General features: G+C 67.4%; 42 protein-coding genes (2 of these 42 cut by a window edge). 24 read left to right on the top strand and 18 right to left on the bottom strand.

The genetic code is table 11. The features are described from left to right. Both ACODS4_RS13855 and ACODS4_RS13850 read right to left on the bottom strand, forming a co-directional pair. Positions 1 to 743, bottom strand: partial view of a xanthine dehydrogenase family protein molybdopterin-binding subunit gene (locus ACODS4_RS13855; RefSeq protein WP_488864545.1) — the 5' end (the start) only. It extends 1,501 nt beyond the left edge of the window; only the first 743 of its 2,244 coding nucleotides appear in the window; its start codon is at positions 741 to 743; its stop codon lies beyond the left edge, outside the window. Positions 744 to 746: 3 nt separating this feature from the next. Further along, positions 747 to 1,208: a (2Fe-2S)-binding protein gene (locus ACODS4_RS13850; RefSeq protein WP_488864543.1), complete on the bottom strand. Its 462-nt coding sequence runs from the start codon at positions 1,206 to 1,208 to the stop codon at positions 747 to 749. A 237-nt stretch (positions 1,209 to 1,445) separates the two neighbouring features. Between ACODS4_RS13850 and ACODS4_RS13845 the strand changes: the two genes are divergently transcribed. From ACODS4_RS13845 to ACODS4_RS13835, 3 genes are all read left to right on the top strand, one after another. Further along, a complete protein-coding gene (locus tag ACODS4_RS13845; protein WP_488864542.1) occupies positions 1,446 to 2,369 on the top strand; it encodes a LysR family transcriptional regulator in 924 nt (307 codons plus the stop codon). A gap of 412 nt (positions 2,370 to 2,781) precedes the next feature. Beyond that, positions 2,782 to 3,762 (top strand): TRAP transporter substrate-binding protein, encoded by a 981-nt coding sequence (locus ACODS4_RS13840; protein ID WP_488864540.1) that lies wholly within the window; start codon positions 2,782 to 2,784, stop codon positions 3,760 to 3,762. 223 nt (positions 3,763 to 3,985) lie between these two features. Beyond that, a complete protein-coding gene (locus tag ACODS4_RS13835) occupies positions 3,986 to 5,941 on the top strand; it encodes a methyl-accepting chemotaxis protein (protein WP_488864538.1) in 1,956 nt (651 codons plus the stop codon). A 107-nt stretch (positions 5,942 to 6,048) separates the two neighbouring features. Here the strand turns inward: ACODS4_RS13835 and ACODS4_RS13830 are convergent, their stop codons facing one another. The 7 genes from ACODS4_RS13830 to ACODS4_RS13800 all read right to left on the bottom strand — a co-directional run bounded on the left by ACODS4_RS13830 (position 6,049) and on the right by ACODS4_RS13800 (position 13,948). Then, on the bottom strand, positions 6,049 to 7,236 hold the full coding sequence (locus tag ACODS4_RS13830) for an MFS transporter (RefSeq protein ID WP_488864537.1): 1,188 nt from the start codon (positions 7,234 to 7,236) through the stop codon (positions 6,049 to 6,051). 130 nt (positions 7,237 to 7,366) lie between these two features. Continuing rightward, positions 7,367 to 9,295 (bottom strand): 2-succinyl-5-enolpyruvyl-6-hydroxy-3-cyclohexene-1-carboxylic-acid synthase, encoded by a 1,929-nt coding sequence (gene menD / locus ACODS4_RS13825; RefSeq protein WP_488864535.1) that lies wholly within the window; start codon positions 9,293 to 9,295, stop codon positions 7,367 to 7,369. Between the two features lie 269 nt (positions 9,296 to 9,564). Then, positions 9,565 to 10,359, bottom strand: coding sequence for a polysaccharide deacetylase family protein (locus ACODS4_RS13820; protein ID WP_488864533.1), 795 nt, complete (start codon positions 10,357 to 10,359; stop codon positions 9,565 to 9,567). A 139-nt stretch (positions 10,360 to 10,498) separates the two neighbouring features. Then, positions 10,499 to 11,524, bottom strand: coding sequence for a TRAP transporter substrate-binding protein (locus ACODS4_RS13815; RefSeq protein ID WP_488864531.1), 1,026 nt, complete (start codon positions 11,522 to 11,524; stop codon positions 10,499 to 10,501). Between the two features lie 57 nt (positions 11,525 to 11,581). Next, positions 11,582 to 12,859: a TRAP transporter large permease gene (locus ACODS4_RS13810; protein WP_488864529.1), complete on the bottom strand. Its 1,278-nt coding sequence runs from the start codon at positions 12,857 to 12,859 to the stop codon at positions 11,582 to 11,584. A gap of 22 nt (positions 12,860 to 12,881) precedes the next feature. Then, positions 12,882 to 13,406 (bottom strand): TRAP transporter small permease, encoded by a 525-nt coding sequence (locus ACODS4_RS13805; RefSeq protein WP_488864527.1) that lies wholly within the window; start codon positions 13,404 to 13,406, stop codon positions 12,882 to 12,884. After that, complete coding sequence (locus ACODS4_RS13800; RefSeq protein ID WP_488864525.1) at positions 13,403 to 13,948, bottom strand: gluconokinase; 546 nt, start codon at positions 13,946 to 13,948, stop codon at positions 13,403 to 13,405. Before ACODS4_RS13800 ends, ACODS4_RS13805 begins: the two co-directional genes overlap by 4 nt. A 342-nt stretch (positions 13,949 to 14,290) precedes the next feature. Here ACODS4_RS13800 and gntR point away from each other — a divergent pair, with 342 nt between their 5' ends. Next, a complete protein-coding gene (gene gntR / locus ACODS4_RS13795; RefSeq protein ID WP_488864523.1) occupies positions 14,291 to 15,364 on the top strand; it encodes an HTH-type transcriptional regulator GntR in 1,074 nt (357 codons plus the stop codon). Between the two features lie 25 nt (positions 15,365 to 15,389). Here the strand turns inward: gntR and pdxR are convergent, their stop codons facing one another. Then, positions 15,390 to 16,832: a MocR-like pyridoxine biosynthesis transcription factor PdxR gene (gene pdxR / locus ACODS4_RS13790; RefSeq protein ID WP_488864521.1), complete on the bottom strand. Its 1,443-nt coding sequence runs from the start codon at positions 16,830 to 16,832 to the stop codon at positions 15,390 to 15,392. A 76-nt stretch (positions 16,833 to 16,908) separates the two neighbouring features. Here pdxR and ACODS4_RS13785 point away from each other — a divergent pair, with 76 nt between their 5' ends. Then, positions 16,909 to 17,532, top strand: coding sequence for an FMN-binding negative transcriptional regulator (locus tag ACODS4_RS13785; protein WP_488864519.1), 624 nt, complete (start codon positions 16,909 to 16,911; stop codon positions 17,530 to 17,532). A gap of 45 nt (positions 17,533 to 17,577) precedes the next feature. Here the strand turns inward: ACODS4_RS13785 and ACODS4_RS13780 are convergent, their stop codons facing one another. From ACODS4_RS13780 to ACODS4_RS13760, 5 genes are all read right to left on the bottom strand, one after another. Next, positions 17,578 to 19,260, bottom strand: a complete 1,683-nt coding sequence (locus ACODS4_RS13780) for a methyl-accepting chemotaxis protein (RefSeq protein ID WP_488864518.1) — start codon at positions 19,258 to 19,260, stop codon at positions 17,578 to 17,580. A 125-nt stretch (positions 19,261 to 19,385) separates the two neighbouring features. Continuing rightward, the gene (locus ACODS4_RS13775; RefSeq protein ID WP_488864516.1) at positions 19,386 to 20,519 is read right to left on the bottom strand and encodes an ABC transporter ATP-binding protein; all 1,134 of its coding nucleotides are present in this window, start codon (positions 20,517 to 20,519) and stop codon (positions 19,386 to 19,388) included. A gap of 158 nt (positions 20,520 to 20,677) precedes the next feature. Continuing rightward, positions 20,678 to 21,499, bottom strand: coding sequence for a carbohydrate ABC transporter permease (locus ACODS4_RS13770; RefSeq protein WP_488864514.1), 822 nt, complete (start codon positions 21,497 to 21,499; stop codon positions 20,678 to 20,680). A gap of 8 nt (positions 21,500 to 21,507) precedes the next feature. Continuing rightward, positions 21,508 to 22,389, bottom strand: coding sequence for a carbohydrate ABC transporter permease (locus ACODS4_RS13765; protein ID WP_488864512.1), 882 nt, complete (start codon positions 22,387 to 22,389; stop codon positions 21,508 to 21,510). A 78-nt stretch (positions 22,390 to 22,467) separates the two neighbouring features. Then, positions 22,468 to 23,778 (bottom strand): ABC transporter substrate-binding protein, encoded by a 1,311-nt coding sequence (locus ACODS4_RS13760; RefSeq protein WP_488864510.1) that lies wholly within the window; start codon positions 23,776 to 23,778, stop codon positions 22,468 to 22,470. Positions 23,779 to 24,249: 471 nt separating this feature from the next. Here ACODS4_RS13760 and ACODS4_RS13755 point away from each other — a divergent pair, with 471 nt between their 5' ends. From ACODS4_RS13755 to ACODS4_RS13695, 13 genes are all read left to right on the top strand, one after another. Then, on the top strand, positions 24,250 to 25,026 hold the full coding sequence (locus tag ACODS4_RS13755) for an SDR family NAD(P)-dependent oxidoreductase (protein WP_488864508.1): 777 nt from the start codon (positions 24,250 to 24,252) through the stop codon (positions 25,024 to 25,026). A 47-nt stretch (positions 25,027 to 25,073) separates the two neighbouring features. Further along, positions 25,074 to 25,748 (top strand): HAD family hydrolase, encoded by a 675-nt coding sequence (locus tag ACODS4_RS13750; RefSeq protein ID WP_488864506.1) that lies wholly within the window; start codon positions 25,074 to 25,076, stop codon positions 25,746 to 25,748. A gap of 37 nt (positions 25,749 to 25,785) precedes the next feature. Next, on the top strand, positions 25,786 to 27,411 hold the full coding sequence (locus tag ACODS4_RS13745) for an FGGY-family carbohydrate kinase (RefSeq protein WP_488864504.1): 1,626 nt from the start codon (positions 25,786 to 25,788) through the stop codon (positions 27,409 to 27,411). A 333-nt stretch (positions 27,412 to 27,744) separates the two neighbouring features. Beyond that, a complete protein-coding gene (locus tag ACODS4_RS13740) occupies positions 27,745 to 28,695 on the top strand; it encodes a sugar-binding transcriptional regulator (protein WP_488864502.1) in 951 nt (316 codons plus the stop codon). Positions 28,696 to 28,702: 7 nt separating this feature from the next. Continuing rightward, positions 28,703 to 29,296, top strand: coding sequence for an IMPACT family protein (locus ACODS4_RS13735; RefSeq protein WP_488864501.1), 594 nt, complete (start codon positions 28,703 to 28,705; stop codon positions 29,294 to 29,296). A gap of 122 nt (positions 29,297 to 29,418) precedes the next feature. Then, positions 29,419 to 29,607 (top strand): hypothetical protein, encoded by a 189-nt coding sequence (locus ACODS4_RS13730; protein WP_488864499.1) that lies wholly within the window; start codon positions 29,419 to 29,421, stop codon positions 29,605 to 29,607. A 159-nt stretch (positions 29,608 to 29,766) separates the two neighbouring features. Beyond that, positions 29,767 to 29,958, top strand: a complete 192-nt coding sequence (locus ACODS4_RS13725; protein WP_488864498.1) for a hypothetical protein — start codon at positions 29,767 to 29,769, stop codon at positions 29,956 to 29,958. 10 nt (positions 29,959 to 29,968) lie between these two features. Further along, positions 29,969 to 30,058 carry a K(+)-transporting ATPase subunit F gene (locus ACODS4_RS13720; RefSeq protein WP_042698952.1) on the top strand — a complete coding sequence of 30 codons (90 nt, stop codon included), beginning with the start codon at positions 29,969 to 29,971 and terminating at the stop codon, positions 30,056 to 30,058. Positions 30,059 to 30,069: 11 nt separating this feature from the next. Then, entirely contained in the window at positions 30,070 to 31,779 is a 1,710-nt protein-coding gene (gene kdpA / locus ACODS4_RS13715) for a potassium-transporting ATPase subunit KdpA (RefSeq protein ID WP_488864496.1), read from the top strand. Positions 31,780 to 31,793: 14 nt separating this feature from the next. After that, positions 31,794 to 33,920 (top strand): potassium-transporting ATPase subunit KdpB, encoded by a 2,127-nt coding sequence (gene kdpB, locus ACODS4_RS13710; protein ID WP_488864494.1) that lies wholly within the window; start codon positions 31,794 to 31,796, stop codon positions 33,918 to 33,920. Positions 33,921 to 33,934: 14 nt separating this feature from the next. Beyond that, the gene (locus tag ACODS4_RS13705; protein WP_488864492.1) at positions 33,935 to 34,543 is read left to right on the top strand and encodes a K(+)-transporting ATPase subunit C; all 609 of its coding nucleotides are present in this window, start codon (positions 33,935 to 33,937) and stop codon (positions 34,541 to 34,543) included. 198 nt (positions 34,544 to 34,741) lie between these two features. Further along, positions 34,742 to 37,456, top strand: coding sequence for a DUF4118 domain-containing protein (locus ACODS4_RS13700; RefSeq protein WP_488864490.1), 2,715 nt, complete (start codon positions 34,742 to 34,744; stop codon positions 37,454 to 37,456). Continuing rightward, positions 37,453 to 38,151 (top strand): response regulator, encoded by a 699-nt coding sequence (locus tag ACODS4_RS13695; protein ID WP_488864488.1) that lies wholly within the window; start codon positions 37,453 to 37,455, stop codon positions 38,149 to 38,151. The genes ACODS4_RS13700 and ACODS4_RS13695 overlap by 4 nt, the downstream gene beginning before the upstream one ends. A 9-nt stretch (positions 38,152 to 38,160) precedes the next feature. On the opposite strand, the gene lhpI is transcribed toward ACODS4_RS13695, so the two are convergent. After that, positions 38,161 to 39,084 (bottom strand): bifunctional Delta(1)-pyrroline-2-carboxylate/Delta(1)-piperideine-2-carboxylate reductase, encoded by a 924-nt coding sequence (gene lhpI / locus ACODS4_RS13690; RefSeq protein WP_488864487.1) that lies wholly within the window; start codon positions 39,082 to 39,084, stop codon positions 38,161 to 38,163. Between the two features lie 222 nt (positions 39,085 to 39,306). Here lhpI and chrA point away from each other — a divergent pair, with 222 nt between their 5' ends. Next, complete coding sequence (gene chrA, locus ACODS4_RS13685; protein WP_488864485.1) at positions 39,307 to 40,707, top strand: chromate efflux transporter; 1,401 nt, start codon at positions 39,307 to 39,309, stop codon at positions 40,705 to 40,707. Between the two features lie 57 nt (positions 40,708 to 40,764). Here the strand turns inward: chrA and ACODS4_RS13680 are convergent, their stop codons facing one another. Further along, on the bottom strand, positions 40,765 to 51,327 hold the full coding sequence (locus ACODS4_RS13680) for an amino acid adenylation domain-containing protein (RefSeq protein ID WP_488864483.1): 10,563 nt from the start codon (positions 51,325 to 51,327) through the stop codon (positions 40,765 to 40,767). A 137-nt stretch (positions 51,328 to 51,464) separates the two neighbouring features. Continuing rightward, positions 51,465 to 52,214, bottom strand: coding sequence for a thioesterase II family protein (locus tag ACODS4_RS13675; RefSeq protein ID WP_488864481.1), 750 nt, complete (start codon positions 52,212 to 52,214; stop codon positions 51,465 to 51,467). Positions 52,215 to 52,386: 172 nt separating this feature from the next. Here ACODS4_RS13675 and ACODS4_RS13670 point away from each other — a divergent pair, with 172 nt between their 5' ends. The 5 genes from ACODS4_RS13670 to soxY all read left to right on the top strand — a co-directional run. After that, the gene (locus ACODS4_RS13670) at positions 52,387 to 54,207 is read left to right on the top strand and encodes a sensor histidine kinase (protein WP_488864479.1); all 1,821 of its coding nucleotides are present in this window, start codon (positions 52,387 to 52,389) and stop codon (positions 54,205 to 54,207) included. After that, complete coding sequence (locus tag ACODS4_RS13665; protein WP_488864477.1) at positions 54,204 to 54,827, top strand: response regulator transcription factor; 624 nt, start codon at positions 54,204 to 54,206, stop codon at positions 54,825 to 54,827. Before ACODS4_RS13670 ends, ACODS4_RS13665 begins: the two co-directional genes overlap by 4 nt. A gap of 152 nt (positions 54,828 to 54,979) precedes the next feature. Then, on the top strand, positions 54,980 to 56,401 hold the full coding sequence (gene soxC / locus ACODS4_RS13660; RefSeq protein WP_488864476.1) for a sulfite dehydrogenase: 1,422 nt from the start codon (positions 54,980 to 54,982) through the stop codon (positions 56,399 to 56,401). Continuing rightward, positions 56,385 to 57,434: a c-type cytochrome gene (locus tag ACODS4_RS13655; protein ID WP_488864474.1), complete on the top strand. Its 1,050-nt coding sequence runs from the start codon at positions 56,385 to 56,387 to the stop codon at positions 57,432 to 57,434. Before soxC ends, ACODS4_RS13655 begins: the two co-directional genes overlap by 17 nt. Before the next feature lie 24 nt (positions 57,435 to 57,458). After that, positions 57,459 to 57,671, top strand: partial view of a thiosulfate oxidation carrier protein SoxY gene (soxY, locus tag ACODS4_RS13650; protein WP_488864472.1) — the 5' end (the start) only. The gene runs 246 nt beyond the window's last position; only the first 213 of its 459 coding nucleotides appear in the window; the start codon lies at positions 57,459 to 57,461; its stop codon lies off the right edge, out of view.

The raw sequence follows: 57,671 nt of genomic DNA, 5'->3' as shown, positions 1-57,671 counted from the left end.
GGTCGGCGGATGTCCATGGCGAAAATCGCGCTGCCGTCGGTCTTGCTGGCGTGGTCCAGCCGGTGCAGGCCGGGCTTGCCGATCAGGGTGTAATCCTTCGCCGCCTTCAGCGCGACGGTCTGCGGAACCGGCAGCTTGGCCGCGTCCTCCGCCAACTCGCCAAAGGTGAAGCGGCGGTTGCTGGCGGCGTGGGAAACGACGCCCTTGGCGACCGTGACCTCACCCGTCGGCACGTTCCAGCGGGCGGCGGCGGTCGCGACCAGCATGGCGCGGGCGGCGGCCCCGGCCATGCGCAGCTCGTCCCAACTGTTGGCGATGGCGGTCGAGCCGCCGGTGCCCTGGATGCCGAAGAAATGGTTGCCGTAGAGCTTGCTGTCGGCGGGCGCGAAGGCCCCGCGCATCTGCGCCCAATCGGCGTCCAACTCCTCGGCGACGATGGTGGCCAGCCCGGTGACGATGCCCTGCCCCTTGTCCAGATGCTTGGCCAGCACCGTGACGGTGTTGTCGGGCGCGATGATGACGAACAGATGCGGGCGCGGATCCGCCGGGCCGACGATTCCGGGAGGCGCGCCGCTGGCGGCCAGAGCGGGCAGGGGCAGATGCGCGCCCAGGATCAGCGCGCCGCCCGCCCCGGCGGCCTTCAGGAAATTGCGGCGCGACGGCGCGGCCTGGACCAGCGTCCGGCCAAAGGCCTCGCTCGGAAAGCCGGACTGGGCGGCCTGTCGGATGAGATGATGCAGCATGGATCAGGCCCTCACGCTCTGGGCGGCGTCTTTGATCGCCGCGCGGATGCGCCCATAGGTGGCGCAGCGGCAGACGTTGCCGTCCATCGCCGCGTCGATGTCGGCGTCGGTTGGGTTGGTGTTGGCGGCGACCAGCGCGATGGCGCTCATGATCTGGCCCGACTGGCAATAGCCGCACTGGACGACGTCCAGCTTCTGCCAGGCCGCGCGCACCGCCTCCGCCACCTTGCCGGAGGCGCCTTCGATCGTCGTCACTTTGGCGTTGGCCGCCAGCGAGCCAATCGGCGTCTGGCAGGCCCGCGTCGGCGCGCCGTCCACATGGACGGTGCAGGCGCCGCATTGGGCGACGCCGCAGCCGAACTTGGTTCCGGTCATGTTCAATTCGTCGCGCAAGACCCACAGCAAGGGCATGTCGTCGGGGACATCGACCTGCCGTTCTTGCCCATTGACGGTGATGCGAATCATGGTCTCAAAGCCTCTCTGTCAAATGAGGAACCCGGTTCGGTTCCGCCCGCCCGTTTCAGGCCTGGGCACTGGATGGAGCGATCGCCGCCAACCGCCATCCCCGTCTTGGCCGCGCGTCGCTGGCGCGGCGGCTGTGTTGGCGGACGGTCGGTTGCGGGACAAGGTTGATGAACGGATGGATGGACAGGTTACGCCGCCGCAGGCACCATGAACAATCCAGCGCAGGTTCATATCGACATGAAGAGCATTCATAGCCCCGCCCTCGACCTCAACCTCATCAAGGTGTTCGACGCCCTTCTGGAAGCCCGCAGCGTGTCGCGGGCCGCCGAAGCGCTGGGCGTCAGCCAATCGGCGGTCAGCCACGCGCTGAACCGCTTGCGCGCGCTGGTCGGCGATCCGTTGTTCGTGCGAACCGGCGGGCGGATGGAACCGACGCCGCGCGCCCAGCGTTTGGCCGAGCCGTTGCGCGAGTTGCTGTTGGGCGCGGCGCGGGCGCTGTCGGTCGAGGAGGGCTTCGATCCGCTGCTGGAAGACCGCAGCTTCACCATCTGCACGTCGGACGCCGTGCAGGCCGTTCTGCTGACCGGGTTGCTGCGCGACATCAGCACGGAAGGGCGGGAGGAATCGCGGGTCTCCATCGCTCTGCGCAGCCTGGATCCCGAAGCGATGCTGAACGGGTTGGACGATGGAACCATTGATCTGGTGATCGGCTATTTGCCCGAAGTCCGGCGCTGGCACGACCGGGAGTTTTTGTATCTGGAAAACCACGCCTGCCTGTTCAACCCGGATTTGCTTCCGCTGACCGTGCCGATCAGCCTGGAGGACTACACCCGCCACCCCCACCTGATGCCGGCCTTGCGCGGTGGATTCAGCAGCTTCATCGACGATGACCTGCACGCGCTGGGCGCCCGGCGGCGGGTCGCGGCGTCAACCACGCAATTCCTCGCCATTCCGATGATGCTGACGCAGACGGCGATGATAACCACCTTGCCGACGCGGACGGCTCAATTCTGCGCGAAGACCGTCGGGTTGGCGATCAGCCCGCTGCCGTTCCCGTCGGAGGATTTTGAAGTGTCGATGGGCTGGCACCGGCGCAACACCGGCTCTCCCTCCCACACCTGGTTGCGGCGGCGCATTCTGAACGAAGCCAAAACCCTGTGAGCGAACCGGGCAGGGCGGTTGAAAAGCGTTGCCGGTAACGGATTTGCGCCGCTCCAAATCGGCGGAACGACGGCGCCGGGAAGTACAACCTAAGCGAGTTTATCGACCGCCGCCCCTGTGACGGTGCGTCGCACGTCAGGCGGATGTTTCAACAGCATTGCAGCCATCAAATACAAGAGAGTGCGCATGGACGGCGCGCGCAAACAACCATGCCGAATGGTGTTGTTATAGTTTTTCAATAAAATTGCCTCATCGCCATTCCAAACGTGTATTATCCGATGGGTCGCCCTCCGGCTTCAAATCGCCCGAAACGGGCGCGGCGGAGAAGCTGTGTTGCGTGTGCGATAGATTTTCTGCTAAAAGACGTACAACTGCGCTCTTTGATTACTGCATGTTGGCAATGGGGGATCCAGTGAACACGATTTTTGGCGTGACGGTTTCCGTGTGTCTCGCTCTGGCTGCGGTTGGGGCTGAAGCGGCGGAGAAACTTAAGATCGGCCACGTTCTCCCGAAAGGCTCCCAGTTCAGCGAAGCGGTTCGGGTCATGGACCAGGAGCTGCAAAAGCGGACGGCGGGGCGCTACAGCATCGAAGAATACCCGGCCAGCGCGTTGGGCGACGGCAAGGCGATGCTGGATGGGGTGAAGCTTGGCACCATCGACATGGTGATGTCGTCTTCGGGCGGCGCGCTTGGGCAGTTCAACCCGACGCTGGGCATTCTTGATCTGATGTTGCTGTTCCGTGACGAGGCGCACGTCGACTCGGTGCTGGACGGTCCCATCGGCAACAGCTTGCTGGACAGCTTCAAGGCGCAGGGCGTCGTTGGCTTGGCTTGGGGCGAAAACGGCTTCCGCCAGTTGACCAACTCGCTGCGCCCGGTGAAGACCCCCGCCGACATCGCCGGCATGAAGATCCGCATCGCCGAAAGCGAGATCTACAAGAAGGCGTTCGAGTCGCTTGGCTCCAAGCCCTTCACCCTTCCCTTCGCGCAGGTCTATCCGGCGCTGAAGAACGGGCAGGCCGAAGGGCAGGAAAACCCGATCACCACCATCGTCGGCTCCAAGCTGAACGAGGTGCAAAGCCAGATCACGCTCAGCTACCACACCTACGCCCCGGCGGTGATCCTCATCAACGCCGACCGTATGGGCGACATGTCGCCCGAAGACCAGAAGGCGCTTCAGGAGGCGGCCAAGCTGGGCGGCAAGGCGTCGCGCGAGTTCGTGCGCGCCCGCGACGCCAAGGGCCTGGAGGCGCTGAAGGCGTCGGGCATCACCATCACGCCGACGGCGGAGTTCGACCGCGCCGCCTTTGAAAAGGCGTTGGCTCCGTTCTACGCCGAAATGAGCAAGGTCTATCCGATGGACCAGATCATGGCGATCAAGAACACCAAGTAAGGCCGTCGCCTGGGCACGGTCTCCAGTCGCGGCTTTCAGAAGGGGGGGATGCTTTTCGCACGGGAACACCCAGCCGAAGCGCTCCTCCCCCTCGCCGTTTTAAATTCACGCTCCTGCACAGCGCGCAAGACACAGGACAAACACCATGAATGCCCTTAGCGGAAAAAGCAGACTGACGTCGCGCCTGAAGATTTCGCACAGGATATTCATCGGCTTTCTGGCCATGATCTGTTTGATCGTGTTCCTGGGCGTTCAATATGTCGGCAGCGTCCGCTCCATTGGCGAGGAGCTGGATCATGTGATGGACACCGGCCAGGACGCGCTGACGACCTCTCATTTGGCCGACAAGAGCGAGCGGATGGACCGGGCGGTCCTGACCTACATCGCGTCGCAAACCGAGCTTGACCTCGCCAGCGCCCGCAAGGAGGTCGAAGAGTTTGAGGCGTCGCTGGCCAATCTGAAGACACAGACGAATTCGCCGGTCGACGAGCAAAAAATGGCCGCCGTCGCCAACGTCGCCGTTCAGTACCGCGCCGCTTTTGACGACGTGGTCAACGCGGTGGTGCAGCGGCGCGAAGGCGTCGGCCAAACCTTTTTGGTTGGCGCGCAGTTGAACACCACCGCCATGGCCATCGTTGACGCGGCCCAATCCTCGACCGACGCGGAACTGTCGCAGGCGACGGTCCGGCTTCAGCAGGCGTTGCAGGGCACCCGGATGTCGGCGGCCCGCTATTTCACCACCTTCGATCCCAACGACGCCGCCGCCGCCAAAAACGAACTGGCGCGTCTGGGCGAGGCGGTCGCCGACACCAAGACGAAGAGCGCCGCCAACCGTCGTCTTCAGCGTTTCCTGACGGCGATGGAGCCGCAGGTCGCCGCCTTTTCCAAGGGGTTGGAAACCGCCGTCGGCGGCACCCTGAAGCTGCTGGACACCCAAAGCAAGATCCGCCTGATCCTGGAGCAGTTGATCTCCGGCGTGCGCAGCATCGTCACCTCCTTCTCGGATTTGCAGAAGAAGACGCAAGAGCGCGCTTTGGTGTCGATCGACGCCAGCGGACGCCAGGCCGTCATCACGCCGTTGGTCGCGCTTTTGGGCGGCGTCGTCTTCGCCGGCTTGATCGCGGCGTCCATCGTGCGACCGATCCGCAGCATGACCAGCGCCATGGCCGCCTTGGCCAACGGCGACAAGGGCAGGGAGATTCCGGCGACCGGCAATCACGATGAAATCGGCGACATGGCCCGCGCGGTCCAGGTGTTCAAAGAAAACGCCATCAACATGGACCGGATGCAGCGCGAACAGGAAGACACCCGTCTGCGCAACGAAATGGAAAAGCGCGACACCATGAACGGCTTGGCGATGAATTTTGAAAGCACCGTCATGGACGTGGTGGAGCATGTCGTCCGCGAATCGGAGATTGTGCAGACCAACGCCCGGATGGTGTCGGCGGTGGCCGAACAGACGTTGCAACTCGCCGCCCAAGGCGCCTCGGCGACCGAAGAAGCCAGCACCAACGTGCAGATGGTGGCGGCGGCGGTCGAGGAGTTGTCGCGTTCCGTGGCGGCCATCAGCTCGCAGGCGTCGGAATCGACCGACATCGCCCGCAACGCGGTGGACGAGGCCCGGCAGACCAACGACGTGGTGGCGGCCTTGTCCGAAGGCGCGCGCCGCATCGGCGACGTCATCCACCTGATCGAAAACATCGCCAAACAGACCAACCTCTTGGCGCTCAACGCCACCATCGAGGCCGCGCGCGCCGGTGAAGCGGGCAAGGGCTTCGCCGTCGTCGCCACGGAGGTGAAGGCGCTGGCCAATCAGACGACCGTCGCCACCGGCGAAATCAGCGTCCAGGTGGACGCCATCCAATCCTCCACCCAAAACGCGGTGGACGCCATCCGCCGCATCGGCGAAACCATCAACCGGATGGACGGCATCGCCATCAGCATCTCTTCGGCGGTGCAGCACCAGTTTGAAGCGACGCAGGAAATCTCCGAGAATCTGCGTCAGGCGGCCTTAGGCACCACCGAGGTGGCGAGCACCATCACCCATGTCCTGCACAAGGCGACCGACGCCGGATCCTCGGCGGAAACCCTGCTGGGCAGCTCCGGCATGCTGACCGATCAAACGGCGGTGCTGAAGCAAGAGGTGAACTCCTTCACCGACCGCATCCGCATCAAGTAACCGGACCGCGCCGCGATCCCGCAAAAAAGCCCCGCTGATGGAACGCCATCAGCGGGGCTTTTCGTTTCGCCTGTGCAATCCACCCAGGCCCAATCAGGTCGCGCCAATCACGCCGGGCGGGGCGCCTCGCGCATGAAGCGCGACGCCAACGCGCCCAACCCCAACGCGCTGCAAACCAGGGCGACGCAGCCGGGCCAACCCGCCGACGCCCAGGACAGGCCGGGCAAAACCGCCCCCAGACTGCCTCCCAGATAAAAGAAGCAAACATAAAGGCCCGCCGCCGCGCCCTTGTTCACCAGGGCGGTTCGCCCGACATAGCCCAGCGCCATGGACTGGCACAGGAAGATCCCGGCGATGAAGACGCCGACGCCCGCGATGACGGCGACGAGAAAGGGCAACAGCAGCACCATCTGCCCCAGAAAACAAACGCTCAAGGCCGCCAGGAAGGCTCCGCGCCCGCCAAAACGCTGAATCAGGCGCCCGTTGAACGGGGCCGCCGAGGCGCTGATCGGGTAGACCAGAAAGACCAACCCAATGCCGCTCGCCGTCAACAGAAAGGGCGGATCGGCCAGATGAAAGCCGACGTAGGACAAGGTCGCCGTCATCGAAAACAGAACGGTGGAGCCAAAGGCGCAAACCGCGCGGATGCGCGGGTTGGCGAGATGGCGGCGCATCCCGGCGACATGCGCGGCGATCCCGTCAATGGCCCGCCCCTGGTCGGCGGGCAGCCAGAGCAGAACGACCAGCGCGCACAGGGCGGAGATGACGGCCAGCGCGGTGAAGCCGCTTTGCCAACTGATGAACTCCGCCAGCAACCCGGCGACGAAACGCCCGGCGAAGCCGCCCATCGCCGATCCCGACACGAACAGCCCGGTCATCGCGGCGGCTTGTGGCCCCGACCAACGGGTGGCGATGTAGGCGACCGCCCCGGTGAACAGGGCGGGCAGGGCGATCCCCTGCGAAAAGCGCACCCCCAGCAATTGGGACAGGTCGCGGCACAGGGTCAGCAGCAGGGTCAGCGGGACCAGCAGGAAAATCGCCGTCAGCATGGCGCGTTTGCGGCCAAAACGGTCGGTCAGCGGCCCCGCCGCCGGGGCGGACAAGGCCACCGCCAGCGTGGTCGCTCCGATCACCGCCCCGGCGGCGGCGGGCGTCGTGCCGAAATCGGCGGCCAGTTGCGGCAGCACCGATTGCGGGGCGTACAGCGGCAAAAAGGCGGAAAAGCCGAGCAGGAACACGGCGATCCGTTCCTGAAGCCGAATGGCGTTCGGGGTGTCCTGAGCCAGATTGGACAAGGGGAGTCTCCGTGATCGTCCGCGAATGGGCAGGGCAGGGGGGCGGACGGGGGCGACGAACGGAAAGTCTCCGCGTTCGGCGGGGCAGGGGAGACGCGCGCCCCGCCCCGCCGCGCGCGGGACCGTCGGATCAATCGTCGCGGTCGAAATTCAGGCTGTCGTCCGCCGCGTCCTGCGAGGCCGGTTGGACCTGCCCGAAGGTGGCGATCATGCCCTCCGGCCCACGCAGGCGGATGGTGGCGTTGATGCCGTTCACCGCCGACCAGAACAGCTTGTGCTGGCGGACGCTGGCCTTGCGGTCGATCACCGCCTCGATCAGGCACGGCCCCTTGGCGGCCATCGCCGCCGCCAGCGCGGCGTTAAGCCCGTCCAGATCGGCGATTTCCCAATGCTCCCAACCGCAAGCCTTGGCCGCCGCGCCGATGCTGAGCGTCGGCGGCGACAGGAAATCCTGATACTCCGGCACGTTGGCCGTCGGCAGATACTCAAAGATGCCGCCGCCGCCGTTGTTCAGCACGACCAGAACAATGTCGAGGTCGCCCGCCAATTGCAGGCTGCCGACGTCGTGGGAAAAGGCCATGTCGCCGATCATGCAGACGGTCTTGGTGTGGCGCTGGGCGGCGGCGATGCCGATCAGGGTGCCGATGGAACCGTCGATGCCGTTGGTGCCGCGATTGGCCAGCAGCCGCAGCCGGGTGTCGGTGCTGCCGGAAAAGCTGTCGAAATCGCGCACGCTCATCGAATTGCCGGAGAAGACCACCGCCCCGTCGGGCGCGGCCTTGATAAGCCGCCGGACGATCGGCGCCTCCCACAGCGAGGTGTCGAAGGCGCTGCGCGACAGCGTGTCGATGAAGCCGTCGCAGGCGATGAAGGACTGACGCCACACGCCCGGCGCGGCCTTCAAACGGCCCGACTCGGTCAGCGCCCGGCACAGGGTTTCCGGGCTGGAGCGGACGATGTGGGTCGCGCGCAGCAACGGATCGGACCAGCGCGTCGTCGGATCGACGACGATGTAATCGGACGCCGTCGATTCCTGCATGTAGGTCAAGACCGGCTTGGACATCGCCGGGCCGCCGAAATTCAAAATCCATTCCGGCTGGTGGGTGGCGGTGAAGCGCGCGGCGCGCAGGAAGGTGTCGGCCCGCGCGATCACTCCGGAATCCGCCGGGGCGCCAAAACGCAGATTGCTGAAGGGATCGGCGATGATGGGCGCGGCCAGTTGCCGGGCCAGCTCGTAAACGGCGGCGGGGAAGCCCGGCTCCTCGACATTTTCCGTCGCGCCGCAAACGATGACGCCACGACGGCCCGACAGCGTGTCGGCCATCCGCTCGACGTCTTCCTGACGCAGTTGGATCACCGGTTCGGTGATGGTCGGCGGCTGGGGGACGGCGCGCTTGACGCGGTTTTTGGGAACCAGCGGGTCGCGGAAGGGCTGGTTGACGTGCACCGGGCCGGGCATCGGCCACAGGCTCTGTTCATAAATGCGCGAGGCGAGCGCCGACAGCGTGCCGATGCTGGCGTCGGGCAGGGGCAGGCTGTGCGACGAGCGGGCGTGCGCGCCATAGGCGCGGATCTGGTCGATGGCCTGGGCCGAACACCGATCCTGATTTTCCGGCGCGCGGTCGGCGGTGATGAGGATCAGGGGGATCATCCCGGTGGACGCCTCCATCACCGCCGGGAAGAACTCGCCCACCGCCGACCCCGACGTGCAAATCAGGATGGTCGGGCGCCGGGTGACGCGGGACAGACCCAGCGCGAAGAAACCGGCCGCCCGCTCGTCGATCACCACGGTGATTTTCAAGGCCGGGTTGGCCCGGCAGGCCAGCGCCAGCGGGGCCATCTGCGCGCCCGGACACATCACGACGTGCGTCACCCCCGCCGCAACCAGGGAATCAATCAGAAAGGCCGACCATTCAAAATTCAACTCGGCGTCGCCCTGGACGATGCCGCGAAAGGTGGTGTTGTCCTTTTCCGCCGGGCGATTGTCGGGCGTGCTCACGGTGGTTGGCGCGGCTGCCGGTTGTTCGATGACGCTTTCGAGACTGCCTGTTGCACTCATGCGATGAATCTCCTTTGCGACTGCCGCCACCACAGCGCAGACGATTGGTTTTTACACCAATAGGAGAAAAATTGACAACACATCAACGGATTTGATGAATTTGTGCGCCGCGCCGCGCCATTTCTGTGGTCAATATTGCAGAACGCTGACGAGATAAATTGTATAAAATACAAATGTATGACCATGAACGCGGCAGTTTCTTGATGGCGACATGCGAAGGCGCCACCCAAAATCCACATTTTGTAGAAAATCTTTAAAGATTATGCATCTTATAGTTTTGATGTCGAAAGAATCCGCATCGCCTCACGCCATTCCGTCAGGGTGACGAAACGAAAGCCACGGCGCCGACCGTCGTCCAGGATGGTTGGCAGGGCCTTGACCGAGGCCGCCTTGGTGCTGTGCGTCAGGATCACGGCGCCCGGCGCCAGACGGGTGGTGACGCGGTTGGCGATGGTTTCGGCGTCGCTTCCCTTCCAATCCTGGCTGTCGATGGTCCACAGCACCGTTTGCAAGCCTTGGGCGCGGGCCAGACGCAGGGTGATGGCGTCAAAGTCGCCGAAGGGTGGGCGGAACCAGGTCGGGCGAACGCCGACGGCGCCCAAGGCGTGGTTGGCGTTCGCCAGATTCTGTTCCTGCTCCGCCGCCGTCAGATCGCTCATCATCGGGTGGGTTTGGCTGTGGCTGCCGATTTCGTTGCCGGACGCGGCGACCAGAGCGGCGGCCTTGGCGTGTTCGGCGATCTTGCGCCCGATGAAGAAGAAGGTCGCCCGCGCCTCGTGCTGTTTGAGGATGTCGAGAATGGTCGGGTCGTTGGGATCGGGGCCGTCGTCGATGGTCAACGCGATCACGCGCGCGGATTTGGCCGACGGGTTGACCCGCGCCAGATCCAGGGCGTCGCCGGGAATCAGATGCTCGGTGACGAAGGGGGCGGCGCCGTGGGTCGCGGCGAAACTGCGCGTCTTGCCGACCGGCGGGGCGGCGGCGTGGAGCGCCGACCAGGGCGACAGGGCGGCGGCGGTCGCGCCGAACAGGACGGCCCGGCGGTTGGGCGTGGCGGCGGGCATGGATGCGAAAACCCCGATCAGCGGATGCGGGGGGCAGAGTGTCCGGGCGAACGGCGCGACGCAAGGCCGTTCGCCCGGAAATCGTCTGTTTTGCCGCCCTTGCCGCTTGGGAGCGGTCAGGGGCGACGCGACCGTATGGTTACTTGCGGACCTTGGCGATTTCCACCTGGAGATCCTTCAGCAGATCGGCCCCGCCGTCGGCGGCGTATTTGTCGAAGGCGGGCTTGACCATCTCGCGCATGCGGCCCAGCTCGGCGGTGCTCAGCTCGTTGATCTTCATGCCCTTTTCCTTCAGCAGGGCGAGGCTTTGGGTGGTCGCCTCGCGGCTGTCCTTGCGCTCGAAATCGCGCGAGGCGACGGCGGCCTCTTGCAGGATCTTGCGCTCGTCCGCCGACAGCCCGTCAAACCAACGCTTGCTGGCCAGCACGATCCAGGGGCTGTAGACGTGCTTGGAAATCGTCATGTAGCCCTGAACCTCGTAGAATTTCGAGGACAGGATCGTCGTCACCGGGTTTTCCTGGCCGTCCACCGTGCCGGTTTCCAGCGCCGTGAACAGTTCGGAGAAGGCCAACGGCACCGCGTTCGCGCCAAAGCGGTTGAACATGTCGATGTAGACCGGGTTCTGCATGACGCGCAGCTTGATGCCGTTCAGATCCTCGATCTTCGTCACAGGGCGCTTGCTGTTGGTCAGGTTGCGGAAGCCGTTTTCCCAATAGACCAGCCCGACCAGACCCTTTTCGTTCAGGGACGCGATCAGCTTCTGGCCGAACGGGCCGTCGAGCACGGCGTCGGCCTCCTTCTCGTCGTTGAACAGGAAGGGCAGGTCATAGACGCCGAAATCCTTGACGATGCCGACCAGCGTGGCGGTGGAGCCGACCATCATTTCCTGCGCGCCGCCGATCAGGGCGTTTTGCATCTGGATGTCGCTGCCCAGACTGGCGTCGCCGAAGCCCTTCAGCTTCAGCTTGCCGCCGGACCGCTTGGCCAACTCCTCGCTGAAGAATTTGACGGCGCGGCCCTGGTTGCTGGCCTCCGACAGGCCGTAGCCGAAGCGGATGATGCGCGGCTTGACGTCCTGGGCGGATGCCGACGAGGTGACGGCGACCGGCGCGAGGATGGCGGCGGCGAGGCCGGTGGCGAGCAGAAGTTTGCGGAACAGCGTCATGATGGTGATCTCCCAAATTTTCGTGTTTTGCGGTTTTTCAGGCGTTGAATGGCGACGTCATTTGAACATGTGAAGGGGCGCGGTGATGATCTCCGGCACGGCGATCAACAGGCCGGTCAAGACGAGGTAGGTGAGCAGGAAGGGCCAGATGCCGCGCGTGGCGCTTTCCAGCGAGATGCGGGCGACGCCGCACACCACGTTCAACACCGTGCAGACCGGCGGGTGGATCAAGCCCAGCGTGCCGATCAGCACGAACATCACCCCGAAATAGGTCGGGTCGATGCCCGCCGCCACGGCCAGCGGGGTCAGGACCGGCCCCAGCACCAGAATGGTCGGCGTCAGATCCATCACCGTGCCGACGGCCAGCAGCAACAGCGCGATGGCCAGCATCAACAGCCTGGGCTGTCCCATCAGCGGGTGCAGAAGCTCCGTCATCTGCTGCGGCAGGTCGGCCAGCGTCACCATGTAGGACGACACCAGCGCGGCGGCGCACAGGAACATCACCGTGCTGGTGGTGCGCGCCGCCTGGACCAGCAGCGGCACGATTTGCGCCAGCGTCACCTGACGGTAGATGAACAGGGCGACGAACAGCGAATAGACGGCGGCGACCACGGCGGCTTCGGTCGGGGTGAACAGGCCGCCGCGCAAACCGCCGATGATGATGACCGGCAAGGCCAGCGCCCAAATCCCGTCGATCAGCGCCTTCACGCGCTCACGCCCGCTCGCCTTGGGTTGGAGCTTCACCGTCATGTCGCGGACGACGAACATCCAGGCGCCGATCAGGCCAAGGCCCATCATCAGGCCGGGCACGATGCCCGCCATGAACAGCGAACTGATCGAGGTGTTGGTGGTCACGCCAAAGATGATGAAGGGCATGCTGGGTGGAATGATCGGGGCGATGATGCCGCCCGACGCGATCAACCCAGCCGAACGCGGCACCGGATAGCCATGGTCGCGCATCATCGGAATCAGCAGGGTGGCGAGCGCGGCGGTGTCGGCGATGGCCGATCCCGACAGGCTGGCCAGCATCACCGACGCGCCGATGGTGACATAGCCCAAACCACCCTTGATGTGGCCGACCAGACTGACGGCCAGATTGATGATGCGCTGGGAAATGCCGCCCGCGTTCATCAGCTCGCCCGCCAGAATGAAGAAGGGCACGGCCATCAGCGGGAAATTGTCGGCCCCGCTCAGCATGTTCTGGGCGACGAGCTGGGCGTCGAAAAAGTCCAGGTGGATCATCAGCGCGACGCCGGTCAGCATCAGCGCGAAGGCGATGGGCATCCCCAGCAGCATGAAGCCGAACAGCGAGGACAGGAAAATCGTCAAGGTCATGGCGTGCGTCCGTCCTCGAAAATCAATGGTCTGTCGAAGCGGCGCCGAAGACCGCCTGGGGATCGCCGGGAATGCGGGCGTCGGGCTGGCCGGACAGGATCCGCCACAGATTGACCAGCACGGTCAGCGTCATGGCGATGGCCGGGAAGAAGCCCGCCGCCGCGTAAAAGGCCATGGGGAAACGCAGAACGGTGGAGCGCGTCTCCATGCCGATCAACAGTTGGATCCAGCTTCCTTCGATGAACAGCCACAGGGCGTAGAGCATCAGCAGATGGGCGACCACCGCGCAGGCCCGCCGCGCCTTGAAGGGCAAGCGGGCCTGGAGCAGCTCCAACCCCAGATGCTGCTGACGCCGCAGCGCCAGCGTCGCCCCCAGAAACACCAGCCAGACGAACATCAGGCGGGAAATTTCCTCCGCCGCGACGATGCCGCTGTTGAAGGCGTACCGCAGCACCACATTGCCGAAAATCAGCGCGACCATGACGGCCAGCATCGCCGCCATCATCCATTCGGTGATTTTTTCCAGCCGATCCGCCACGCGCGTCATGCGTTCCCCCCGGCGGTCGTGTTCACCGCCCTGTTGATGGTGTTCAGATGCCGACAAGCTTCGGCCACAATGGTCTCGGCGGACAGGTGAATCGACCGGGTCAAGGCCGCTTCGTCCGGGCCGGGCGGCTCCAGATCGGCGAATTGGCTGTCAATCAGCGCCGTCGGCATGAAATGCGCCGTGCGCGCCGCCATGCGCGCCGCGATCAACGGCTTGTCGCCCTCCAGATGCAGGAACAACACCCGCGCGCTGTCGCCGCGCAACTGGTCGCGGTAGCGGCGCTTCAAGGCCGAACAGGCGACGACCAGCGGTTGGTTGGTCCGGTCGGCGTCGGCGATGAACCCCGCGATCACGGCCAGCCAGCCTTCGCGGTCGGCGTCGGTCAGCGGAATTCCGGCGGACATCTTGACGATGTTGGCCTCCGGGTGGTGCTGGTCGCCCTCGATGAAGCGGCAGCCGAGCGCGTCGGCCAATCCCTGCCCCACGCTGGATTTGCCGCAGCCGCACACGCCCATGACGACGACGATGGGTGGTCCGATCATGACCCTCTGTTCCTGAAGCCTGGGTTCTTGAAGCAAGTCCTTGCGTCGGCCTTGCGTCAGCTTTATGTTAGCGCTATCATTTCGGCGTCGCCACGGCGCTTTCGGTCGGGAGACCGGCGGGGCCGCTGTCGTGACGCCAGGATGTGGCGATACTGTTAGCGCTAACTTTTCGCCGCGTAAAGTGTTTTGTTGGGACTGCGAACGAACAAAATCACCGTTGCCCGGAGAATGGGAAAGTCCAGCCAGCCCGACGCGCGACAATCGCCTTGCGCCGCGCCGACTCCGCCCGCCATCATCAGCCGCGATTCACCGCCGCGCCAAGGACAAAGGAATCAGAATCCCGTGACCAGCCGCCGCCCGGATCCGCCCACCCCCCTTTCACCCAGCGCTGGAAAAGCGCGCAAGCCGCGTTCGTCGCGCACCGGGCGGTCCACCATGGCCGATGTGGCGAACAAGGCCGGGGTCAGCGCCATCACCGTGTCGCGCGCCTTCAAACGGCCCGAACTGGTGGCCCCCGATCTGCGCGCGCGGATTTTGGAGGTGGCCCAGGCCATGGGCTATGTCCCCAACCAGGCGGCGAGCGCGCTGGCGTCGGCCCGGTCGATGACGGTGGCGGTGCTGATTCCGTCGATGACCAACGCGGTGTTCGTCGAAACGCTGGCCGGGATTCACGACGCGCTGCACCCGCGCGGCTATCAGATCCTGATCGGCGTGTCCCATTATTCGCCGGTGGAGGAGGAGCGGCTGTTGCGCACCTACCTTCAGTTCCAGCCCGACGGCATCCTGTTGACCGGCAACGACCACACCCCCGCCACCCAAACCTATCTGGCGGCGCTGGGCCGCCCGACCGTTCACATGATGGAGCTTCTGGACGATCCCGCCTGTTACAGCGTCGGCTGTTCGCAGTTTGAGGGCGGGCGGCTGATGACCCGCCATTTGCTGGAACGCGGCTATCGTCGCGTCGGCTTCGCCGCCGTGCAGTTGGATCCGCGCACTTTGGCCCGCTTGGAAGGCTACCGCCAAGCGCTGCGCGACGCCGGACTCTACGATCCCCGTCGGGTGTGGCAGGTTCCCGAACCCTCCTCCATCAGCCTGGGCGCCTCCATGCTCGACCGCATGATCGAGGATGGAACCGACTGCGACGCCGTGTTCTTCTGCAACGACGATCTGGCGCAAGGGGCGCTGTTCCAATGCCAGCGGCGCGGCGTCCGCGTGCCCGAGCAGTTGGCCATCGCCGGTTTCAACGACCTCGCCGCGTCGGCCTGGACCACCCCGACGCTGACGACGGTGGCGACCCCGCGCTATGGCATCGGCCGCGAATCCGCCGCGATGCTGCTGGATCTGATGGAAGGCCGTGAACCGCCCAAGCGCCGCCTGGATCTGGGGCTGAGCTTCGTCGGGCGGGAAAGCACCTGACGGTTGCCGGACTCCGCGCGGCTTCTCAACAACGATGGGCCGCCAGCACCGTCGCCAAAATCGCGACGCCCCGGCGCAGAGCGTCAATGTCCAGCGCGGCGTAACCCAGAATGAAGCCGACCGTCGTTGGACGCTCGCCCTTGGGCGCGTAGAGCGGCGCGACCGGGTAAAGACCGATTCCGGTGGCCCGCGCGTCGGCCAGAATCTGTGGCTCGCGGTCGGCGGGAATCCCGCGCGCCCAGAGAACGACGTGCAGCCCGGCGTCGGTTCCAGCCACGACGACGGCGTCGCCCAACGCCTCCGCCACCGCCGCCAGCAGCGCGGCCCGCCGTTCGGCGTTCTTTCGGCGGATGGCGCGCACATGACGCTCATACGCGCCGCTGGTCAGCAGATCGGCCAGCGCCTCTTGCTCCAGCAGCGGCGCGTGGCGGTCGGTCAGGCGTTTGGCCTCGGCGAAGGCCCGCTCCAAGCTGGGGGGTACGACCAGATAGCCCAGACGCAGGGTTGGCGAGAGGGTTTTGGACAGCGTGCCGACATAGACGACGCAATCCGGGGCGAGCGCGCGCAGCGGCGGAATCGGGGCGACGCCGTGGCGGTATTCCCCGTCATAATCATCTTCGACGATGACGGCCCCGTTGCGGGCGGCCCAGTCCAGCAGCGCGCGCCGCCGCCCCGCCGACAGCACGCCGCCCAAAGGGAACTGGTGGGAGGGCGTGACGTAAGCGAGCGCCGCCGGGGCCAGCGCCGCCGAGGACAAGGCGTCGACGCGCAGGCCGTCCTCGTCCACCGGAATCGGGATCTCGACGCCCCCCACCGCCGTGAAGGCGTGACGGGCCAGGGCGTAGCCGGGATTTTCAAACAGGAACGGGTCGCCGGGGTCGAGCAACAGGCGGGCGCAGAGGTCAAGCCCCTGCTGCGACCCGTTGACGATCACGATCTGGTCGGACGAGCAGCGGATGCCTCGGGCGCGCCAGAGATAGCCTTGCAGCGCGGCGCGCAGGGCGGCCGATCCGCGCGGGTCGTCGTAGCGCAACCGCGCGACCCGCCGCAGGCTGACCCGGTTCACCGCGCGCCGCCAGGCCAACACCGGGAAATCGGCGCCGGAGAGATCGCCATAGCGGAAATCCGCCAGCCGGGCCGACGCCGCCGGGACGGGCGGCGGCAGGGCCAGCAACCGTTGTCCGAATTCGGACAGACGTCGGGCGGCGGGCGGTGGATCGACCGGCGCGGGCGCCCCGTCCAACCCATGGGCCACCACCGCCCGCGCGCCGGGGCGGCTGGTCAGATAGCCTTCGGCGATCAACTGGCTGTAAGCCGCCGTCACCGTGGTGCGCGACACGCCCCATTCCGCCGCCAGGGCGCGGGTGGCGGGCAGGCGGCTGCCGGGCGGATGGGCGCCGCTGTGGATCTGGTCCTTGATCGCCGCGATGATTCGGCGCGCCACACCATCCTGCGTCAACTGGCTCACCAAAATCCTTCAAAACTGGATGTTTGAACAAGCCAGATTGTCTGTCATCAGTCGGGGGCACGCAAGGAGCTTCACGATGCACATTCCCCCCGCCTTTCACGACGACGACCCGGTCCGCCTGCGGGCGACGATCCACGCCGCCCGGTTGGCGCAGCTCGTCACCGCCACGGCGGATGGGCCGCTGGCGACGCCGCTGCCGCTGCTTCTCGACGAGAGCGAGGGGGAGCATGGCGCGCTCTACGGTCATCTTGCCCGCGCCAACCCGCAGGCCCACACGCCGCCGCTCGGCGACGCGCTGGCGATCTTCATGGGGCCGGACGCCTATGTGTCGCCCGGCTGGTACGCGACGAAGCAAGACACGGGGAAGGTGGTGCCGACCTGGAATTACGTCGCCGTCCACGCCCATGGCCCGGTCGAATTTTTCGACGATCCCGACCGGCTGCTCGCCCTCGTCACCCGCTTGACCAACCGGCATGAGGCTGGACGCGCGGCCCCCTGGTCGGTGGCGGACGCGCCGCCCGATTTCATCCAGGCGCAACTGCGGGGAATCATCGGCCTGCGCCTGCCGATCCGCCGGTTGGACGGAAAGCGCAAGCTGAGCCAGAACCGCAACGCGGCGGATCGCGCGGGCGTCGCGGCGGGGTTGGCCGCCAGCCCGCTGGCCGAAGACCGCGCGGTCGCCCCGCTCATCCCGCTTTGACCGTTCCGTTCCGTGCGATGGGCGGCTTGGGCGCGGCGAAAGCCGTCACGCGGCGGCCATGCTGTGCAGGAAGCCCGACACGCTGCTGGTCAGCCGGTCGGCCTGGTCGGACAAGTGACCGGCGGAGCGCAGCACCTCGCCCGCCCGCGCGGTGGAGCGTTCGGCGCGTTCGGCCACCGCCGTGATGCCGTCGGTGACGGTGTTGGTGTTGACGGCGGCCTCCGCCATGCGCTGGCTGATTTCGGCGACGGCGGCGGATTGCTCCTCGATGGCGGCGCTGACGAGGGCGCAGGCTTCGCCCAGATCCTCCGTCACCGCGTGCATCCCCTCGACCTCGGTCATCGAGGCGGACGCCAAGCCGTGCAGGTCGCGCAGCCGCTCGCCAATGTCGTCGGTGGCGCGGCTGACCTGTTGGGCCAACTCCTTCACCTCCCCGGCGACGATGGCGAAGCCCCGGCCATACTCCCCGGCGCGGGCCGCTTCGATGGTGGCGTTCAACGCCAACAGATGGGTGCGGGCGGCGATGGCGCTGATGAAGTTGGCGATCTGCTGGGCGCTGTCCACCGCCGACGTGACTTGCCGGGTGCGCGCCACCGTGCGTTCGCCGCCGTGCAGCGCCTCGTCGGCGATGCCGCGCATGCGGTCGATCTGGCTGGCCATGTCGTTGACGGTCACGGAGATCTGTTCGGTCGCGGCGGCGACGGAGGTGACGGCGTGGCCCGACAGGCTGGCCGCCTGTGAGGCGTTCGACGACATCGACAAGGCGTCTTCGGCGATTTTCGTCATGTCCTCGGCGGTCTGCTCCAAGGAGCCGGAGGCGTTGGACAGCTCCGCCGTGATCGCTTCGATGCGCTCGCGAAACTCGTGGGTCAGCGCGTCGATGCGGCGGGCGCGGCGCAGGTCGGTTTCGGTGCGGGCCATCGCCTCCCGCTCCAGCGCGGCGCGGGTTTCCAGCGCGTGGCGAAACTCCTGCATCGCGTCGGCCATCGCCCCAATCTCGTCGCGCCGGTGGCCGTCGGTGATCGCCACGCTGACGTCCCCTTCCGACAGACGGCGCAGGGCCGACAGGTTGCGTTGCAACGGCCCGATGATGCCGACCCGCGCGATCAACACCGCCGTCAAGGCCCCCAGCAGAGCGGCCAGCGCGGCGGCCCCGATCATCACGGCGATGGCGTCGGCGGCGTCGGCGTCCGCCGCCTGCGCGGCGTCGGCGGCGGACGCGGCGGTTCCGCTGGAAATGGCGGACGCGGCGGCCTCAATCCGTTCGACCAGTTCGCGCCCGTCCAGCAGCAGATCGACGATGGCGTCGCGCGCCGTCGGGTCGAGAATCGCCACCTGCGCCGCGCCGATGACCTTTTTGATGTTCTGACCATAGAGGGTGAGATCGGCCTCCAGCCGCGCCGCGTCGGCTTTGGCGACGGCGCCGCGCTCCACCAACCGGGCGAGATCGGCCAGCGCCCCGTCCAGATCGCTTTGCAGCCGTTCGGAAAAGCGGTCGACCACCGCCGGGTTGGCGGCGACGGCGAACTCCGCCCGGTTGATGGCGGTGATGCGGGTTTTCAGCCCCGCCGCGTCCAGCGCCACCTGACCGCCGCTCTGCACGCTGCCCAACCGTTCGCGGTCGCGGTTCAGCCCGCGCACGCCCACGGCGGCCACCGCCGACAGGCCGAAGGCCAGCACGGCGACGATCAGCAGCGTCTTTTGAGTCAGTCCAATTCGGGCGAGCATGGCCGTGCTCCTGGCGCGGATGGGGGCGCGGATGGGCGACAGACCAGGGATGACGGCGCCGGGCGGCGCCGCTTTTGTCCTTGGTCCGTGCGTCGAAGAGGTTTTTAAAGAGAAACGAGGCGTCGTCAGCGCGCCCGCGATCCGCGTCCGGCCTTGCGGTCCAGCAGGGCGTGGCGGTTCAGGCGCTCCAACGCGAGACCGTTGGCGTCGAACAGATGACAGGCGTCGGCGCGCAGCGACAGGCCGACGGTTTCGTGCAGATCCACGGCGGTCTCGCCGTCGGCCTCCACCACCAACAACCCGGCCTCGGCGGTTTGGACGTAGAGGAAGGTCTGGCCGCCCAGCCGCTCGACCACCGACACCTCGCCGCGCACCGGCCCGGCGTCGTCCAACATCAGATGTTCGGGCCGAACGCCCAGGGTCAGCGCCCGCCCGGCGATGGCCTCGCCGCCGCGCACGGGAACCGTCACCGCCCCCTGGCCGACGCCGACGGTCACGCCGTTCGCGTCGTCCACGCTCAGGCATGTGACCGGCACGCTGTTCATCTTCGGGCTGCCGATGAAACCCGCGACGAACAGGTTGCGCGGGTGGTGGTACAGTTCCAGCGGGCTGCCGACCTGCTCGACTTCGCCCGCGCGCAGCACGACGATCTTGCTGGCCAGCGTCATCGCTTCGACCTGATCGTGGGTCACATAGACCATGGTGGCGTCGAGCTGCTCGTGCAGGCGGGCCAGTTCGATGCGCATCTGCACGCGCAGCGAGGCGTCGAGATTCGACAGCGGTTCGTCGAACAGGAAGATCTTGGGCTGACGCACGATGGCCCGACCGATGGCGACGCGCTGGCGCTGGCCGCCCGACAATTGCCCCGGCTTGCGGTCGAGCAGATGATCCAGTTGCAGCACGCCCGCCGCCGCCTTCACCTTGGCGTCGCGCTCCTCCTGCGGCACGCGGGCGAGCTTGAGCGAGAAGGCCATGTTGTCGGCGACGCTCATGTGCGGGTAAAGCGCGTAGCTCTGGAACACCATGGCCAGCCCGCGCCCCGCCGGGGCCACGTCGTTGACGCGCTGGCCGTCGAGGATCAGGTCGCCCGAGGTGATCTCCTCCAACCCGGCGATCATCCGCAGCAGGGTGGATTTGCCGCAACCCGACGGGCCGACGAAGACGACGAACTCGCGGTCCTTGATCTCCAGATCGACGCCCTTGATGACCGAATGGTTGCCGTAGCTCTTGTGAACGGCCTTCAGCGTGAGGTTTGCCATGAGGGGTACTCCCGAGAGATTGGATCGGCGAACGCTTGAACTGGCCTTTCAAGCGTTCGCCGACCGCCGCGACGGCGGCGGCGCGCCCGCGTGGGCGCGGTAAAGCCTGCGTGGCGTTTGAACGCGATACGACACGCCACACGCGTGGCGGGGCGGTATCACTTAACCGCGCCGAAGGTGAGGCCGCGCACCAGTTGCCGCTGGCTGAGCCAGCCGAAGACGAGGATGGGGGCGACCGCCATGGTGGACGCCGCCGACAGCTTGGCCCAGAACAGCCCCTCCGGCGCGGAGAAGGAGGCGATGAAGGCGGTCAGCGGTCCGGCGTGGGCGGCGGTCAGGTTGAGGCTCCAGAACGCTTCGTTCCAGGTCAGGATCACCGCCAGCAGGCCGGTGGACGCCATCCCCGGCAGCGCCAGCGGCAGCAGCAGAAAGCGCAGTTCGTCCAACGGGGTGGCCCCGTCCATGCGCCCGGCCTCCAGGATCTCGCGGGGGATTTCCCGGAAGAAGGTGTAGAGCATCCACACCACGATCGGCAGGTTGATGAGCGCGTAAACGAAGACCAACCCGGCCAAGGTGTCGATCAGCCCCAGATCGCGGAAGACCAGCGTCACCGGCACCAGCGCGCCGACCGGCGGCATCATCTTGGTGGACAGCATCCACAGCAAGGTTCCGCGCGTCCGCTTGGTCGGGAAAAAGGCCATGCCGTAGGCGGCGGGAACCGCCAGCGCCAGCGCCAGCAGGGTCGAGCCGAAGGAGACGACGACGCTGTTCAGGGCGAATTTCAGATAGTCGGCGCGCTCCTGGACGGTGATGTAATTTTCCAGCGTCGGCGTGAAGATCAGCGACGGGGTGGTCGCCACCGCCTCGATCTCCGTCTTGAAACTGGTCAGCAGCATCCAGGCGATGGGGAAGAACAGCGCGCTGGCGGCGAGCCAACCGGCGACGCTGAGGGCGGCGTGGGTGTCGAGCTTCAGTCGCATGGCGGCCCTCACGCGTCGAGATTGCGGGCGATCGAGCGGACCAGGAAGGCCGCGACGATGTTGGCGAGAACAATGGCGATGACGCCGCCGGCGGACGCCGTGCCGATGTCGTATTCCAGAAGCGCCCGGAGATAGATCAGATAGGTCAGGTTGGTGGAGGCCAACCCCGGCCCGCCGCCGGTGGTCACGTAGATTTCGGCGAAGATCGACAGGAAAAAAATGGTCTCGATCATCACCACCACCTTGATGGCGCGGCCCATGTGCGGCAGCACGATGTACCAGAAAACCGCCAGCGGCCCGGCCCCGTCCATCCGCGCCGCCTCCTTCTGCTCATGGTCGAGCGATTGCAACGCGGTCAGCAGGATCAAGAGGGCGAAGGGCAGCCATTGCCATGCGACGATGACGACGACCGAAAACAGCGGCCATTGACCGAACCAATCGACCGGCTGAAGGCCCAGCGCGCGGGCGATGGCGGCGCTGACGCCGTTGACCGGGTGCATCAGCAGGTTTTTCCAGATCAACGCGCTGACCGTCGGCATCACGAAAAAGGGCGCGATGGCGAGCAGACGGGCGATCTTGCTGCCGAAGAATTCCTGATCGAACAGCACCGCCAGCAGCGTGCCGCCGACGATGGTGATCGCCAGCACCCCGCCGACCAGCAGCAGCGTGTTGGCCATGGCGATCCACAGCGAGGAATCGGTCAGCAGAAAGCTGTAATTGCTGAGGCCGACGAAGCCGGACAGCTCGGGGCTGAGAAGATTGTAACGCTGGAAGGAAAACCACAGCGTCATCACCAGCGGGACGATCATCCAGATGAACAGGATGACCACCGACGGGGCGACGAACGGCAGGGCGTTGACGCCCCGTCCTCCCTTGATTGGCTGGTTCATGATGCGGATGTCCAAAAACGGGATGCGGCGGACGGAAGAGGGACGCGCGGTCGGCGCGCCCCTCCGCCGGTTGGGCGCTTACTTGATGTAGCCGGCCTGCTTCATCGTGCGCTCGACCGCCGTCTGGGCGGATTGAAGCGCCTGATCGACCGTGCTCTGCCCCGACAGGGCGGCGGCGACCGATTGGCCGACCTGCGTGCCGATGCCCTGGAATTCCGGGATCGCCACGAACTGGATCCCGGCGTAGGGAACCGGCTGGGCCGTCGGGTGGATCGGGTCGGCGGCCAGGATCGCCTTCAACACCGTCTCGCCGAAGGGAGCGGCTTTCTTGTATTCGGGGTTGTCATAGGTGGATTTGCGGGTGCCCGGAGGGGCCGCAACCCAACCCTGCGTTTCGCCGACCAGCGTCACGTAATCCTTCGACGTCGCCCAGGCGATGAACTTCTTGGCCGCGTCCGACTTTTTGGACGAATTCGGCACCGCCAGCGCCCAGGCCCAACCCCAACCGGCGCCGTTTTCCACCTTGGCGACGGGGGCCTTGGCGAAGCCGGTCTTGTCGGCGACCTTGCTTTCCGCCGGGTTGTAGATGTGGCCCGCCGCCGCCGTGGCGTCGATCCACATGGCGCAATTGCCCGAGGAGAACAGCGCGCGGTTTTCGTTGTGGCCGTTGGAGGTCGCGCCGGGAGGGCCGTAATTCTTCAGGATGTCGACGTAGAAGGTGACGGCCTCCTTCCATTCCGGCGAGGTCAGTTGCGGTTTCCAATCCATGTCGAACCAGCGGCCGCCGAAGGTGTTCGCCAGCGTGCCGACATAGGCCATGTTCTCGCCCCAGCCCGGCTTGCCGCGCAGGCAGATGCCGTACAGGTTGTCGGCGGGCTTGTGCAGGGCGGTGGCGAATTTTTTGATGTCGGCGTAGGTCGGCTGTTCCGGCATGGTCAGACCGGCCTGGGCGAACAGATCCTTGCGGTAATAGGTGAAGGAGCTTTCGGCGTAGAAGGGCGCGGCGTACAGCTTGCCGTTCACCGTCAGCATGTTGCGGACCGGCTCGATCACGTCCTTGTAATCATAGGAATCGCCCAGATCGTCGAGCGAGGCCAACCAATTCTGCTTGCCCCAGATCGGCGTTTCATAGGCGCCGATGGTGACGACGTCGAATTGCCCGCCCTTGGTGGCGATGTCGGTGGTGACGCGCTGGCGCAGCACGTTTTCCTCCAGAATGACCCAATTCAGGTCGATCCCGGTCTTTTCCTTGAACTTGGGCGACAGCTTTTGCATCACGACCATGTCGGCGTTGTTCACCGTGGCGATGGTCAGCGTCTCCGCCGCCGCGATGGTGGCCCCGAAACTCGTGAAGCCCGCCATGAGCGTGGCGGCGATGGTCTTGCGCATTGTACGTTTCCTCCGCTTTTTGATTGGATAGTCGAGGCTTTGGGCGCTTTTGGAAAAGGGCAAAATGACGGACGGTCGCTGTGGCGGACCGTATTGGGCGTCGAAGTGGGCGTTTTGACCAATTTTGAGCGTTTGCCCACATCTTGCCAGAGCGACGGCGCCGCCAAAATCGGGCGTTTGCTCGACAAGTGAGCAATAAAACACTTCGTGCGTCAAGCGAATTTCTGAGATTGCGTGATGAAATCGTCCATGCGGCGCAACATAAGGCCGATATCTGTCGCTGCAACGCAGCAATACGCCTAATTTCGGCTGAGCGTTCGCTCACCCAACAAATTTTTGTTGACAGGCGGGTTGGGCTATTTCTCATATAGGCGACATTCGCTCAATCGCGTGGGCCGCCGGGGACGCGCAGCGTCGCCCCCGCCCACGCTCCTTTCGGACCCGCACCGGGATCCGCGCTGGGGAAACGCCATGTATATGAAAAAATATGATCTTTCGGGTCGCGTCGCCGTCGTCACCGGCGGTGGTCGCGGCATTGGTTTGGCCTGCGCCCAGGCGCTGGCCGAGGCGGGCGGCGTCGTGGTCATCGCCGAGGTGGACGCGGCGGTCGCCGCCAGCGGCAAGGCGGAGCTGGAAGCCGCCGGTTTCAGCGCCGACGTCGTCCTGCTCGACGTGACCAAGCCCGACGACGTCACCCGCGTCGCCGACGACATCGTCGCCCGCCATGGCCGGATCGACATTCTGGTGAACAACGCGGGCATCGCCCGCAGCGGCACGCCGGGCGAAGAGGTGACGGACGAGCATTGGCTGAACGTCATCGACGTCAATCTGAACGGCGTTTTCTGGTGCTGCCGGGCCTTTGGCCGCCACATGCTGGAACGCGGCGTCGGCGCGGTGATCAACATCGGCTCGATGTCGGGCTTCATCGTCAACAAGCCGCAGCCGCAAAGCTATTACAACGCGTCCAAGGCGGCGGTGCATCATCTGACCCGCTCGCTGGCCGCCGAATGGGGGGCGCGCGGGGTGCGGATCAACGCCGTCGCCCCCACCTACATCGAAACCCCGTTGACCAAATTCGGCATGGAGGAGGGCGGCGATCTCTACCGCGCCTGGATCGAGATGACGCCGATGGCGCGCATCGGCCAGCCGGATGAAATCGCCTCCGTCGTGCTGTTTTTGGCGTCGGACGCGGCCAGCCTGATGACCGGCTCCATCGTTCTGGCCGACGCCGGTTACAGTTGCTGGTAAGCTGGCGCGCAGCCTGAGACCGTCGTTGATGAGGAAAGGGTGAGATTGTGGCTATCCGGGCTTTGCTGTTTGATCTGGACGGCACCTTGGCCGACACTGATCCGCTGCATTTCGAGGCGTTCGTCGCCGCGTTGGAGCCGCATGGCATCGCCATCGACCACCAGTTCTTCAAGACGGCGATCTCGGGCCGCTCCAACGAGGCGATCTGCCGCGACCTGTTCCCCAACGCCAGCAGCGCCGAGCATGACCGCTTCGCCGACGACAAGGAGGCGGCCTTCCGCCGCGCGTCGGGCGGGCTGACCGCGATTGACGGTCTGCACGCCCTGCTGGACCGGGCGCGCGGTCTGGGCGCCCGCATCGGGCTGGTGACGAACGCCCCGGCGGCCAACGTGCGTCATGTGTTGGATCTGCTGAAGCTGACCGGCGTTTTCGACCCGTTGGTTCTGGGGGAGGAGCTGCCGCGCTCCAAACCCGATCCGCTGCCCTACCAGACGGCGCTGACCGCGCTGGGGATGCAGCCGGGCGAGGCGCTGGTGTTCGAGGACTCGCTCCCCGGCGTGCAGGCGGCCAAGGCGGCGGGGATTCTGACGGTCGGGCTGACGACGACGCTGTCGGCGGACGCGCTGCGCCAAGCCGGGGCCGACGCGACGGTCGCCGATTTCCTCGACCCGATCCTGCCGCTTCTGTTGACGCGCGGCGCCGACGCGTTGACGCTGCGGTGAGAAACGGAACCAACCAAAGCCGCGTGGGGAGGACAGGATGACGAGCGAGGCCGCCGAGACGGTGATCGGCGTCGATGTCGGATCGACCAGCGTCCGGGCGGGCGTGTTCACGCCGCAGGGCCGCCTGCTGGGCCGGGCGGTGCGCCCCATCGCCACCCACCGCCCGCAGGCCGATTTCGTCGAGCAGGATTCGGCGAACATCTGGCAGGCGGTCTGCGCCGCCGTGCGCGACGCGGCGGCGGCGGCGGGGGCGGCGGCGGATCGGGTGGTCGGCATCGCCTATGACGCCACCTGTTCCCTGGTGCTGCGGCAGGCCGACGGCGGCAAGATCGGCGTGTCGCCGGACGGGAACGGCGCGGGCGGCGCATCCGACCAGTGGGACACCATCGTCTGGATGGATCACCGCGCCATCGCGGAGGCCGAGGAATGCAGCGCCAGCGGGGCGGAGGTGCTGCGCTTTCTCGGCGGGCGGATGTCGCCGGAAATGGAGATCCCCAAGCTGATGTGGCTGAAGCGCCACCGGCCCGACGCCTGGGCGCGCTGCGGCTTGGCCTTCGATCTGGCGGATTTCCTCAGTTGGATGTCGACCGGACGCAACGAGCGGTCGGTCTGCACGCTGACCTGCAAATGGACCTATCTGGCCCACGCCGAACAGCCGTGGGACCGGGCCTTTCTGGCGCAAGTCGGGTTGGATGATTTTTTTGAACGGACCGGGGCGCCCGACCGCGCCTTGCCCATCGGCCACCCCATCGGCCCGCTGACCGCGCAGGCGGCGGACGCGCTGGGGCTGACCACCCGTTGCGTCGTCGCCGCCGGGTTGATCGACGCCCACGCCGGGGCGCTGGGCACGCTCGGCGCGCATGTCGGCGAAAGCATCGACAACCGGATCGCGCTGATCGCCGGAACCTCCTCCTGCAACATGGGGCTGACGGCGGCGCCGCGCTTCATTCCCGGCGTTTGGGGGCCTTATTACGGCGCGGTCTGCGACGGCTTTCATCTGAGCGAGGGCGGGCAATCGGCGAGCGGGGCCTTGCTGGACCACATCGTCGAAAGCCACCCGGCCCGCGCGTCCTTCGGTCCCAAGCCGCACGACGCCATCGGCGCCATCCTGCACGCCCGCATCACGCAAGCGGAGGGGGAGGCGCTGGCCCCGCGCCTGCATGTGCTGCCCGATTTCCACGGCAACCGCTCCCCGTTGGCCGATCCGAACGCGGTGGGCGTGATTTCTGGTCTGACGCTGGACCGCAGCGCCGAATCCTTGCTGGAACTCTATTGGGCGACGGCGGCGGCCATCGCCTATGGGGTCCGCCACATCATCGACCGCATGAACGAGGCCGGATACGCCATCGACACCATTCATTTGAGCGGCGGCCACGCCGCCAACCCCTTTCTGGTCAAGCTCTACGCCGACGCCTGCGGCTGCGCCATCGCCCGCTCCGGCTGCGCCGAGCCGGTGTTGCTGGGAACGGCGACCGCCGCCGCCGCCGGGGCGGGTCTGCACCCCGGTTTGGCGCAAGCCGCCCGCGCCATGGCCGGGGCGGACACGCTGTTGCACCCGGCCCCGCAGGCCCGCGCCATGCACGACCGGCGTTACGCGGTGTTTCTCGCCATGCACCGCCAGCGGTTGGAACTGGACCACCTGCTGGTCAGCGCGCCCGCCTGATTCTTCACACAAGCATCCCCGCGCCCGGATCGGCGCGGGGGCTGAACCGGCCGGCCTTGGTGGGGACGGAAGGCCGGTCGTCGTCGCGCGGCGTCGGTTCGGTCGCCGCGCGATCCATGGGGCTTGCCCCATGGCCGTCCCCGTGGTGTCACCCTCCAGCCCCCTCCGTTTGCCTTGGAGCGGGGTGCCTTTGGGCCGGGCGCTCTTCATCGCCCGGCCCCTTTTTCCATTTTGCGGCGTGGATCACCCCGCGAGCCAACACAACCCATAGCCACCGGATTCGCTTTTCACGTAGTCTGACCCCGAAACCGGCAGCAGGAACCGAACGCCCCGATGTCAGACCGTCACAGCCGGAAGCTCGATCAGGCGGCGCGCGCCGCTTGGCTCTACTACATCGCCGGGAACACCCAGGACGAGGTTGCGGCGAAGCTGAACGTGTCGCGGCAGGCCGCCCAGCGCATGGTGTCCTTGGCGGTGGCCGAAAAGCTCATCAAATTCCGCCTGAACCACCCCATCGCCGAGGCTGTGGCCTTGGAAGAGCGGTTGCGCGAGCGTTACGGGCTGACCCAATGCACGGTGACGCCGGTCGATCCCGGCCAACCCAACCCGATCCCCGGCATCGCCATCGCCGCCGCCGAGCAGATCGAAACCTATCTGGAATCGCGCGAACCGACGGTGCTGGGCCTGTCCACCGGGCGGACGCTGCGCGCCGCCGTGGCCGAGGTCATGACGATGAACCGGCCCGAGCACAAAACCGTCTCCCTGGTCGGCGCGATGCTGCGCGATGGCCGCGCCGCGCCCTATGAGGTGGTGATGAGCCTGGCCGAGCGCACCGGCGCCTCGGGCTTCCCGCTGCCCACCCCCAGCGTGACGGAGGCGGTGGAGGAGGCGCAGGTGCTGCGCGCCCAACGCTCCTACACCCGGATTCTGGAGCTGGTGGCGCAAACCGCCGCCTGCTTCGTCGGGGTCGGCAGCATCGCCTGGAACTCCGCCTTTCACCATGACGGCTTCGTCAACGACGCCGAACTGATGGAACTGATCGATCTGGGCGGCGTCGGCGAAATCGCCGGGCGCGTGTTCAACAACGTCGGCGAGCCGCTGCACGGCGCCGTCAACGACCGCATGGTCGGGGTGCCGCTGCCGATCCTGAAGGATTGCACCACCATCATCGTTGGCGGCGGCGACCAAAAGGTGATGGCGATCCGCGCCGCCCTGCGCGGCAAACTGGCCAAGGGCCTCATCACCGACGAGCGCACCGCCGCCGCCATCCTGTCGCTGGGCTGACGCGGCGATGTTCACGCTGACGGGCGCCGGGCGATTCGAGCAGGACGTCAAGAAAAGCCGTTTCGTCGCCTGGGCGGGACCGGCTGACGACGAGGACGAGGCGCGCCGCTTCATCGCGGCGCATGGCGCCCCGGACGCCGGTCACAATTGCTGGGCCTTTCGCGTCGGCGCGCTCCACCGTTTCAACGACGATGGCGAACCGGGGGGAACCGCCGGGCGCCCGATTCTTCAGGCCATCGAGGGGCAGGATCTCGACCGCGTGGCGGTGGTGGTCAGCCGTTGGTTCGGCGGAATTCTGCTGGGAACCGGCGGCCTGGTCCGCGCCTATGGCGGCACGGCCTCGTCCTGTTTGCGCGCGATGGCGCGCGAACCGATCGTCGCCGTCACGACCCTGTCCATCGCCTGCGCCTTCGCCGACGAGGCGCGACTCCGCGCCGCGCTCGCCGCCCTTCCGGCGACCCTGGTCGAAAACACCGGCTTCACCCCCGCAGGCGTTCGGCTGCGCGTCACCGCCCCCTGCGGGCAGGTGGAGGAGGTCATCCGCAAGACCGCCGACGCCACGCGCGGCCAAGCGGAGATCCAGCGCGACGACGCGGCCTGACCGGCGCCCCCTATATTCCGCCTATATTCCGCCCCCTCGCGCGCGCCATCGCTTTTATATGGCCGACGGCCCTCTTTTAAAGGAACCGGCGAAAACCGGCTCCCGATGGTCACGAGGCTCTCATGGTGTGGATTGTGGAACATACGGCGCTGGAACCCCGCCGCCCGACGCTGACTCTCGAAGACGCGGACTCGCCGCCGGACGAAATCCCCACAGTGCGGGAGGTTCTGGGCGAGATGGCGCTCACCATCGCCTTTTTCCTGCTGTTGGCGCTTGCGCTGCATCTGATGGTTGATGGTTTCATCGGATAAAGCCTGAAAATTCCCATGAGCGCCGTCGCGACGGGCGGCGTTTGGAGCGTCGGTTTCGCGACGGACCACCCAACCCGGCGTATATAGGTTTTATACGCCAAGCCGTCTCCGGCCCGTCTCGAATCTATATGCGCTTGGGGCGCATCGTCTCCTGACCGGATGGGCTTTCGGCGTCGCCTCGGCGACGCGGAGGGCCGGTTCGGCCTGTTCGCGCCTGTCTCCGCCGCCCGGTGCGCGGCGGCGCGGCGCGCCCTTGGGAGACCATTCATGCTCGACATTCTCGTCCTTGCGATCACCGTCGGATTTTTCGCCGGGGCGATCGCCTACGTCCACGCCTGCGACCGGCTGTGAGGAGGCGTCCATGACCCTTGATTATGCGCTGGCCGGTCTCGTGACCGCCGGTCTTCTGGCGTATCTCGTCTACGCCCTGATCCGCCCCGAACGGTTCTGAGGAGCCTTCCCATGACCGTCAACGGTTGGATTCAAATTCTGGTCTTCATCGCCCTGGTGGTCGCCGTCACGCGCCCGCTGGGCGGTTTCATGACCACCGTCTTCACGGGCGAACGCAACCTCTTGTCCCCCCTGCTTGGCCCGGTCGAGCGTGGGCTGTACCGGCTGGCGGGCGTCGATGCCGCCCGTGAACAGCATTGGGTGTCCTACGCCGTGTCGGCGCTGCTGTTCAGCGCCGTCGGCATGCTGGCGCTTTACGCGATGCAGCGCTTTCAGGCCGTCCTGCCCTTCAACCCGCAGGAGATGGCGAACGTGCCCGCCGATCTCGCCTTCAACACGGCGGCGAGCTTCACCACCAACACCAACTGGCAGAATTACGGCGGCGAAAGCACGATGAGCAATCTCGTGCAGATGGCCGGGCTGACCTTCCACAATTTCGTGTCGGCGGCGACCGGAATCGCGCTGGCCGTGGCGCTGGCGCGTGGCTTCGCCCGCGCGTCGACCCGCACCATCGGCAATTTCTGGGTCGATCTGACCCGCTGCACGCTGTATGTGCTGCTGCCGCTCTGCCTGGTTTACGCGCTGTTCCTGGTCTGGCAGGGCGTGCCGCAGAGCTTGGACGGCTTCATCGACGCCACCACGCTGGAGGGCGCCAAGCAAAGCATCGCCATCGGCCCCGTCGCCTCGCAGGAGGCGATCAAGATGCTGGGCACCAACGGCGGCGGCTTCTTCAACGCCAACTCGGCCCACCCGTTCGAGAATCCCAATGCCCTGACCAACATGGTTCAGATGCTGTCGATCTTCGCGCTGGGCGCCGGTTTGACCAACCTGTTCGGGCGCATGGTCGGCGACGAGCGCCAGGGCTGGGCCATTCTGGCCGCCATGGGCGTGCTGTTCGTCGCGGGCGTGTCCGTCGCCTATTGGGCGGAGGCGCAGGCCAACCCGGCCTTCGCCGCCTTCGGCGTCGATGGTCTGGCCGGAAACATGGAAGGCAAGGAAACCCGCTTCGGCATCGCCGCCAGCGCGCTGTTCGCCACCGTCACCACGGCGGCCTCCTGCGGCGCCGTCAACGCCATGCATGACAGCTTCATGCCGTTGGGCGGCATGATCCCGATGATCAACATGATGCTGGGCGAAATCATCATCGGCGGCGTCGGCGCCGGTCTGTACGGCATGCTGCTGTTCGCCATCATCGCGCTGTTCGTCGCCGGTCTGATGGTCGGGCGCACCCCGGAATATCTGGGCAAGAAGCTGGAGGCGAAAGAGGTCAAGATGACCATGCTCGCCGTGCTGTGCTTGCCGGTGATGATGCTGGGCTGGACCGCCGTCGCCGTGGTCCTCGACACCGGAACCGCGTCGATGGCCAACGCCGGGCCGCACGGCTTTTCCGAAGCGCTCTACGCCTACGTCTCGGCGGCGGCCAACAACGGCAGCGCCTTCGGCGGGCTGAGCGGCAACACGCTTTGGTACAATCTGACGCTGGCCGTCGGCATGCTGGTCGGTCGTTTCTTCGTGATCGTGCCGATGCTGGCCATCGCCGGATCGCTGGCGGCCAAGAAGCGCTCGCCGGTGTCGGCGGGAAGCTTCCCCACCCATGACGGGCTGTTCGTCGGCCTGCTGGTCGGCGTCATCCTGATCGTCGGCGGCCTGACCTTCTTTCCGGCTCTCGCGCTTGGCCCCATCGTCGAGCATCTCGCGATGACCGCCGGAACCCTCTTCTGATCGGAATTCCGTTCATGGACGCTCACACGAAAAAGGCCGGTCGTTCGCAGGCGAGCACGCTGCTGGACCCGGCCATCCTCGGCCCGGCGGTCGCCGGTTCGCTCCGCAAGCTCGACCCCCGCGTCATGGCCCGCAACCCGGTGATGTTCTGCGTCGAGATCGTCGCGGCGCTGACCACCCTTCTGCTGCTGCGCGACATGGCGACGGGCGCCGCTGGCGTCGTCTTTGGCGCGCAGATCGTCGTCTGGCTGTGGTTCACCCTGATCTTCGCCAATTTCGCCGAGGCGGTGGCCGAGGGGCGCGGCAAGGCCCAGGCGGCCAGCCTGCGCAAGACCAAGACCGAAACCAACGCCCGCCTGCTGGGGGCCGATGGTCAGGTCGGCCAGTTCGTCCCCGCCACCCGGCTGAAGCCGGGCGACGTGGTGCTGGTGGAGGCGGGCGACATCATCCCGTCCGACGGCGAGGTGGTGGAGGGCGTGGCCTCCGTCAACGAGGCGGCGATCACCGGCGAATCCGCCCCGGTCATCCGCGAAAGCGGCGGCGACCGTTCGGCGGTGACGGGCGGCACCCAGGTGATTTCCGATTGGATCAAGGTGCGGATCACGGCGGCCCCCGGCTCGACATTCCTCGACCGCATGATCGCGCTGGTCGAAGGCGCGCAGCGCCAGAAGACGCCGAACGAGATCGCGCTGAACATCCTGCTGGCGGGGATGACCATCATCTTCGTCATCGCCGTGGCGACGATCCCCAGCTTCGCCGCCTACGCGGGCGGTTCGGTCAGCGTGCTGGTGCTGGTGGCGCTGTTCGTCACGTTGATCCCGACCACCATCGGCGCGCTGTTGTCGGCCATCGGCATCGCCGGCATGGACCGTCTGGTCCGCTTCAACGTGCTGGCCATGTCGGGCCGCGCTGTGGAGGCGGCGGGCGACGTGGACACGTTGCTGCTCGACAAGACCGGCACCATCACGTTGGGCAACCGGCAGGCGGCGGAGTTCCTGCCGGTCTCCGGCGTGTCCGCCCAGGCGCTGGCCGACGCCGCGCAACTCGCCTCGCTGGCCGACGAAACGCCGGAAGGCCGCTCCATCGTCGTGCTGGCCAAGGAAAGCTACGGCATCCGCGCCCGCGACATGGCCGAGATGCGGGCGCATTTCGTCCCCTTCACCGCGCAAACCCGCTTGAGCGGCATCGACGCCGAGGGAACGATCATCCGCAAGGGCGCGGTGGACGCGGTGTTGGCCTTCGCCCACAGCGCGGCGCGCGGGGCCGCGACGGTCGCCGCCGGAAGCACGGTCACGGCGATCCGCTCCGCCGCGTCGGTCGATTCCGCTGAGCGCGAGTTGCTGGCGATCGCCGAGCGCGTCGCCAAGGCGGGCGGCACGCCGCTGGCCGTGGTTCAGGACGGGCGTCTGCTGGGCGTCATCCATTTGAAGGACATCGTCAAGGGCGGCATCCGCGAACGCTTCGCCGAGTTGCGCCGGATGGGCATCAAGACGGTGATGATTACGGGCGACAACCCGATGACCGCCGCCGCCATCGCCGCCGAGGCCGGGGTGGATGATTTCCTGGCGCAGGCGACGCCGGAAGCCAAGCTCCAGCTCATCCGCGACGAGCAGGCCAAGGGCAAGCTGGTCGCCATGTGCGGCGACGGGACCAACGACGCGCCCGCCCTGGCCCAGGCCGACGTCGGCGTGGCGATGAACACCGGCACCATGGCGGCGCGCGAGGCGGGCAACATGGTCGATCTCGACAGCGACCCGACCAAGCTGATCGAGATCGTCGAGATCGGCAAGCAACTGCTGATGACGCGCGGCGCGCTGACCACCTTCTCCATCGCCAACGACGTGGCGAAGTATTTCGCCATCATCCCGGCGATGTTCCTGGCCTTTTACCCGCAACTGGGCGCGCTGAACGTGATGCGTCTGGCCAGCCCGGAAAGCGCCATCCTGTCGGCGATCATCTTCAACGCGCTCATCATCATCGCGCTGATCCCGCTGGCCCTGCGCGGCGTGCGCTATCGGGCGGTGGGGGCGGGGGCGCTGCTGCGCCGGAATCTGTTGATCTATGGCTTGGGCGGTCTGGTCGTGCCCTTCGTCGGCATCAAGGCGATTGACCTGCTCGTCACCGCCATCGGCCTTGTGTGAGGGAATTGGACATCATGCTGAAGGAACTGCGTCCCGCGCTGGTCATGACCGCCGCCTTGACGGTCATCACCGGCCTCGCCTATCCCCTGACCGTCACCGGCGTCGCCCAAGCCGTGTTTCCCCATCAGGCCAACGGCAGCCTGATCGAGCGGAACGGCGTCGTGGTCGGCTCCGCCCTGATCGGCCAGCCTTTCACCGGGGAGCGGTATTTCCAGCCGCGCCCGTCGGCGACCACGACCGCCGATCCGGCGGACGCGAGCAAGAGTGTGGCGGCCCCCTACAACGCGGCCAACTCGATGGGATCCAACCTCGGCCCGACCTCCAAGGCGCTGGTCGAGCGGGTCCAGGCCGACGCCGAACGGCTGAAGGCGGAAAATCCGGGCAAGCCGGTGCCGGTGGAGTTGGTGACGGCGTCCGGCAGCGGGCTGGATCCCGATCTGTCGCCCGCCGCCGCCGAATTCCAGGTTCCCCGCGTCGCCAAGGCGCGCGGCGTGCCCGAGGATGAGGTCCGGCGTCTGGTCGCCGCCAACACCGCGCCGCGCGCGCTTGGCTTTCTGGGCGAACCGACGGTCAATGTCCTGACGCTGAACCTTGCCTTGGACAAGGTAACGGCGAGCCGCTAAGCAGATGCGCAGAGGCTTGCGCGCGCGTCGCCCCCTCCCTAACCCTCCCCCGCGTCGCGGGAGAGGGAACTCCGCCTCAGGCCGACAAGGCTCCAAGCTCCCTCTCCCGCGTGAGCGGGGGAGGGTCGGGGAGGGGGCCGACGCGCCAGCGCAACGTTGCTTGGGAATGACGAACCGCATGGGGGAGGGAGCCGCCGGATGACGGAGGAACGCGACAACCGACCATCGCCCGACGCGCTGCTGCGTCAGGCGGCGCGGGAGGAGCGTGGGCGCCTCAAAATCTTCCTGGGCGCCGCCCCCGGCGTCGGAAAAACCTTTGAGATGCTGCAAACCGCCCAGGCCAAACGGCGGGAGGGAATTGATCTGGTCGTCGGCGTGGTCGAAACCCACGGGCGGCGGGAAACCGAAGCCCTGGTGGCGGGGCTGGAGGTCGTTCCGCGCCGCCGGATCGACTACAAGGACCATGTGCTTGACGAGATGGACCTCGACGCCATCCTCGCCCGGCGGCCCAAGATCGTTCTGGTGGACGAGCTGGCCCACACCAACGCCCCCGGCTCCCGCCACGCCAAGCGCTATCTGGACGTCGAGGAACTGCTGGCCGCCGGAATCGACGTCTACAGCACCTTGAACATCCAGCATGTCGAAAGCCTGAACGACGTCGTCGCCAAGATCACCCGCGTCCGCGTGCGGGAGACCGTGCCGGATTCCATCGTGGACCGCGCCGACGACATCGAGGTGATCGACATCACGCCGGACGACCTGATCCAGCGGCTTCAGCAGGGCAAGGTCTATGTCCCGCGCACGGCGGAACGGGCGATCCGCCATTACTTCTCGCCCGGCAACCTCACCGCCCTGCGCGAATTGGCGCTGCGCCGCACGGCGGAGCGGGTGGACGAGCAGTTGCTCACCCACATGCAGGCGAACGCGATTTCCGGCCCCTGGGCGGCGGGCGAACGGCTGCTGGTCTGCGTCAACGAGGACGCCACCGGCGCGGCGCTGGTCCGCTACGCCCGCCGACAGGCTGAACGGCTGCGCGCGCGCTGGGGGGCGATCCATGTGGAAACCAGCCGCGCCCTGCGCCTGACCGAGGCCGAACGCGACCGCATCGCCGACACCCTGCGTCTGGTCGAACGCTTGGGGGGGGAGGCGGTGACGGCGCCCGGTCGCGACGTGGCCGAAACCGTCGTCGAACACGCGCGCGCCAACAACGTCACCCACCTCGTCATCGCCAAATCCCGGCGTTCCCGCTGGTCGGAATTGCTGCGCGGGTCGGTGGCGCACAGCCTGATCCGTCGGGCGGGCGACATCAGCGTGCATGTGATCGCCGCCACTTCCGGCGATCCGATCCCGCCCAAGACGGTTAAGACGGCTCCATCGGGCCGCGAGGCCTTCGCGTGGTGGCCCTACGTCGCCGCCACCGGCTATGTCGCGGCGGCGCTGGGGGTCGGCCATGTGCTGCACCGGGTGGTGGCGCTCAACAACATGGCGCTGGTCTTCCTGACCGCCGTTCTGGCCAGCGCCGTCACCGGCGGGTTGGCCCCGTCGCTCTACGCCAGCGTCGTCAGCGTGCTGGCCTTCAATTATTTTTTCCTGCCGCCGCTCTACACCTTCACCATTTCCGATCCCGAAAACATCGTCGCCCTGTTCGTCTTCGCCGTGGTCGCGGTGATCGCCAGCAATCTGACCGCGCGGGTGCGGGCGCAGGCGGTGACGGCGCGGGCGCGGGCCAAGACCACCGAGGATCTCTATCTCTTCAGCCGCAAGCTGGCCGGGGTCGTCACCATGGATGATCTGCTGTGGGCCACCGCCTATCAGATCGCCGCCATGCTGAAGGTCCATGTCGTGCTGCTGTTGCCGGAGGGGGAAAGCGTCGCCGTCCGCGCCGGATACCCGCCGGAGGACGTGATCGAGGACGCCGATCTGGCCGCCGCGATCTGGGCCTGGGAAAACAACCGCCCGACGGGGCGGGGGGCCGACACGTTGCCCGGCGCCAAATGGCTGTTTCTGCCGATGCGCACCGGGCGCGGGCTGGTCGGCGTCGTCGGCATCGACACGGGCGGCGCCGGCGCGCGAACCGGCAGCTTTCTGACGCCCGACCAGCGCCGCTTGCTCGACGCCCTGATCGACCAGGCCGCGCTGGCCATCGAACGGGTGACGCTGGCCGAGGATGTGGACCGGGCCAAGCTGGCGGCGGAAACCGAACGCTTGCGGTCGGCCCTGTTGACCTCCATCTCCCATGATCTGCGCACGCCGCTCGCCTCCATCCTCGGCTCCGCCACCAGCCTGAAGAGCTACGGGCCGATGCTCGACGACGCGGCGCGGCTGGAATTGACCTCGACGATCCAGGAGGAGGCGGAGCGGCTGAACCGCTTCATCGCCAATCTGCTGGACATGACGCGGTTGGAATCCGGGGCGATCCGCCCGCGCGCCGACGCGGTCGATCTGTCGGAAGTGGTCGGCAGCGCGCTGGAACGGGTGGGCCGCATCCTGGCCGGGCATCGGGTGACGATGGATCTCGCCGCCGATCTGCCGATGGTGGCGATCGACGCGGTGCTGTTTGAACAGGCGTTGTTCAATCTGCTGGACAACGCGGGCAAATACGCCCCCGCCGGGTCGCTCATCACCGTGCGCGCCCGCGCGGAGCCGGGAAGGTTGCGGGTCGAGGTGCTGGACGAGGGCGACGGGATTCCGCCCGAAGACGTGGAACGCATCTTCGACAAGTTCTATCGTGTCCACGCCCAGGACCGGCAGCGCGCGGGCACCGGGCTTGGGCTGGCGATCTGCCGTGGCTTCGTCGAGGCGATGGGCGGGACCATCGCCGCCGCCAACCGCCGCGACCGCAGCGGCGCGGTCTTCACCCTGACCCTGCCCGAAGCCGCAGCCCTGCCCCGGTTGGAGGAGACGCCGCTGTGAAATCCGAAGCCGCCCCCCTGCGCGTGCTGATCGTCGATGACGAACCGCCGATCCGCCGTTTCCTGCGCGCCAGCCTGTCGGCCCAGGGCTACGACATCGTCGAGGCCGAGGATGGCGTGAAGGCGCTGGACGAGGTGCGGCGGATGTCGCCCGACGTTCTGGTGCTTGATCTGGGCTTGCCGGGAATGGACGGGCTGGAGGTCATCCGCCGCCTGCGCGGCGGCGGCGCGACCCTGCCGATCATCGTGCTGTCGAGCCGGGCGGACGAGGCGGGGAAGGTCGAGGCGCTGGATCTTGGCGCCGACGATTACGTGACCAAGCCCTTTGGCGTCGATGAACTGCTGGCCCGCCTCCGCGCCGCCCTGCGCCACAAGCTGCAACAGCAGGGCGAACGCCCCGTCTTCCGCAGCGGCGCCTTGACGGTCGATCTGGTGCGCCGGATCGTGACGGCTCAGGGGGCGGAGGTGAAGCTGTCGCCGCGCGAATACGACCTGTTGCGCATTCTGGTGGCGCACGCGGGGAAGGTGCTGACCCACCGCTTCATCTTGAAAGAGGTGTGGGGCGGGGACACCGACGTTCAGTATCTGCGGATCTACATCCGCCAACTGCGTCAGAAGATCGAACCCGATCCCGAGCGTCCCCACCACATCCTGACCGAAACCGGCGTCGGCTATCGCCTGCGCGCGCCGGATTGAGGCGTCCGGTCAGCCACGCTGCGCCAAGGCGCAGCGGGCGGCGGCGAGATCCCAGGCGGCGCAGCCCACGCTTTTGAACAAACGCGGCGCGTCGGGGGCGGCGCCGTCCAGCGCGTCGGCCAGGGAGTGGACCTTGGTCCAATCGAAACCGGCCTGAATCAGGTCGCCCGCCTCGTGCCGCCCGCCCGCCGGGTCATCGACGAACACCGCGCTGCCCAGCACCGGGACCGCGCCGAACTCCGCCATCTCCGGCTTGAAGGCGCCGACGCCGATCAACAGGCGATCCGGGCGCGGTTGTTCGTCATACACCGGGCTGCGGCTGGTGGTGAGCGCGATGACCACTTGGGCGGCGGAATCGACCGGGCCGCAGGCGGGGCGCAGATCCAAACCCGTTTCACCCCCCAGTCCGCCTTGCCGGGCGACGAAGGCGGCGGCGGCGTCCAGGCTGCGGGCGTGGACATCGACCCGGATTCCGGGATGCAGGGCGGCCAGCGCCTCGATGTGGCTGGCGGTCTGCTTGCCCGCGCCGATCAACGCGACGTGGGACACCGGCTGCGGCGCCAGCGTCTGGATGGCCAGCAGGGAGACGGCGGCGGTGCGCCGCCCGGTGACGGTCGGCCCGTCCAGCACCATCAGCGGCGCGCCGGTGGCGGCGTCGAACAGGCTGACCACGCCGTGGATGGTCGGCAACCCGCGCGCGCCGTTGGCCGGGCAGACGTTGACCAGCTTGTGAATGGCGATGTCCGACGCGGTGGCGGGCATCGACAGCAGCACGCCGTCCAACGGCAGCGGCAGCACCTGCCGCTCCGGGGCGGCGATGCGCCCGGCGGCGTAATCGCGCGCCGTGTCGGCCAAAATCCGGCACAGCGGCCCGAAGGGCAGAAGGGCGGCGGTCTGGTCGGCGTTCAGCACCGGCATGGTGGATCCCGGCATGGGAATAACTCTCCTTGTGAGGACGTCGTCGCCAGCGTTGTAGACGATTGCTCAGGCGACGCACAGACCGCGTGACGGCTTTCCGCAAGCCGCCTCCGCTTGCGCGTGCCGAGATTCATCCACGACATTGACCGGAAGGACAGTATGTTCGGTCGGGCGGCGGCGGGACTGACCCGTCAGCCCCCCTTTCCGGGACCAGCAATCAGAAGAGGATGCGAAAGCATGACGGCGGACGGCAAGGAGGCGGGCGGCCTGTCCGCGACCGGGCGGCAGAGGGGGCCGGTCAGCCTTGGCGAGGCGGCGCGCGTCTGGGCGCGGGTCGCCGCGCTCAGCTTTGGTGGGCCAGCCGGACAGATCGCTGTGATGCATCGGATCATCGTCGAGGAAAAGCGCTGGATCGGGGAGGAGCGGTTTCTCCACGCCCTGAATTACTGCATGCTGCTGCCCGGCCCGGAAGCCCAGCAATTGGCGGTTTACATCGGCTGGCTGACCAACCGCACGGCGGGCGGGCTGATCGCCGGGATCCTGTTCGTGCTGCCCGGTATCGTCGCCATCATGGCCTTGAGCTGGGCCTACGCCCTGTTGGGTAAGGTCCCGATGGTCGAGGGGCTGTTCTTCGGGCTGAAGGCGGCGGTGTTGGCCGTGGTGCTGGACGCGGTGGCGCGGGTTGGCAAGCGGGCGCTGAAGAACCGAACGATGATGGCGGTCGCCGCCCTGTCCTTCATCGGGATTTTTCTGTTCGACACGCCCTTTCCCCTCATCATCGCGCTGGCGGGGCTGATTGGTCTGGTCGGCGGGCGGCTTGGCCTGTCGGCCTTTCAGGGCGGCGGCGGCCACGCCACATTCGCCCACAGGGTGGAGGATGCCCAATCCTTGCTGGGATCGGAAACCCCCGCCCACGCGCGGCCCAATCTGGGCTGGTCGCTGCGGGTGTCGGGCGTCTGTCTGGCGCTGTGGCTGCTGCCGGTCGCCGCGCTGCTGGTCGCCTTCGGTCCGGCGGACACTTACAGCCGGATCGCCGTCTTCTTCTCGCAGATGGCGGTGGTGACGTTCGGCGGCGCCTACGCCGTGCTCGCCTATGTCGCGCAACAGGCGGTGGACCATTATGGTTGGCTGCGGCCCGGCGAGATGCTGGACGGGTTGGGCATGGCGGAAACCACGCCGGGGCCGCTCATCATGGTGGTGCAGTTCGTCGGCTTCATGGCGGGGTTTCGCGATCCGGGCGGCCTGCCGCCGCTGTTGGCGGGGACGCTGGCCGGGCTGCTGACCACCTGGGTGACGTTCGTTCCCTGCTTTCTGTGGATCTTTCTGGGCGCGCCCTTCGTCGAGGCGTTGCGCGGCAACCGGACGCTGTCGGCGGCGTTGACGGCGATCACCGCCGCCGTGGTCGGCGTGATCCTGAACCTCGCCATCTGGTTCAGCCTGCACACGCTGTTTCGCGAGCTGCGTCCCTTGCGGTTCGGCGGCATCCGTTTGGATGTTCCGGTGCTGGACAGCCTGGACGCGGCGTCGGCGCTGCTGACCGCCGCCGCGCTGCTGGCGGTCTTCCGTTTCAAGGTTGGGATGATCCCGACCCTGGCCGCCTGTTCCCTCGCCGGGTTGCTGCTGCGCGTCCTGGTTTGACGCGCGGGTCAGCAAGGCCCGTCGCTTTCCTGGAGACGCCCGCCGCGCCTTTCTCCGTTAGGCCGGGGCCATCGCCTCCCGCACCAGCGCCTTGACGATGTCGGTCATGGCCGGCAGGTTGTCGGCGTCGAGGATTGACAGATGGTCGCCCGGCATCGTCCGCACCTCCAGCCCGCCTTGGACCAGCGGCGTCCAACCCAAGCCTGGATCTTTGATGGAATCATCCGGCTCATAATCGTGGAACTCGACCGGGAAGCCGCCTTCGGTGCGGATCACCACCATGTCGCCCGGAATCGGCGCTGGGTCATAGGCGCCAAGCGCGCGGAAATTCGCCTTGAACATGGCGATCATCCGGGCGATGGGCAGGCTGATCGGCCCCATCAGCCCCAAAGCGGCGATGGCGTCGGCTGTGCGGGCGAGTTGCTCGGCTGGAGACAAATGGGCCAGCGCCTCATAAGGTTCCGCCAATTGCTTGCCATAGAGGGCGTACAACCCGCGCGTCATCGCGGTGTGGGCGATGTCGTCGGTCTGGAAGTCGGTCAACCGGGTGCGGGTGCGCACGGTGTCGCCCAGCACCAGCAAGGGCACCGATTCTCCGGCGTCACGCAGGCGGCGGGCCACCTCGATGGCGACGCAGCCGCCATAGGAATGGCCGCCGATCAGATAGGGGCCTTGCGGCTGCGCCCGGCGCAATTCCCGCACCACGTAATCGGCCTGGGCCTCCACCGTGTCGATTGGCTGCTCGGCGCCAAACAGACCGGGCAGTTGCACCGACACGCACGCGATGTCGTCGGCCAGCGCCGCCGCCATGTCGCGCAGATAGAAGGGCAGGGCGAAGATCCCCGGCATCATCGCCAATTTGGGCCGCGTGTCGCCGGCGCGCGGACGGGTGTCGAAACCGACCAACGCGCCGGTCGCGGCGCTTGGCCCCGTCAACTCCTGGGCGATGTGGCGGATGGTCGGCTTTTCAAACAACGCCTGCAAGCCGATCACCCGACCGAAACGCTCGCTGAGCCGTCGCTGCAAGCCGACCAGGGTCAAGGAGGTCGCCCCCAACTCGAACAAGGAACGGTCGGGATCGCAGCCGGATTGGTTCAACGCTTCAGCGACAAGCGCGGCCACCTGCGTTTCCAGCGCTGACAGCGCGGCGGCGGAGGCCGGACTGTCCGTGGCCGTCGCCAACACGCCCAGCGCGCCACGGTCCACCTTGCCGTTGGCCGACAGCGGCAGCCGGTCGATCACCGTGATGGTTTGGGGAACCATATAGGAGGGCAGCTTGGCGGTCAGACTGTCGCGCAGCGCCTTGGCCAACCCGTCATCGGCCAGCGGACGCGGCGTGGTCGCGTCCTCCGCCTTGGCGGCGATCAGCGCGTCAAAGCCCATACGGTCGGACAGGCTGCCGACGACGCGCGGTTCGGCGATGTCCGTGAAGCCGACGGCGGCCAACGCCGCGCGCCACGCATCACGCGACAGCAAGGGATGATGCGGTCGCAACTCCCGGTCGGTGCGCGAATCAAAGCCGGACTGCAAACCCATGTTGAGATCGAACCATGGCAGGAAGCGGGTTTGTTCGACCAGAATCAGCATCCCGCCGGGGGCCAACCTTTCGGCCAAACCGGCCAGACTGTGGCGAAGGTCAGCGGCGACGTGCAGCGCGCTGGAGGCGAGAATCACGTCGTAGCGCTCCGGCGCCGGGGTGGGCAGGCGGTCAAGGTCGAGCCGATCAAAACGGATCCAGGGGCGATCGCCGAACAGCCGCCGCGCCCGATCCACCATGTGGCGGCTGACGTCGGTGAAGTGATAGCGCAGACGATCCACCGGCAAGCCGGGGGCGATGGCGCTCAGCGTGGTGGCGAGACCGCCGCCGACCTCCAGAATCGACAACGGCTTTTCCGTCGCCAGCGCCGCCAGCGCCGCGCCGACGATGGCGTTGGGGGCGGCGAACAGCCGACCGTAGATCTCCGGCGTCTGGTCCGACAGGTAGATGGTGGAGGAGTGTTTCTTCTCCGTCAGGATGTCGGGCAAATCGGCGATGACCGCGTCCAGCATGGCCAACGCGTCGGGACCGAAGCCGAGCGGGTTGTCGATTCCCAATTGGGAAAAGGGCGTCGCCGCTCCGCCAGCCCGCGCCGCTTGGGGGAGCATGCGGTCCAGCCAATCGGCGTAGCGCGGCGCCACGCCATGGCGGGCGATGAAGGCGGCGCGGTCGGGCAAATCCGGGCCCCCCGCCAGTTTGGCAAGCGCGGCGGCGGCGGCGGCGGCGGCGTTCTCCGAGAGGCGGCGTCTCAAATCCTCGAAGGTCGCGTCGTCGATGATCTCCGGCGATCCGGCTTTGGCCGTGTCCTCCGCCGCCCGTTGCGCGACGGCGGCGACGGCGGCGAAGGCGGGCGCGGGTGGGGTGATCTTGGGAACGACGAAGGCGCGCAGGGTCTTCGCGTCGCCCTCGCCCGCCGCGACCACCGCCACAGCGGCGCCGACCTCCTCATGAGCCGACAGGGCGGCTTCGATTTCGCCCAGTTCGATGCGATGGCCCTGGATTTTGACCTGGAAATCCTCGCGGCCCAGAAACTCGATGGGCGTGGCGAGGCCCGGCGGATTCCCGGCATAGGGCCGGAACCGACCGACATCGCCAGTGCGGTAACGCCGGGTTCCCGTCAGCGGGTCGAGGCGGAAGCGTTCCGCCGTGCGCTGCGGGTCGCGCCAATAACCGCGCGCCAGACCTTGGCCGGAAATTTCAATCTCCCCCGTCACCCAGTCGGGGCAGTCCTCGCCCCGCCGGTTGACGACGTGCAGATCATGACCGGCCAGCGGCGTGCCATAGGGGATGCTGGCCCAGGCTGGATCAAGCCGGGTCGCGTCCACCTCCTGGGCGTTGGACCAGATGGCCGCTTCGGTGGCGCCGCCCAAGGAAACCAGCGCAACGGCGGGGGCCGCCTCATGGAGCGACCGCGCCAGATCCACCGGCAGCCAGTCGCCGCTCAGCAACGCCAGCCGCAACCGATGGTCTGCGGGCAATCCATAGGCCAGTTGCATCGCCATCAAGGTCGGCACGCTGTTCCACAACGTCACGCCATGGCGCGACAGCAGCTCCGCCCACGCCGCCGGATCGCGGTTAGCCTCGGGCGGCGGCAGAACCAGCGCGCCGCCGACGCTGAGCGGGCCGAAAATGTCGTAGACCGACAGGTCGAAGTTGAGCGCCGACACCCCCAAGGCGCGGTCGTCGGGACCAACGCCCCAGCGGCGGTTGACCTCCTGCACCGTGGCCCAGGCCGCCTTGTGCTCGATCATCACCCCCTTGGGCAAGCCGGTGGAGCCTGAGGTGTAAATCACATAGGCCAGACGCGCGGGATCCTCCACCGGCTCCAGCGCTGGCGTCGGCTTGCCCGCCCGCGCGGCCTCCAACGCGGCGTCCAGCAAGGCGGGGTTGGTCAGCGCCAGGGCGTCGCCTTGCACCAACAGATGGCGGCGGCGGTCCTCCGGCAGGCCGGGATCGACGGGCAGATAGGCGGCTCCCGCCTTCAAAATCGCCAAAGCGGCGACAATCTGGCGCCAGCCCTTGGCGAAGCCGATGGCGATCAGCCGGTCGCGCGCCGCCGCTGGTCCCCCCATGAAACTGGTCAGCGTCGCCGCCAGATGGCTGGACGCGGCGTCCAGCGTCGCATAATCCAGCGTCTCGTCGGGCGCGATGACGGCGATTCGGTCGGGCGTCGCCCGCGCCTGTCGGACGAAAGCGGCGTGCAGGAACTCATCCGCCGCCACCGGAACCAGCCCGGCGCGGTTCAACGGGGCGGCGACGGCGCTGACCGGTTGATCCCAACCACGCCCGTCCGCCAACGCTTCCAGAAGCCTCTGATAGGCGGCCACCATGCGTTCGACCACGCCGTCGGGGAACAGCCCCTCGACGACGTCCCAATTGCACAGGAGGTTGCCGTCCTCCTCGGAAATCTGCTGGTCGATCCAGACCTGCGGCGTGGACGAGACGTTGAACACCGTCGTTCCCAGCCGGTCCCAGCCGGTGGCGTCGGTGTCCACCGCGTCGCGGACGGCGCCCGGACGGCGAAAGCCCAGGGCGCTGGTGAAGACGACGGGAATGGCGCGCACGCCGGTCCCACGCTGGCGATTCATCAGGCGCAGGACATGGATGCCGCTGACCGCCGCGTGATTCAGATCATCGGCCAGCCGGTGCGACAGGGTCGTGGCGCGGTCGTCGAAGCGCGGCGCCGTCGCGTCCACCTCCAACAGAATGGTCGAGGTGAAATCGCCCACCAGCGAACCGATGTCCGGGTGCAGCCCCGGCCGGTTGAAGGACGTGACGGTCAGACAGAAGCGGTCGTTGCGGCTCCAGGCCGCCAGCGTGTCGGCGTAAGCCGCCGCCATCAAGGTGGACAGGGTCAGCCCACGGCGCCGCGCCTCTCCCCGCAGGGCGTCGGCGGCGGTCGCCGGGATCACCACGCGATGACGGACAAAACGCGGGTTCTTGCGCGCCGCGTTTTCCACGATCACCGGCAAATCGGGACCACCGGGCAGCGTCGCCGCCCGTTCCGCCCAATAGCGTTCGGCCCGCCGCCAGTCGTCGGTTTCGCGGTAGGCCAACTCCTCCAGCACATAATCGCGGAAGCTGAGGCCGATGGGCGGCAAATCCTCGTTCAAATCATCGTAGAGGCGGCCCCATTCCTGACGCAGGGCGAACATGCTGGCGGCGTCCAGCGCGATCAGGTCAAAGCCGGTGTGAATGCGCGCCATCGTCTCGAACAGCGTCACCCGCACCTCGAACAGCGGCCAAGCGGCGGGTTCGGCCACCCGGCGCGGCAGCTCGCGGCGCAAGCGCTCCAACTCCGGGCCGGGATCCTGGCCGCGCAGGTCGAGCACCTGGAATTTATACTCCGGAACCTCGGGCAGAATGCGCTGACGGCCATCCGCCTCGATTATCATGCGCAGCATGTCATGGCGCTGGATCAAGCGGTTGAAGGCGCGCTCCACCCGGTCAAGGTCGAGACGCGCGCTGTCGAATTCGGTGTAGAGGTAACAGCCGACCGCGCCCAATTCCAAATCGTCGCGCCGACCAAACCAATAGGCCTGCTGCATTTCCGTCAAGGGGAACGGCGCGTGGCGGTTGGCCAGATCAGCGACGATGGCCCGTCCGGTCGGGGCTGGCGGCTGGATCGCCGTCGGCTTGGACGATTCGACGACCGGGGCCGGGCCTTCTCCCTGCAACGCCGTGACGATGGAGGCCAACGAGGCGCCCTCGATCAGGTCGCGGACCGACACCGCGCCGCCCAACTCCTTTTCCACCCGATTCTTGATCTCGACTGCGACCAGACTGTCGAGGCCCAATTCATACAGGGGGGTTTGCGGATCGGGCGCCGTCTTCAACCCCAGCAAATCGCAGACGATGGCCGCCACGCGGTCGGCGACGCCCGATGCGGCGGGACGCGGAACGGGAACGGAGACCGCCGCCGTTTCCGGCGTCGGCAATTGCGCGACGATGGCGGCGACCGACGCCCCCTCGATCAGATCGCGCACGGAGATTTCAACGCCGAACGCCGCCTGCACCCGATTCTTGATCTCGACCGCGACCAGACTGTCGAGGCCCAATTCATACAGCGGGGTTTGCGGATCGACGGTCCCGGCGATGCTCAACACCTCGCGGACGATGCGCGTGACCGCCATCAAGGGATCGGCGGCCAATGAACGCGGCGCGGTCGGCGGCGGCGGCGGCGCCACGCTTTCCACGACCGCCGTCGTTTTGGCGATCTCGGCGTAGAGTTTGGGCGCGGCGCCGTCGAAATTGCCGGTGAAGGCGGACCAATCCACCGAAGGCAACACCAGCAGACATCTCGCTCCCTGCGGGCCATCGGCCCCCAGCGCGGCGGCGAAGGCGGCGACGCCCCGTTCCGGCGCGATGCTGCCCAGCCCCAATTGTTCGGCCTGACGGTCGAAGCCCAGCCGGGCGGCGGCGCCGACGCCGCTCCACACGCCCCAATCCAGGCTGAGGCCGGGCAAGCCTTCGGCCCGGCGGGACGCCGCCAAGCCATCAAGGAAGGCGCTGGCGAAGGCGTGGTTGGCCTGTCGGGCGGAACCCAGCACCCCGGCGGCCGAGGCGAACAGGATGAAACGCTTCACCGGATGGGCGCGGGTCGCCCGATCCAGCGCCAGCGCGCCGCCGATCTTGCCGCGCAACACCCGGTCAATGGTCACGTCGTTCAGCGCCGCCGCCGGGGCGTTGGCCAACGCCCCGGCGGCGTGGATCACCCCCTCGACATCGCCAGCCTCCGCCAGAAGGCGCGTCAGCAGCGCCTCATCCGCCGCGTCGCCGACGACGGCCTGGATCGGGGCGCCAACCTCCGGCAAGGGATCGGGCAAGCGACGACCCAGCAGGATCAGCCGCGCCGCGCCGCGCGCCGCCAGCCAGCGGGCGATTTCCAAGCCCAAACCGCCAAAACCGCCGGTAATCAGCCACGCGCCGCCAATCGTCGGGGTCGCCGCCGCGACGTTCGCCGCGCTCAGCCGCGCGCCTTGGCGCCCGCTGGCGGTCAAGCGGATTTCCTCGTCGTCGTCCGCCGCGCCCGCAAGCAATTCCGCCGCCAGCCGGGAGACCGGCAAAGCGTCTTCCGTCACCACCAGCCGGGCGCGCAGGTCCGGTTGCTCCATCGCCAGCGTGCGCACAAAGCCGCTGAGACCGGCGTGGGCCAAACAGTCTTCGGCGATCAGCGTCAGGCGCGGCGGATGGCCGCGCTCGTCCAAAGTGCGGGCGAGGTCGGCCAACTCGCGCATCAACGCCGTTTGCCCGGCCAGATCGACCGTGGCGGGGGCGACGACCTGAACCCAATGCGTGGCGTCCTCCGCCGCGACGATCCGACCGCCCGCCGCCGTCAGGGCCAAGGTCAAATCCTCCGAACCAGCCACATGCCATGAGACGGCGGAGGTCGCCGCCGCCACCGGCTTACGGGCGACGATGATGTCGCAGCCGGGGATGACGCCCGGCTCAAAACCAGCCTGCCGCAACGCCCTGTCCCAGCGCGTGGCGTCGAGCAGCGGGTGATTGGGCCGCAAATCGGTGTCGGTGAAGCGCCACCAGCCTTCGGTCAGGCCGAACACGATGTCCACCCAACGGCGCGGGCTGGCGCTCTCGATCAGCAGCAGCACGCCGCCGGGGGCCAGCAGATGGCCGATGCGCTCCAAACCTTGAACGATGTCGCGGGTGGCGTGCAGCACGTTGGCGGCCAGAACGACGTCAAAGCCGCCCGCCGTCAGCCCCTGGGCCAGCGGATCGCTTTCAATGTCCAGAACCGCCGTCCGCAAGCCGGAACGCTTGAACTTGCGCCGCGCCTCGGCGAGGAAGGCTGGCGAGACGTCGGTGAACAGATACTGGGCCGGCGCCTCGCCCAGCCCCTCCAACATGGCGCCGGTGGCGCCGCCGGTGCCGGCGCCGACCTCCAGCACGCGCAGGCCGCGCCCGGCGGGCGACGCGCCGACCAGCGCGCCCATGGCGGCGCGCAGCAAGCCGTTGACGGTGTGGGCGTAGGCGGAATCCTGGTAGAAGGCTCCCGCCCCGGCCTCGTTTCCATCGGCGGGGAACAACAGGCCCAGCGGGTCCACGGCGCCGGTCAACACCCCGGCCAAGGCCATGCCGCAACGCCGGAGCACGGCGATTTCGCCCGCCATCGCGGCGAAACGGGCGGCCAAATCGGCGCACTCCGCCGCGAGGGCTTCGTCATTGGCGCGCGGCGGCGCGGTTTCGGCCACGCGCCAGCGGTTGCCTTCCCGCGTCAACGCGCCGTCCTGTTCCAGGATGTCCAGCAAACGGCGGAACAGCCGGGCGTGCTGATCGGCGACGCTCAGGCTTTCCGCCAGCGCGCCCGGCGTCACCAGCCGACCGGGGCGGAAATCGAAGCCCAGATCCCAAAACGCCCGGACGACGCAACGGCTGGCGAAGTCCTCCATCGCCGCCGCCGCTTCGGCGTAACCGGCCATGGCGTGGCGTTCGCCCAAGCGCGCCGCCTCCACCGCCAGATCGTCGGCCAGCGTCGCGGCGGCGGGGAAGAAATCGGCCGGTCCGGCGTACAGGGGCTGATCGCGCCAGATCCGTTGGTAAAAGCCATGCGGGTTGGGGGCGGCGGCTCGGTCAAAGGTCAGATCCTCCACCCGCAGGCAAACGCCGCCCGCGTCAAGAATCTCCACCGTCGCGCTCACGCGGTCGTCGTCACGGCGGGCGACGCAGGCCGCCTCCAGCGCGCCCTTGGGTCGGTGGAACAGGGTGACTCGGCCAATGCGCGACGGCACCAGCAACGCGTCGCCCGCCGCCGGAAGCGCGGCCGAGACCAACGACAACGCGGCGTCGAGCAGCGCTGGATGAACGACGAAGTCGCCACCGGCGGGCGGCGCCGTCAAGACCGCGCGGGCGGCGCCGTCGGCGCGGGTCACGCGGTCCAGCAAGCGCATGGCCGGACCATGGCGCACGCCGAGCGCCGCCATCGCGTCGTAAACCGCGTCGGTCGCCACCGGGGTTTCGCAAGGCGCGGTCAACGGCGGCGCGTTGTCGCCCGCCGGTTCGACGCGGCCAACGGCGTGGACGGTCGTCGCCTCGTCGCCTCCGGCCATGGCGACGCTGACGACGCGGAAATCGCCGCCGGGGCCGACGATGGTCTGCACCCGCCGCGTCGCGTCCATCGGCGTGGCGAAGGGGGCGGGAATGCGCAAATCCACCACCGCGTGCCCCGGAAACGCCGCCAACAGCATTTCGACGTAACAGGCGGCGGGCAGCGTCGCCGTTCCCGCGACGACGTGGTCCGCGAGGAAAGCCAGGGCCGGACGACCGGAGCGGATGACCGATTCCCAGCGGCTTTCTCCCGACAGCGGCAGGCTGATCCGACGACCCAGCAGCGGCGGACCGTCTTCGATGGGAGACGCGGCGGCGGTCGGCTGGGCCGTGTCGCCGTCGATCCAATAGCGTTCCCGCTCGAACGGATAAGCGGGCAGCGCCACCCGTCGCCCGCTGATGGCGGGCAAGGCGGGGTGCGGCGCGTTGCTGGGCTGGGCGCCGTCCAACTCCTCGGCGGAGCCGACCAGCACCCACCAGGCCAGCCGCGCCCGCCCCACCGCCGCCGTATGGGCGATGTCGCGGAAGCTCTCCGTGGTTTCCGCCAAGAACCGCCGGTAACGGCCAATCAACTCCGCCAGCGCCTGCGGGGTGCGCGCGGAAATCAGCAGTTTCGGCGCCGCGCCATCCTCGGCAACCGGCGTTTCGACCACCGGCGGCGCGGTCTCCAGGATCAAATGCGCGTTGGTCCCGCTGAAGCCGAAGGAACTGACCCCCACCCGCGTCACCGGCCCCTCCACCCGCGTCACCGGCACGCGGATATCGACGCCCGACAGGTCGATGTGCGGATTGAGCCGGGTGAAGTGCAAATTGGGCGGGATCGCCTGATGGCGCAGCATTTGCGCCGCCTTGATAAGCCCGGCGACGCCGGAAGCGGCCTCCGCGTGGCCGATGTTGGTCTTGACCGCGCCGACATAAAGCGCCCGGTCGCGCTTTCCGAACACCGCCTTCAGCGCCTGCATTTCGATGGGATCGCCCAGCGCGGTGCCGGTGCCATGCGCCTCGATATAGTCCATGGCGTCGGGGTCCAGCCGGGCGTTGGCCAGCGCCTGACGGATCACCGCCTCTTGCGCCAAGCCGTTCGGCGCGGTCAGCCCGGCGCTGCGGCCATCCTGGTTGACCGCCGATCCGCGAATCACCGCGATGACGCGGTCGCTATCGGCCTGCGCGTCGGCCAGCCGTTTCAGCACCAGCACGCCGCAGCCCTCGCCCCGGACATAGCCGTCCGCTCCGGCGTCGAAGGTCTTGCAAGCGCCGTCGGGGGACAGCATCCGTCCCTGACAGAAATTGACGGTGATGTCCGGCGCCAGCATCAAATTGACGCCGGCGGCCAGCGCGAGATTGGATTCGCGGTTGCGCAACGACTGCACCGCAAGATGGGTCGCCACCAGCGACGACGAGCAAGCGGTGTCCACGGCCAGACACGGCCCCTGAAAACCGAAGGTGTAGGACAGCCGCCCAGACGCGACGCTGGCGGCGTTGCCCGCCCCGGCTGAGGCGTTGCTGCCCGACCCTTGCGCGGTTTTCGACAGCAACGCCGAGTAATCGTTGGTGGAAATGCCAAGAAACACCCCGGTGCGGCTGCCGACCAGCGTCGGCGCGGCGATCCCGGCGTCCTCCAAAGCCTCCCACGCCACCTCCAGGAGCAACCGTTGCTGCGGGTCGACGCCCACGGCCTCACGCGGCGACATGCGGAAGAACAGCGGATCGAAACGATCCACCCCGTCGATGAAACAGGATTTGCGGACATACATCTTGCCCGGCGCCCCCGGCGTCGGATCATAGAGGGCGTCCACGTCCCAGCGATCCCCCGGAATCTCCCGCGCCCCGTCGCGCCCGGTTTCCAACGCCCGCCAGAACGCCGCCGGATCATCGCCCCCCGCCGGGTAGCGGCACCCCATGCCGACGATGGCGATGGGGGCGTGCGTGGCCTCCTCCAGCTCCGCGTTGCGCGACCGCAGAATTTTCAGAGCCATCACCGCCTTTTGCATCGGGGTCATGGCATCGGCCTTATCGCTCATCGCGCGCTCCGGAAATATCGACAAGGAGGGGAATGCTGACGGCGTGACGATATCAAGCTTCGCGGAATTAGAACACCGTATGCCCGCATGGATGGATCAAAAAGAACGTCACACGTCCGAGTGCGTGCTTTGCCCCATCAGGCGCAGCCGCCGATGGGCGGCGCGTCGGCGGTCAGCGCGGCGGCGAACGCCTCCGGTCGCTCCATCAGATAGAAATGCCCGCCGGGAAAGCGCCGTCGCTCGACCGGGCCGGTGGCGAGGCCCGCCCAACCGTCCATCTGCGCGGTCTGAAGATCGTCCTCGCCGCCGTACAGGGCCAATCGGCAAGGCAACGGCGGTTCCTCGCTCCATTCATAGGTTTCAAAGACCGCGAAGTCGGCCTTGAGGACGGGGAGGAACAACGCCATCAGCTCTGGCTCCGCGCGGATGACCGGGGGGATGCCGTCGTAGCGGCTGGTCAACTCTTTGACGAAAGAATCGTCGTCCAGCCGATGCAGGTTCAACTCCGGCGCCGGATAGTTGGGCGGACGGCGCCCCGACACGATCAGACGATGGGGCAGCGGCGCCCCCATCCGACGCAGGGCGCGGCACAATTCAAAGGCGACGAAAGCGCCCATGGAATGACCGAAAAGCGTGTAGGGGCGGTCGATGGATTCGGCGACGATGGGCGCCAGAGCCGCGATCAGCGCGGCGGATTGGGTGAAGGGCGGTTCCGACAACCGGGCGCCGTGCCCTGGCAATTGCACGCAAACCAACTCGATGCGCGGCGGCAACAGCCCGACGATGGGGCGAAAGATCGCCGGTCCGGCGCCGGCATGGGGCAAGGCGATGATCCGGCTGGCGGCGGCCTCGGCGACGCGATAGCGCAAAAGCCAATTGTCGTTCATCCGCCGGATCCGCTCGTCGTCGTTTGTCGCGTTTCCGCTCTACAAGAGATCACCACGCTTCGTCACGCGATTTCGCGGTCCTCGGATCTGCGACGCCGGGCGATCATTCAGCGGCAAAGACCACCGGCTTTGGGCTATGCTGACCGTTATGTTGAGAAGACTGATTGTTCTGATGGCGACATTGGCGTGGGCGGCGACCGCAAGGGCGGAGCCGGAAACCGTGCGCGTCGGCGTGCTCGCCTATCTGGGGTCGGAACGGGCGGCCCGCGACTGGGAGCCGACGCTCGCCCATTTGGAACGCTCGATCCCCGACCATCGTTTCGTCACGCTGCCGCTTGACCTGCCGGGCATGGTGCTGGCGGTCGCCGACCGGCGGGTTGATTTCGTCATCACCAATCCGGGCAACTACGTCACGCTGGAGGCGCGTTTCGCGGTGACGCGAATCGCCACGTTGGAATCCGGCTTGCCGGCCTTTCCCATCGCGGCGGTCGGCTCCACCATCATCCGTCGCGCCGACCGGCCCGAGATCCGCAGGCTCGCCGACCTCAAGGGCAAGCGGTTGGCGGTGGTCTCGACCGACGCGTTTGGCGGCTTTCAGATCGCTTGGCGCGAGATGGAGGAGGCCGGAGTCAACCCCTTCACGGATCTGGCCGCCCTGACGCCGGTCGGCTTCCCGATGGAAGGCGTGGTGGACGCGGTGCGCGACGGCGCCGCCGACGCCGGGGTGTTGCGCGCCTGCTTGCTGGAGGAGCTGGAAGCCCAGGGGCGGATCGCGCCCGGCGCCTTCGTCGTGGTTGGGGAGCGGCGGCCCGACGCGTCGCAAGCCGACGCGTCGCAAGCCGACGCGCCGCAAGCCGACGCGTCGCCCTGCCGGGCGTCGTCGCGGCTCTACCCTGACTGGCCATTCGCCCGGTTGGCGCACGCGCCGCGCGACCTTGCCCGGCAGGTGGCCGCCGCGCTGTTGACCATGCCGACGACCGACGGGCGGGCCTGGACCGCCTCGCTCGATTACACGACGGTGCATGAGCTGTTCCGCAAGCTGCACATCGGCCCCTACCCGAAAACCCCGCCGACGCTGGAGGAGATTTTGCGCCGGAACTGGCGTTGGTTGGCGTTGGCGGGCGCGGCGGCGCTGTGGTGGGTGATCCACGCCGCGCGGGTCGAGGTTCTGGTTCGCCGCCGCACCGCCGAATTGGTCCACGAAATCGCCGAGCGCGAGCGCGCCGAAGCCACGGCGTCGCGCCTGCGCGAGGAGCGTGACCAGCTCTCGCGGCTTGGCGTCGTCGGCGAAATGGCCAGCACCATCGCCCATGAGTTGAATCAACCGTTGGCGGCCATCGGCAATTTCGCTGGCGGCATGACCCGGTTGCTCGACGCGCCTGTTCCCGATCTCGAACGGTTGCGCGCCGGGGCGCGGTCGGTGGTTGAACAGGCCGAACGGGCCGCCGCGATCATCCAACGGACCCGTGGCTTCGTCAGCCGTCGCGGCGCCCAGCGTTCCACCCTGTCGATCAACGCCGTGGTGGAGGAAACGCTGTCGCTGTTCGGCGCGCCGTCCGACCTGCAACGCCCCATCGCCACCGAACTGGCGGCGGACTTGCCGCCGGTGCAGGCCGACAAGGTGGAGATGCAACAGGTGTTGTTGAACCTGTTGCAAAACGCCGTGGACGCGACGCCGTCCGCCGATGGCGGCGCCATCGCCGTGCGCACAGCCCTGTCTGACGGCATGGTGATGATCGAAGTGCGGGATTCCGGGTTGGGTGCGTCCGACGAGGCGAGAACGCGGATGTTTGAACCCTTCTTCACCACCAAACCGGGCGGTCTGGGGCTGGGGCTGTCGATCTGCCGCACCATCGTCGAACGGCACGGCGGGCGCATCTGGGCCGCGCCGTCCGCCCCCCATGGTCTGGCCGTCCGCTTCACCTTGCCGCCCTTCGCCGACCCATCCGCCAACACATCCGATGATTCGCCCATCGAGGAGACGCACGCATGACCGACGCCCCCTTGGTTCTGGTGGTGGACGACGACGAGGCGATTCGCGGGTCGGTCGGCTATCTGTTGGGGTCGGTCGGCATCGCCTGCGAAAGCTTCGCGTCCGCCGAGGCCTTTCTGGGGTCGCCCCATCTGCGTCCGCCGCTGCGTCCGGGCTGCGTCCTGCTGGACGTCCGCATGCCGGGCATGAGCGGGATCGAGCTGCTGCGCCATTTGAAGGAGAAGGGCTGCAAACGGCCGATCATCATGATTACCGGACATGGCGACGTGCCGCTGGCCGTCGCCGCGCTGAAGGGCGGGGCCGAGGATTTCATCGAGAAGCCTTGGAAGGACCAGACGCTGCTCGACGCGGTCAACGCGGCGATCCGGAAATGCCGTGACGTGTTGGCGCGCAGCGCCGGGCGCGAGGCGGTGGAGGCGCGTCTGGCCCAACTCAGCCGCCGCGAGCGGGAGGTGTTGACCCTCGTTCTCGACGGACGTCAGAACAAGGAGATCGCGACGGCGATGTCCATCTCCGTCAAGACTGTGGAAGGCCACCGTCAAATGGTGATGGAAAAGATGGCCGCCCGCTCCGTCGCCGAACTGGCGCGTCTGATGCTGGCCACCGGCGAACGGGCCTGAGGCTGGCGGTTCTGCGGCTTCCGCCGACCACGTCGGCAAGGGTTAACCCTGGGTCGGCGCCGGAATCCACCCGGTAGCGGCGATTGTTCGTCAGGCGTACTGTTTCGGCGGACAAGAAACCGGCGCCCCGCCGGACTGCAATCAGGACCGACATGACCACGTTGCGGCCAGACGGAGAGGCGACTCTCCGAACCGATCCGCTTGCCTCTGGCGCGGATGTTTCGTCCGGCCGGTTGCGGCGGGCGCCCGAAAATTTCCTGACGCCGGAGGAGATTCGGCAGGTTGGCCAGGGGCGGCGCGCGTTCCTGCGCGCCAGTTTTCTGAGCGCCGCCGCCGCGACCGTCGCGGCGGCGACAAGCGGTCGCGCCGCCGCCGCGTCAACCGCCGTCGGCGTCGGCGACCCCGACATTCTGAACCCGACTCCCTGGGGCAGCAGCCTGGGCCTGCCGGTGGCGGCCAACCCCTATGGCCTGCCGTCCAAGCACGAGCGCGGGTTGGCGCGGCGGCAAAGCCCCGGACTGACCCAGGTGGCCGCCGCCAGCGTGTCCTTCGCGCCCTTGCAGGGGCTGTTCGGCATCATCACGCCGTCCGGCCTGCATTTTGAGCGGCACCATCAGGGCTGGCAGGACATCGACCCGACCCGGCACCGCTTCATGATCGACGGCGCCCGACCGGAGTTTGTGAAGACGCCGAAAGTCTACACGATGGACGACATTCTGCGTCTGCCCCCGGTGTCGCGCATGCACTTCATCGAGTGCGGCGCCAACACGGGCATGGAGTGGGGCAACGTCGCGGTTCCGACCGTGCAGTACACCCATGGCATGCTGTCGTGCAGCGAGTTCACCGGCGTGCCGTTGCGCACGCTGCTGGAGGATTGCGGGGCCGACCTCAAGGCCGCGACATATGTGCTGGCCGAGGGCGGCGACGGATCGTCGATGACCCGCACCATCCCGATCGAGCTGGTGCTGTCCGGCGAGGTGCTGGTCGCCTATGGCCAGAATGGCGAGATGTTGCGGCCCGAAAACGGCTATCCATTGCGGCTCGTCGTGCCGGGCGTGCAAGGCGTCTCGTGGGTGAAGTGGCTGCGCCGGGTCGAGGTCGGCGACCGGCCTTACGCCACCAAGGACGAGGCGGTCCATTACATCGATTTGATGCCCGACGGCCAGCACCGGCAATACACCTCGATTCAGGAATGCAAATCGGTCATCACCACCCCGTCGGGCGGGCAAACGCTGGTGGACAAGGGCTATTTCACCATCAGCGGGCTGGCCTGGTCCGGGCGCGGCGCGGTCAAACGGGTGGACGTCTCCGTCGATGGCGGCGTCACCTGGGCCGAGGCGACGTTGCAAACGCCGGTCCTGTCCAAATGCCTGACCCGCTTCGTCCTGCCCTGGAATTGGGATGGAAAACCGGCGCTGCTGCAATCGCGCGCCACCGACGAAACGGGCTTCGTCCAGCCCGGTTACGGCCAACTGCGCGCGGCGCGCGGGTCGCGGTCGATCTACCACAACAACGCGATCCAGACGTGGCAGGTCGCCGAAAACGGGGACGTGAACAATGTCCAGATTCTGTAAAGCGGCGCTGCTCGGCTCCACGCTTGGCGTCCTGCTTGGCCTCGGCTTTGGCGGAACGGCGCTGGCCGATAATTTTCCCGGCGTCGGGCGTCCGGCTGCTCCGGCGGAGGTGAGGGCCTGGGACATCGACGTCGGCCCTGATTTCACCGGCCTGCCCACCGGCTCCGGCGGCGTGTCGCGCGGCATGGAGATTTGGGAGGCGAAATGCAGCGCTTGCCACGGCACTTTTGGTGAGAGCAACAGCGTCTTCAACCCGTTGATCGGCGGCACCACCGCCGAGGACGTCAAATCCGGCCATGTCGCCACCCTGAAGCGAACCGACTTCCCGGCGCGGACGACCTTCATGAAGGTCGCCACCGTGTCCACCCTTTACGACTACATCCGCCGGGCCATGCCGTGGAACGCGCCGAAATCGTTGAGCGACGACGACGTCTACGCCGTGCTCGCCTACATGCTGAACCTTGCGGAAATTGTGCCCGACGATTTCGTGCTGACCGACGCGACGATCCGCGACGTGCAGGCGCGGATGCCGAACCGCGACGGCATGACCACCGCGCACGCCCTGTGGCCCGGCCCCGGTCTGCCGGACGCGGCGGCCAAACCCGACACCGCCAACGTCGCCTGCATGACCAACTGCAAACCGTCGGTCCAACTGACCTCTCATCTGCCCGACCACGCCCTTGGCGCGCATGGCGACCTCGCCGCCCAAAACCGGATCTTCGGGCCGGTGCGCGGCCAACGCACCGGCCCGGACGAGGCGGCGACCGACAAACCCAATCCCGCCCTGACGCTGGCGGAGGAATCCGGTTGCCTGTCCTGCCACGCGGTGGACACGCGGATCGTCGGGCCAAGCTACAGCGAGATCGCCGCCCGTTATCGCGGCGGCGACAACGCCGCCGCGCTGGCGTCCAAAGTAAAGGCCGGTGGCGAGGGTGTTTGGGGCGCGGTGACGATGCCGCCGCAACCGGACCTGAAGGACGATCAGGTGAAGACCCTGGTCGCTTGGATCCTGGCGGGCGCGCCGACGAAATGACGTGATCGAAAGGGAACTCCAGACATGACGCAGAGAGTAATGGAACGACGCCAAATCCTGGCCTTCATGGGGACGCTGGCGGCGGCTGGGTTTGTCCTGCCCAAGATGGCCTTCGCCAATTGGGACAAGGTGGCCTTCGAGGCCAAGACGATGGACGAGGCGCTGAAGGCGCTGGGCGCCGGGACTCCCGCGACCAGCGGCGACGTCCAGATCGTCGCCTCCGACATCGCGGAAAAC

It is taken from the genome of Azospirillum sp. FG154 (assembly GCF_057809575.1).
The sequence above is the reverse complement of the archived record's forward strand: the minus strand, read 5'-3'. Positions and strand labels throughout refer to the sequence as shown.

What these genes read in the sequence shown, in the direction of transcription:
- ACODS4_RS13850 (WP_488864543.1), bottom strand. Translation starts at nt 1,208, where the DNA reads ATGATTCGCATCACCGTCAATGGGCAAGAACGGCAGGTCGATGTCCCC.
- ACODS4_RS13845 (WP_488864542.1), top strand. Translation starts at nt 1,446, where the DNA reads ATGAAGAGCATTCATAGCCCCGCCCTCGACCTCAACCTCATCAAGGTG.
- ACODS4_RS13835 (WP_488864538.1), top strand. Translation starts at nt 3,986, where the DNA reads ATGATCTGTTTGATCGTGTTCCTGGGCGTTCAATATGTCGGCAGCGTC.
- menD (WP_488864535.1), bottom strand. Translation starts at nt 9,295, where the DNA reads ATGAGTGCAACAGGCAGTCTCGAAAGCGTCATCGAACAACCGGCAGCC.
- ACODS4_RS13820 (WP_488864533.1), bottom strand. Translation starts at nt 10,359, where the DNA reads ATGCCCGCCGCCACGCCCAACCGCCGGGCCGTCCTGTTCGGCGCGACC.
- ACODS4_RS13815 (WP_488864531.1), bottom strand. Translation starts at nt 11,524, where the DNA reads ATGACGCTGTTCCGCAAACTTCTGCTCGCCACCGGCCTCGCCGCCGCC.
- ACODS4_RS13810 (WP_488864529.1), bottom strand. Translation starts at nt 12,859, where the DNA reads ATGACCTTGACGATTTTCCTGTCCTCGCTGTTCGGCTTCATGCTGCTG.
- ACODS4_RS13805 (WP_488864527.1), bottom strand. Translation starts at nt 13,406, where the DNA reads ATGACGCGCGTGGCGGATCGGCTGGAAAAAATCACCGAATGGATGATG.
- ACODS4_RS13800 (WP_488864525.1), bottom strand. Translation starts at nt 13,948, where the DNA reads ATGATCGGACCACCCATCGTCGTCGTCATGGGCGTGTGCGGCTGCGGC.
- ACODS4_RS13785 (WP_488864519.1), top strand. Translation starts at nt 16,909, where the DNA reads ATGCACATTCCCCCCGCCTTTCACGACGACGACCCGGTCCGCCTGCGG.
- ACODS4_RS13780 (WP_488864518.1), bottom strand. Translation starts at nt 19,260, where the DNA reads ATGCTCGCCCGAATTGGACTGACTCAAAAGACGCTGCTGATCGTCGCC.
- ACODS4_RS13775 (WP_488864516.1), bottom strand. Translation starts at nt 20,519, where the DNA reads ATGGCAAACCTCACGCTGAAGGCCGTTCACAAGAGCTACGGCAACCAT.
- ACODS4_RS13770 (WP_488864514.1), bottom strand. Translation starts at nt 21,499, where the DNA reads ATGCGACTGAAGCTCGACACCCACGCCGCCCTCAGCGTCGCCGGTTGG.
- ACODS4_RS13765 (WP_488864512.1), bottom strand. Translation starts at nt 22,389, where the DNA reads ATGAACCAGCCAATCAAGGGAGGACGGGGCGTCAACGCCCTGCCGTTC.
- ACODS4_RS13760 (WP_488864510.1), bottom strand. Translation starts at nt 23,778, where the DNA reads ATGCGCAAGACCATCGCCGCCACGCTCATGGCGGGCTTCACGAGTTTC.
- ACODS4_RS13755 (WP_488864508.1), top strand. Translation starts at nt 24,250, where the DNA reads ATGTATATGAAAAAATATGATCTTTCGGGTCGCGTCGCCGTCGTCACC.
- ACODS4_RS13745 (WP_488864504.1), top strand. Translation starts at nt 25,786, where the DNA reads ATGACGAGCGAGGCCGCCGAGACGGTGATCGGCGTCGATGTCGGATCG.
- ACODS4_RS13740 (WP_488864502.1), top strand. Translation starts at nt 27,745, where the DNA reads ATGTCAGACCGTCACAGCCGGAAGCTCGATCAGGCGGCGCGCGCCGCT.
- ACODS4_RS13735 (WP_488864501.1), top strand. Translation starts at nt 28,703, where the DNA reads ATGTTCACGCTGACGGGCGCCGGGCGATTCGAGCAGGACGTCAAGAAA.
- ACODS4_RS13730 (WP_488864499.1), top strand. Translation starts at nt 29,419, where the DNA reads ATGGTGTGGATTGTGGAACATACGGCGCTGGAACCCCGCCGCCCGACG.
- ACODS4_RS13725 (WP_488864498.1), top strand. Translation starts at nt 29,767, where the DNA reads ATGGGCTTTCGGCGTCGCCTCGGCGACGCGGAGGGCCGGTTCGGCCTG.
- ACODS4_RS13720 (WP_042698952.1), top strand. Translation starts at nt 29,969, where the DNA reads ATGACCCTTGATTATGCGCTGGCCGGTCTCGTGACCGCCGGTCTTCTG.
- kdpA (WP_488864496.1), top strand. Translation starts at nt 30,070, where the DNA reads ATGACCGTCAACGGTTGGATTCAAATTCTGGTCTTCATCGCCCTGGTG.
- kdpB (WP_488864494.1), top strand. Translation starts at nt 31,794, where the DNA reads ATGGACGCTCACACGAAAAAGGCCGGTCGTTCGCAGGCGAGCACGCTG.
- ACODS4_RS13705 (WP_488864492.1), top strand. Translation starts at nt 33,935, where the DNA reads ATGCTGAAGGAACTGCGTCCCGCGCTGGTCATGACCGCCGCCTTGACG.
- ACODS4_RS13700 (WP_488864490.1), top strand. Translation starts at nt 34,742, where the DNA reads ATGACGGAGGAACGCGACAACCGACCATCGCCCGACGCGCTGCTGCGT.
- lhpI (WP_488864487.1), bottom strand. Translation starts at nt 39,084, where the DNA reads ATGCCGGGATCCACCATGCCGGTGCTGAACGCCGACCAGACCGCCGCC.
- chrA (WP_488864485.1), top strand. Translation starts at nt 39,307, where the DNA reads ATGACGGCGGACGGCAAGGAGGCGGGCGGCCTGTCCGCGACCGGGCGG.
- ACODS4_RS13680 (WP_488864483.1), bottom strand. Translation starts at nt 51,327, where the DNA reads ATGAGCGATAAGGCCGATGCCATGACCCCGATGCAAAAGGCGGTGATG.
- ACODS4_RS13675 (WP_488864481.1), bottom strand. Translation starts at nt 52,214, where the DNA reads ATGAACGACAATTGGCTTTTGCGCTATCGCGTCGCCGAGGCCGCCGCC.
- ACODS4_RS13670 (WP_488864479.1), top strand. Translation starts at nt 52,387, where the DNA reads ATGGCGACATTGGCGTGGGCGGCGACCGCAAGGGCGGAGCCGGAAACC.
- ACODS4_RS13665 (WP_488864477.1), top strand. Translation starts at nt 54,204, where the DNA reads ATGACCGACGCCCCCTTGGTTCTGGTGGTGGACGACGACGAGGCGATT.
- soxC (WP_488864476.1), top strand. Translation starts at nt 54,980, where the DNA reads ATGACCACGTTGCGGCCAGACGGAGAGGCGACTCTCCGAACCGATCCG.
- ACODS4_RS13655 (WP_488864474.1), top strand. Translation starts at nt 56,385, where the DNA reads ATGTCCAGATTCTGTAAAGCGGCGCTGCTCGGCTCCACGCTTGGCGTC.